The organism is Enterobacter sp. EC_64 (assembly GCF_019584165.1).
Taxonomy (GTDB): domain Bacteria; phylum Pseudomonadota; class Gammaproteobacteria; order Enterobacterales; family Enterobacteriaceae; genus Enterobacter; species Enterobacter roggenkampii.
In genome coordinates, this window is record NZ_VDAS01000002.1 from 1 (window position 1) to 56149 (window position 56149).

The following is a 56149-nucleotide window of genomic DNA, read 5'->3' on the forward strand; positions in this document are numbered from 1 at the left end:
CGCTTACTGCTGAATTCACTGTCGGCGAAGGTAAGTTGATGACTCATGATGAACCCTGTTCCATGGCTCCAGATGACAAACATGATCTCATATCAGGGACTTGTTCGCACCTTCCCTAAGGGTTGAATCATGGGTTTATGGAGTCGTATTTGCTCTGCAGTCTCGTACGTACGAGATGTCGCTTCATCCGTCGTCAGCAAAGCAAAAGAAATTGCCGGAAAAGCGATCGGTTTCATGGCAGAAAAAGCGGAAGGCTTTGTTGGTAAAGTCAGCCAGATGTGGCAACGCATTAAGCCGCATATCGGCACGGGACGTAAAATTCTTCAGATGCTAGGTGGTTTTATCACATTGCCATGGGTAAAGAGCGCGCTAGCAGGGCTGGATCGCGCGCTGGCATGGCTGGAAAAGCTTGATAAACAGCCGCTGGTAAAAAAGCTGCAGAAAGCCCTGGAGTGGGTCATTAACTGGTGTAAAAACGCCCACCAGAAACAAATGGAGGAGCAGGAGCTTGAAGAGGCTCGCCATCATGCTCAGGCTATGGCTGAAGCGGGAGGTGAGTTGAGTGGTGAGGAGAAAGAGGCTGTGTCGGCTTTCGCACTGGTGAACAGCTATCTTATCGCAAAAGCAGAAGTGGATATCGCCGTGAAGCGAGATACGCTGCAGGACTTCGAGTATTTCCTGCGCCTGCGTGCAGTGCAAAAGCTGCTCGCCTTCTATGAAACCCGTATGCAGGCCGTGAAGTCCATCAGTGATGTCGATGCGGATATGCACTTTATGGTTTATGCCGCGAACGCGCTGATCCAGCAGGAGGCAGAGTTTAGCGATGCCGATACTCTGCGTCTGGATAACCTCACTCAGAGACTATTCGGCAAGCCGATTATCCCGTTTGTCTTCGAAGAGATGATTATTGCATGGGAGAAAAGCCGTCAGCTTCTGGAAGAGGAGTGGGAGAAGAAAAACAGCGCGCTTTCGAAAGATCGTTTGCTGCATAACCGTCTGGTGCGCGCGCTAAAATACGAAGAACTTGAACCGGCTGAAGTGGGCGTGCTGAACGATCTTAAAATCACCCTGCCGCGTGATACGGCCGATCTGGAACAACTAGGCGACGATCTACTGGCGCGCCATAGCTACGTCAACGCGGCGGAAGGCTTTCTGCAGATGCTCGAAAAAGAAGAACAGCAGCTGATTGCGGAAGGCAAAGCGTATCTGCTCGATCAGGGGGCGATTGTGGGTGCACTGCTGATCGACTGCTCGCAAAACGATCGCGCCTGGTCTTCTCTTTCCCAGCAGGAACAGAGCTTAATTACCGATTTCGCCAACATCTTTGCTGCCGATTGCCAGAAACGTACTGAAGCGGGTCTGCTCGTCGAGGTGGTTGCATGAATCTGCTGACTGAAATTGGCCACTTTTTGATCCCAGGCTTTGATGCGCTGCAGATGGGCTTTTTCGGCGTAATGCTGCTGGCAGTAATCTACACCTGGCTCTCCGTCAGGCGCAATGCGCAGGAAGCGCGCTGGCAGCATGCCTGGGAGCAAAGTGGATTACAGGCTGCTCAGCCGGGGGTGAGTGCAGAAATGGGATCGGCCGCTGAGCTGAGCCAATCACTGGCAACCAAAGCTGAGAAAATAGCCGCCATTATGCCGGGTATGCTGTTGATCCTTGGTCTGTTGGGAACCTTTCTTGGGCTGGGGCTGGCGCTCGATAAAGCTTCCGGCATTTTGCATAACGCGGGAAACAGCATTGGTGCAATTGACTCCTCCATGCGCGACCTGATGGAGATGATGCAGGGCCTGGGCACGAAATTCAAAACCTCAACCTGGGGGATTATTGCCTTTATCGCCCTCAAAATCTGGGAGTCGAAAAATGGCTATGAAGAGCGCCGTCTCAACTGGTGTATGGCCAAACTGCAGCACTCCCTGACCGAAGAATATGCCCTGCAGGCGGAGGAAAATGCTTCCAGGCAGCAGCAGCGTGAAGCTGGACGTAACGCGGCTACCGAGCGTCTGGTGGAGGCGATGGCGCTGCAAACTGTCGCGTTGCGCGAGGAGTTCAGTCAGCAGGCAAAACGCAGTGAAGAGCAGGAAGCGCAGCGTCATCAATACCATCTGGCGGCGTTAAAAGAGATCGCAGATATTAATAATCAGTCGCGCAATCTGCTGGAAACTTACACCCGTAAAAGTGAAGAGAACCTGGTAGCACTGCAGCAGGCGGCGACTACTATGAGTGATGCTTCGCAGCAAGTCTCTGGCTCGGCGATGAGCCTGGAAAAAGTGGTTACCGCGCTGGGTGCCGAACTTAGTGAGGTCATGACCGGCATTAAGCAAGAGCTGTCGCAGGTAGTGAATGAGATGAATGCCGACTTCACTCGCAACGTGCAGCAGATGAGCGATAAGCTGGCGGAGTCTACTCATCAGCTCAGTACGACAATGGGCCAGATAGAAACCTCCCTTAACGGTGCTATCGCCAGCATGGATGCGTCTTTCCGCGGCAACATGACGCAGATGGCCAACCAGCTGGAATCCGCCACTTCGCAGATCAGCGAGTCGGTTAACAACATGTCTTCGCAGATCGATTCAACCATGACCACGGTGAAAGAGAGAACCGAAGCCGCGGCGAAAATTCAACGTCAGGCGATGGATGAATTCTCCGAAACCAGCCTGACGCTGAATGAACAAGTCACCTCTATGACAAACTATATTCAGCGCGTCACGAAGGAGATCGCTCTCGGTCTGGCCGCCGTTTCCGAAGGCAACCGTAAGATGGAGCACTACATCACGCGCTTTAACGAGGCCTTCGATCAGCTTGGTGCATTGCCGGAAACCGTTAAGCAGATCACCACTCAGGTGTCTGCATTGTGCGCCCGCATCGATAAGTTGCTCCCGGCTCAACAGCTTGTCGCCGAACGTGTTGAGGTCTGATATTGCCGATGAAAGATAAACCGAATGAGTGGATTTCTATTTCCGATCTAATGGCAGGGGTCATGGCCGTGGTGATGCTGATGCTGGTGTTATCGGTACTGCAAAACAAAGTGGCTGACGTAAAACGCGAGCAGGAGAAAAACAGCGGCCAGGCAGCCGCTCAACAGAAACTGAATGCCATGATGCACAGCATGCAGCAGGAGATGGTGGATCAGGGAGATGCTGCGCTGGTGGGGTTTGATATAGCCAGCGGAAAAATTACGCTGCGGGATAAAATCTTCGCCCGCGGTAGTGCCTGTATCACCGATCAGGCAAGAGATGCACTTGCTCGTCTGGCACCACGGATTCAGGCGTTCGTGAGCGGTTCGACGAACACTCAGGTTTTTGTTGAGGGGCATACGGATAACATCAGCGTGAATAACCCTGTGGTCGATTACACCAGGTTCTGTACCGTGTATGACGATAACTACACGCTCTCGGCTGCCAGAGCCCGTGAAGCACGTAAATTGTTAATTGCGAACCTCAACGATCAGCAATCGCATCGTGTGATTGTGGCCGGTTTTGGCGACTCTCAGCCGCTAAAAGGGATTTCACCCAGCGATGAGCGTAATCGCCGCGTTGAGGTGCAGTTCCTGACGCACGCGCCGTCACGTCAGGAGCAGGGCAACGCTCTGTAACTCAGCGGCTGGTTGAGTAATGGCATCTAAACCAGCCCGCTATAGGGACTTACTGAACCGTTGGAGAGGACTGGGGTGAGGGCATCAGGCCGCACTAGCCCTCCTCCATCGCAATCACAATCGCTTCACCCATCTTCCTCAACGCCTCGCGATTTTTCTCCGTTGGCGGCAGCGCCACGTTGATCCGCAGGCAGTTGCGGTACTTCCCGGAGGCGGAAAACAGCGACCCGGCCGCGGCCTGGATTTTCAGCCGGCACAGCTGCTTGCTGACGCACACCATATCCACATTTTCCGGCAGCTCCACCCACAGCAGGAAGCTGCCCTGCGGGCGCGTGACGCAAATCTCTGCCGGAAAATACTGCCGCACCCAGCAGGTGTAGGTTTCCATATTCTGCTGATAAATCTGGCGCATGCGCCGTACGTGGCGATGGTAATGGCCGTCGCGGATAAACGCCGCCACCGCCATCTGCGTGCCCGGCACGTTAAACCCGCCCGCGGCGTATTTCATGTGCATCACCCGGTCGTAGTAGCGTCCCGGCACAATCCAGCCGACGCGCAGGCCCGGCGCCACGGTTTTGGTAAACGAGCTGCAGAGGATCACGCGGCCGTCGATATCCATGGAATGAATGGTGCGCGGGCGCGGGTACTCCGCCGCCAGCTCGCCGTAAATATCATCCTCGACAATCACGATATCGTGCCGCTGGGCGAGGGCCAACACCTGCTTTTTCCGCGCCTCCGGCATGATAAACCCGAGCGGGTTATTGCAGTTGGGCACCAGGATCACCGCCTTGATCGGCCACTGCTCCATTGCCAGCTCTAGCGCTTCGATGCTGATCCCGGTTTCAGAGTCGGTGGGAATTTCAATCGCCTTGATGTCAAACCCGCGCAGCATCTGCATGGTGCCGTGAAACGACGGCGATTCCACCGCCACGATATCCCCCGGTTTGCATACCGACAGCAGGGCGATCGACAGCGCGCCGTGGCAGCCGTTGGTGATCACAATGTCGCTTGCCGAGACGGTGGAGCCGCCGTCCAGCATCAGACGGGCGATCTGCTCGCGCAGCTCCAGGCGCCCGTCGAGCACGTCATAGCTCAGCATCTCGCTTGGGTTATGCTGCGCAAGGCGGCTCATCTCGCGCCACAGGGGCTTCAGGCTCGGCTGGTTAATGTCCGGCGAACCGCCACCAAAGGAGATCATCTCTTTGTCGGCGCGGGCGTCCAGCAGCATCATCACCTCATCCCACTGGGTGACGTCCACCGGGCGCTGCACCGGGCGCGTCATCGCCGGGACGGGCGGCTGGGCTTTGCGTTTCGAGACAAAATAGCCGGAGCGCGGCTGGGGGGTGATCAGCTGAAGGTTTTCGAGGATCTGGTAGGCCTGCTGTATGGTGCTGATGCTCACGCCATGCTCCTGGCTCAGGGCGCGCACCGACGGCAGACGCTCGCCGCTGCGATACAGCCCTTGTTCAATGCGTTCTGCCAGAAGGTTGGCCAGGTGTTGATAGCGTGTCATGCTGTATCCTTTATTTTCACCATACAGATTATTAAACCAGTACAGATTGCCGCAAAAAACGGCATGCAGATACCGTTTTAGCGGATCTGTATGTTAAACAAAAGTTGTTTTTGCATCTGTATTGCGCAGGTCGATTTCCAGGATGATAACCCCACTGGCACAGTGAGGAGAGCATTATGGAATTCTACGAGAATCGTTCAAAACGTCCGTTTATTGTGTTTGTCTGGATCGCAAAAACGCTGCGTAGCTGGTATCGCATCAACCGCACCCGCCGCATCCTGAGCCAGATGAGCGACGAGCAGCTCAAGGACGTTGGGTTGTCGCGATATGATGTGTGATCCACGTCGTCGCCGGGTGGCGGCTGCGCCTTACCCGGCCTACTCGATCCCGTAGGCCCGGTAAGCGTAGCGCCACCGGGCGATTTTCAGCGCAACAGCGCAAGCGTCTGCCGCTTCGGCCTTTCCAGCAAATCCAGCGCCTCCTGATAAGAACGCACGTTGTTATAGCCCATCACCAGCCCGTAGCGTTTGCCTGACCCGCGATACCACTCCGAGAGCGCATTGACCTGCAGCTGCTGTTCCTGCCAGTAGCGCGCGATTTCCCGGTCACGGCTTCCTTTGGTCAGGAACGCCACGATATGCATCCCGCCGTCGTTTTGCTCGGTGAAAAACAGATCGCCATATACCTCCTGTAGGGCGGCAATCATCCAGTCGCGGCGGGTCTGATACAGCGCGCGCATCTTTTTCAGGTGACGGAAAAAATGCCCTTCGTTGAGAAACGCGGTGAGGATCTTTTGCGTCAGCACCGGCTGGCCGCTGGTGGTGATGTCCGCGCAGTCGGTAAAGGCCTCAACGGTGCTGGCGGGCATCACCACGTAGCCCATGCGCAGCGACGGCATAATGGTTTTACTGAAGGTGCCCATAAAGATCACCCGGTCGTGCCGATCGAGGCTTTTCAGCGACGGCAGAACCTTGCGGGTGTAGTGAAACTCCCCGTCGTAATCGTCTTCGATAATCCATGCGTCGTTCTGGCTGGCCCAGTCGAGCAATTGCTGTTTACGCGGCAGCGAGAGCGTGACCGCCAGCGGACTCTGGTGCGACGGGGTGACGATGGCAAAACGGGCGTCGCGATGGTGGCGGAGCAGGTAGTCCGTGTCGATGCCGCAGCGATCGACCGGCACCGTGTGCAGGCGCGGCACGATCCGCTTCAGCAGCTGCTGGCCCATAAAATAACCCGGATCCTCAAACACCACCTTGTCGCTGCGGCTGGCGAGGGTATCGAGGATCAGCCGCAGGCTGCCGCTGTAGCCGCTGGTGATCAACACCTGTTCAGCGGTGCAGGACAAGCCGCGCGAGATGTTGAGGTAGCTGGCGATGGCCTGGCGCAGCGGATACCAGCCCAGCACCGGCGGGTTGAGCATCTCCTCCTGACGCATGGCCCGCGTCGCCTGGCCCGCCAGCAGCAGCCACTTTTTATACGGGAAGCTGTCGAGGGCGGGGATGCCTGGGCGCAGAAACCCCGCCCGCTCGCGCTGGCTGATGAGCGAGGCCGGAAGCGTACCGGTGGGCTGCTCCGCCGGGGCATGCTTGTCCGGCAACAGTAAGTCCGGGTTAACCCGCGTGCCGCGCGCCCCCTGGCTCACCAGATACCCTTCACCCGTCAGAATGGCATACGCCGTTTCGACGGTTTTACGCGCCACCTTCAGCTCTTCCGCCAGCACGCGGATGGCAGGTACCTTATCGCCCGGCTTCAGCACGCCGCGCATAATGTTGTCGCGATAGCGGGAATAAATCTCGTGATAGCCCGGCTTCATGTCCTACCTCGTTTCACGCTTTTTGTATCTTTTTACTATGTCATGAACGGCGTAGATTTGCCTCATCGCATGACACATGCCGCACAAAAAGAGGAAAGACCATGAGCACTCGCGTTAACCACCATAAAGCTACACCTGCCCTCGCCAACGCGCTGTCTGCCCTGAGCATGGAGGTGGCAAAAACCTCCATCGACCCGGCGCTGAAGCACCTGATCGACATTCGCGTGTCGCAGCTGAACGGCTGTACGTTCTGTCTGGATATGCACTCAAAAGAGGCGAAAATCGCCGGCGAGCGCGAGCTGCGCCTGTACCATCTGGCGGCCTGGCGCGAGTCCCCGCTGTTTAGCGCCCGCGAAAAAGCGGCGCTGGCCTTCACCGAAGCGCTAACCCAGATTGGCGTTCACGGGGTGAGTGACGCGCTGTACCGCAGCGTGGCGGAGCACTTCTCGGACGTGGAGATTTCAGAGCTGAACTTCGCTATCGTGGCGATCAACGCCTGGAACCGTCTGGGGATCACCTCCCGCATGGCGCCCGGTTCGCTGGATGCGGCGTACGGGCTGAATAAAGCTAACCTGGAATAATTCCGCGCTCGCGGATCATCGCCACCAGCGCCCGCAGCCCTGGCGGGACGTGGCGATGGCCGGGGTAGTACAGGCGCAGCCCGGCAAACGGCTGCGTCCAGTCGTTTAAGACGCTCACCAGCTCCCCGCTTTTCAGCTCGTCCTGAATATAGAGTTCCGGTAAAAATCCCACCCCTAACCCCGCTTTTACGGCGCGGATCGAGGCAAAAAGATCGGACGTCGCAAAGCGCGGCGGCACGGCAAGCGCGTACGTTTCCCCCCGACGGGCCAGCTCCCAGCGGTAGATCCCACCGTGAGCCATACGCATGCCGATCCCCTGATGTGAAAGCAGATCGTCCGGCGTCTCGGGTATGCCGTGAAGGGCGAAATAGTCCGGGGTGGCGGTGACGAGCTGGCGGATCTCACCGGTCAGCGGCACGGCGATCATGTCCTGCGGAACGGACTCTTCGAGGCGGATCCCCGCGTCATAACCTTCGGCGACGATGTCGATCATCCTTGCTTCACTCACCGTCTCCACGCGCATTTTCGGGTAGCGGATCATGAAGTCGATCAGCAGCTGGTCCAGAAACAGGGTGCCGATATGATTCGGCACATTCAGCCGTAGCGTGCCGGCAGGTTCCCCGGTGTCGCTGTGGATCTCTTCCCCGGCGAGACGGATCTCCTGTAGGGCGGGGCCGATACGCGCCACGTAGCGCTGCCCGGCGTCGGTGAGCGCCACGCTGCGGGTGGTGCGGTTGAAAAGTCGCGTCTCAAGGCGGCTCTCCAGCCCGGCGATGGCGTTGCTGACCGCCGTGGCGGACATCCCCAGCTCCTGCGCCGCGCCGCGAAAGCTGCCGCGCCGCACCACCGCCATCACCACTTCCAGCTCTGTCAGACCTGAACGATGCATAGATTATCCTGAAAATCGAAACAACCCTTGCAGCATAGCGTGGATTATCGCAACGGAGAAGCCGTGACAGACTGGTCTCACACAGCCTGAGGAGGTTTATATGCACACCATCGAACAGATCTTTATTAACGGCGAATTTGTTACCCCGCACGGTACCGAGTGGTTTGATTTGTACAACCCGGCGACGGCGCAGGTTATGGGTCAGGTTCGTCTGGCGGATGAGGTTGACGCAGCGCGCGCCGTTGCGGCGGCGAAAGCGGCGTTTCCGGCGTGGTCCCGGACCACAAAGCAGGAACGCATCGCCGCGCTGAAGCGCATGCACGCCGCCGTGGCCGCCCGTCACGACGATCTGCTGGAAGCGGTCATTGAAGAGTACGGCGCGCCCGCCTCGCGCTCGGCGTGGATGGCAAGCTATCCGGCAGAGGTGATTGCTCAGGCCATCGAGGCGCTTGAGGCGTTTGAGTTTGTCACCCCCGCAGGTGCCGCAACGGTGCAGATGACGCCGCTTGGCGTGGCTGGGCTGATTACGCCGTGGAACAGCGATGCCGGGTTTATCTGCGGCAAACTGGCGGCCGCGCTGGCGGCGGGCTGCACGGCGGTGATCAAGCCGAGTGAAATGAGCGCCCTGCAAACGCAGATTGTCACCGAAGCGCTGCGCGACGCCGCGCTGCCGCCGGGCGTGTTTAACATCGTCACCGGACGCGGCGAGACGGTAGGTGAAACCATCAGCTGCCATCCGGACGTGGCAAAAATCTCGTTTACCGGCTCCACGAATACCGGCAAGGCGATCCTGCGCAACGCGGCAGAGAGTTTTAAGCGCGTCACGCTGGAGTTGGGCGGTAAATCGCCGACGATCCTGCTGGGTGATGTGGATCTCGCGCAGGCGATCCCGCTGGTGATCCAGGCCGGGTTTATGAACAGCGGGCAGGCGTGCGTGGCCGGAACGCGCATTCTGGTGCCTTACTCGCGCAAGGCGGAGATCGAAACCGCGCTGGCGCAGGCCGTGGCGGCAGTGAAATCCGGCGACCCGCGCAGCAGCGCGACAGACGTCGGCCCGATGGTCAGCGAAAAGCAGTGGCTGCGGGTGCAGGGCTATATCCGCAAAGGAATCGAAGAAGGGGCGCGCCTGCTGGCGGGCGGCGAAGGGCGACCGGACGGGACGCGAGACGGCTGGTTTGTGCGCCCGACGCTGTTTGCCGACGTGAACAATCGGATGACCATTGCCCGCGACGAGATCTTCGGCCCGGTGCTGTGCGTCATCCCCTATCATGACGAGGCGGAGGCGATCGCCATTGCCAACGATACCGAGTACGGCCTGAGCGCGATGGTGCTGGGCGGCGATGTGGACCGCGCGCGACGCGTGGCACAGCAGATTGTTTCCGGTCGCGTGCTGGTGAACACCCTGGCTCATGAACCGAAAGCGCCATTTGGTGGCTTCAAACACTCCGGCGTGGGGCGCGAGATGGGCGAGTGGGGAATTCGGGCGTTTATGGAGCCGAGGTCGATGGTGGGCTAAAACCCGCCCGGTGGCGCTGCGCTTACCGGACCTACATGAGCCGTAGGCCGGATAAGCGCAGCGCCATCCGGCACAACGCTTCGCTCCCTGCCGAAGCATTGTATCTCTCCACTCTGCATTCTCTCCCCAACATCACAACGGAGAGAAAACCATGATCGCAGTCCTTTTCGAAGCCAAAGCCGCGCCTGCCCATCAGGCGCGCTATCTTCAGCTTGCCGCAGAGCTTAAGCCGCTGCTGGCGGACATCGACGGCTTTATTGATATCGAACGGTTCCAGAGCCTGACGACCGACGGCAAAATCCTCTCCCTTTCCTGGTGGCGGGATGAAGAGGCCGTCCGCCGCTGGAAGCAGAACGTCTTTCATCAGGCGGCGCAGGCCGAAGGGCGGGCGTCGATTTTTTCTTTCTACCGTATTCGGGTGGCGCAGCTGGTGCGGGAATACGGTTCCGAAACCGGAGGGCACGCGGCGTGTCTATCCTGACACAGTACAGCGACCATGCGAATCACCTTATTCTGCTGACGGATGATGATAAGCTGGCCGCAGAGATCACCGAACCCTGGGCGGCCCATGCTTAAGACGAGTTTACCCCCCGATAACAGCGCGATGCTGGAAAAGGCGATTGCCGCGGTGGCGGCTGCCATGGCCGATCCGTCGCGCGTGAAGATGCTCTGTGCGCTAATGGACGGGCGGGCGTGGACGGCCACTGAACTGAGCGCGGCGGCAGACGTTGCGCCGTCGACCGCCAGCGGGCATCTTGCCCGGCTGGTTGAAGGGCAGCTGATTACCTGCCTGTCGCAAGGGCGGCATCGTTATTATCGTCTTGCCGGGCACGACGTGGCGGCGCTGGTGGAACAGATGATGGGGCTTTCGTGGAGCCGCATTACCCCGCCGGAAACCAGCGCGCCGAAAGCCATGCGTGAAGCCCGGACCTGCTACGACCACCTCGCAGGCGTCGTGGCGGTGCAGATCTATGATTTCATGCAGGCGGAAGGCTGGCTGGAGGCTGACGGTTCAGCGATGACACTCTATGGCCGGGAGCAGTTCCTGGCGCTCGGTATTCCGTTAAGCGCGCATCCCCGCCGGAAGGCCTGCTGCGCCTGCCTGGACTGGAGCGAGCGGCGGTTTCATCTTGGCGGTGAGGCGGGCGCTGCGCTGCTCATCCACATGGAAAGTAAAGGCTGGATCCAGCGGGTGGCGGGGTATCGGGAGGTGGTGGTGACGGCGTCGGGAAAGGCTGCTGTTAAGAGGCTTTTTAGCCGCTAAAAACCCCCGGTGGCGCTGCGCTTACCGGGCCTACGTGTACATCGCCTCCAGTAACACCTTTCGCAATTCCTGCGCTTTAACTTCTCGTTTCTTGATAGTTACCCTGATAACTATTATCTTGACCGCGTGTGACGAGAGGTTCCCCATGAGTGAAGAAGAACTGTTCTGCCGCAGGCCGATGGGCATGCGGATGGCGATGATCGTGCGCCAGTGGCGTGCCGTCATCGACGACGCCATTCTCGATACCGGGTTAACCCAGTCGAGCTGGACGGTGATGATGCAGCTTCATCAGCTCGGGGATAACGTCTCAATGAGTGAGCTGGCGGAGGTGCAGGGAATTGAACTGCCGCCGCTGATGCGCACCCTCACACAGCTGGAAAAACAGGGTTACCTGCTGCGCACCACATCGCCTTATGACAAGCGCATCCGGCTTCTGACGCTGACGCCTGAGGGAAAAGCCATATTACAAAGGCTCACTCAGGTGATTGAGACGTATCAGGCGCGCGTATCGCAAAACATCGCGCCGGAACATCTCGACATTTTCAGCGCCACGTTGAATCAAATCGCCTGCAATTTGCGGACAATCCGCGAAGAAGATAACAAGACCGAAAAATAATGACCCCTGAACAAAAGTTTGCCCGCTGGGTAAGGGTGAGTATTGCCTCTTTCCTGCTGATGTTTGTCTACTTTATCGTCGCGGATATCTGGATCCCGCTGACGCCGGACTCCACCGTGATGCGCGTGGTGACGCCGGTGTCTCCGCGCGTCTCCGGCTACGTGGCGGCGGTACATGTCCATAACAACAGCCAGGTGAAGAAAGGCGATCTGCTGTTTGAACTCGACGACACGCCGTTTCGCAATAAAGTAGAAGCGGCGCAAATCGCGCTCGAGCAGGCACGCCTGTCCAACGAACAGCTGGATGCGCAGATCGCTGCCGCGCAGGCCAGCCTGAAAACCGCCGTGCTAACCGCGCGTAACGACAAAGTGACCTTTGAACGCTACCAGAAGCTGAGCACCCTGCAGAACGTCTCGCAGGCGGATCTGGATAAGGTTCGCACCACCTGGCAGAGCAGCGAGCAGTCCGTCAGCACGATTCAGGCCAACATCCGCAACCTGCGCATCCAGCGTGGTGAGCGCGAAGAACACCGCAACGTGACGCTGCAAAAATACCGCAACGCGCTGGATGACGCTGAGCTGAACCTCGGCTGGACGAAGGTCTACGCCCAGGCGGACGGCACGGTCAGTAACCTGCAGCTGAGCCCGGGCTTCTACGCTTCCTCCGGTTCCGCCGCGCTGGCGCTGGTAAACAACCAGACCGATATCGTGGCCGATTTCCGTGAGAAGAGCCTGCGCCATACCCATCAGGGCACCGATGCGGCCGTGGTGTTTGACGCCTTCCCGGGACACGTTTTCCGCGCCCACGTCACCAGCAGCGACGCGGGGATCCTGGCAGGTCAGGAGGCCGTTAATGGCCAGCTCTCCGAGCCGGAAACCTCCAATCGCTGGGTGCGCGATGCCCAGCGCATGCGCATTCACGTCTCGCTGGACGAGCCGCTGCCGAAGCATCTGCCGACCGGCGCCCGCGCGACCGTGCAGCTCTACAACAGCGAAGGGCCGTTTGCGCGCTTCTTCTCCGGGATGCAGATCCACCTGGTGAGCCTGCTTCACTATGTCTATTAGCACCCTGGCGCGGGTGTTTACCCCGCACGGCAACATCGTCTATACGGCAAACGACTTTCGCCAGACCCTGCGCATCGTCTTTGCCGGGATGATTGCGCTGAGCATCTCGAGCTTCTACAACACCCGCTACGGCGTGTTTTTCGTGGTCTACCCGATCATGCTGCTGTCGCTGGTGCCGGTGTTTAACCGCCACGTGGCGAAGCAGTTTATCTTCAGCGCATCGCTGAACTGCGTCGAAATGGTAATTATCATCGGCTATCTGTCGCAATGGCCGGCGATCATGACGCTGGTGGTCTTCGCCCTCTACGTGATGCGTTTTCGCTTTATGAGTAAAGGCCCGCTGTTCCTGTTCGGTTCGATGGGCGTGGTGTGCCAGAGCGTGATGCTCAACTTTATGAGCTACCCCACCACCAACTGGCATACGCTTTTGTTCTCGAACATCGAAGCCAGCGTGATGGCGGTGTGCCTGAGCGCGCTGATGAACTACCTCCTGCCGGACGTGGAGCCCCGCAAGCCGCCGCCGCTGATTGAGAAAGACGACGCCCGCGTGCGCCACGAGTCGCTGCTCTCCGGCAGCGTCGCGACGATGATTTTCGTGGTGTTTCAGATTAGCGACTTAAGCGATTCGCTCTCGGCGCTGATGGCAGGGATTCTGATCCTGTTCCCGATGCACTATCGCGGCGCGGTGATGAGCTCCATCTGGCGCGTGGTCGGCGTGGTGCTGGGCTGCCTCTATATTCTGGTGGTGCAGCTGATCCTCTACGATCACAGCAGCCATATGCTGTTGATGATGCCGCTGATCGGCCTTGGGCTGGCGTTTGGCGCGCGCCTGCACGTAATGGAGAAGGTCGGGGCGGGCGTGGGGTTCTCCAGCATCACCACCATCGGGATAATGTTCGGGCAGAACATGCACCCGGACACTGACCTGGTGTTCAGCGATCTGTACCGTATCACCTCCGTCACCTTTTCGCTGGTGGCGACGCTGACGATGGTCTTTCTGGTGCACCTGATCCTCAACCGCTTCGAGGCGACGCGCTACGTCATCGCGCCGCCCAAAGTAGATTAATGTCCCAGCACGGCAGGCAGCTGCGAGAGTAAAAACAGGATCAGGCCAATCGTCCCGCCCACCAGCGTACCGTTGACGCGGATGAATTGAAGATCTTTTCCGATGTTGAGCTCAATCTGGCGGGACATGTCTTTGGCGTCCCAGCTTTTGACCGTGTCGCTGATGTGGCGCGTCAGGAACGCGGCAAAATCCGGCGCGAGGCGGTGCGCCGCCTGCTCCAGATGCTCGTTCAGAGATGCCCGCAGGCTGGCGTCGTTTGTCAGCGTTTCGCCAAACCACAGCCCGGCGTTGGCGATGCGCTGCTTCACGCGCGAGTCCTCACTCTGCATATCTGCCTTCAGCCACTGGCGCAGGTCGGCCCACATCTCCCCCAGATAGCGGTTAAACGCCTCGTCGTTTTTCAGGTAGTGCTTAATGTTGTCGGCTTTTGCCGCCATCTCCGGATCGTTTTTCAGGTTGTCGATAAGCTTCAGCGTGGCGCGGTCAAACGCCTGGCGGATCTGGTGCGTGCGGTCGTGGCTGATATCGTCCAGCAGCGTGTTGACCGCGTTCGATACCATCTCCGCGCTTTGATCGCCCAGCCACTCGGTGGGCAGCACCATCGCCTTGCGGGGATGCTCGGTTTTGAGCCAGTGGACGATCTGGTCGGCGATAAAGTCCCGCGTGCTTTCCCGCTGAATCAAAGTAATCAGGCGATTGATGATGGTGTCCAGAAGCACCTGATGGCGGTTGTTTTTGGTCATGCTCTCCAGCATCACGGCGCTGGTTTCGGTGAAATCGACCTTGTCGATGGCCTTATGCACCGCGCGTTTGAGCAGGCGCTGAATGCGCCCGTCGTCGGTCAGCTCGAGAAAACCGCTCATCACCTGCATCAGATGCAGCCCGACGCGCTGGGCGTTTTCAGCCTTGCTGAACCAGGCACCAATCATCTGGGCAGGTTCATAGCGGCGAATCAACGCCACCAGCGACTGGGTATCCAGAAACTTTTCCTGCACGAACTGGCCGAGATTGTCGCCGATCCGGTCTTTATTGCGCGGGATGATCGCCGTATGGCGGGAGATAAAGGGAATCGGCACCCGGCGGAACAGCGCGACGACCGCAAACCAGTCAGCCAGCGCGCCGACCATTGCCGCTTCGGCAATGGCCTTGACGCCGCGCACCCAAAAGGTCTGCGGCAGGAACAGGGTGGTGATAAAAGCCGCGGCAGCAACCAGCAGCAGCGACAGCGCCAGCAGCTTGGCGCGTTTGAGTTCAGCTATTTTTTCCATGGGTTAAGGATAGAGGCAAGTGAACCAAAAGTGCAAAACTGGTGTAAGGGGGAGACGCATACTCAGTGTGAACCAATGGCGTCTATATAAAAAACATATACATCTAAATTTTCTATTATTAATTTTTCTATATTTTTTGTGCTTATTTATTTTCGGACGTAATGTTTTGTGACCGTCGTAGTCATTTTAACGCTCCTGTTAGCCATAAGATAAAGGACTATTTATGAAAGGAGACGGTATTGATGACATGGGAATATAAAGTTTCGACAGGGGTATTGAGTCATAATGGTGTCTTTGTCGCTAACTGCTACAGCGGTGCGGGTGAATCGAAAGATAAGCCAGAGTGTGAAAGTCAACGAAACAGAGGCCCCATTCCAAGAGGTATTTATTTTATTGCCGGGTGGAATAATCATAAAAGTGCTGAGGCCATTATTCTTGAACCTATAGCGGGGACTAATACCTTTGGTTGAGATCATTTTCAAATTCACGGTGATAAAAAAGGCCAGCCGCCAGGTTCTGCATCAGCAGGTTGCATCATTATGAACGGTCAGGACAAACGTCATATGATTTATGATTCGGGTGATACAATACTGGTGGTGCGATAATGAAGTATATTATTGCGCTATTCTTCTTGTGTTTACCGATGGGTTTATTTGCCAAAAACCACACTCCTGAACAGATCTTGCAGATGATAAACGGCAAAGGCGCCATGTCTGTTGTAGCGGAGCTGGATTCAAATGATACGGGTGAGTCGGAATGGTGGAATCATGTCATACCAGAGATAAGTAAAGGAACTCAGGCATGGTTAGCCGTGGCGAGTGCCCTTGAACCCGGAGTGGACGCCAGTACTGCTGAAGATTTAAAGGCGGCGCTTTCTGAAGCCATCCCACATAACCCTGTAGGTGTCTTAGCAATCTTAAAAGACGATAAACCGTTACTCACTGTTGAACAAATTTGCGCGTTTGCGAATTTCCCCGAAACGGAGGCAGAACGTAATAAGCTTTTTGTGGATTCAATCAGGGAAATGTTCAAAATAACAACCCCGCAGGGTAAAAGATGTCTCGCCGTTATGATCTCAACTGTTGAACACTCTTTTCCATTCGATAAGGATATGTAAATGGCCATTCCGGGATATATGTCATTAACTGACGATGCGGGTAATAGCATAAAAGGCAGCGTGAAAGTTAAAGACCGTGAAAACCAGATTGAGGTTTTAGGGCTCTATCATAACGTAAGCTATAATTCTGACCTGCATAATGGCAGAGCATTGAGCAAACGCCAGCATCGTCCCTTTCTGATTGAGAAGGAAATTGATGCCTCCAGCGTTTTTCTCTATAAAGCACTCAGTACGGGCGGTACGCTCAGGAAAGCGACTATCGACCTGTACAGAATCAATGATGCCGGTCAGGAAGAAATCTATTTCACGATAACGCTGGAAGCGGTGAAGGTCGTCACGGTGTTTTCATTAATGCATGACGTGAAAGAGACTTACCATGAAAAACAGGGTCATCTTGAGCTTGTTTTGCTTCATTATGAAAAGATTACCTGGCATTACCGTGACGGTAACGTTATTCACTCGGATGACTGGGATTATCGGTTAGGGGCATAGAAAACGGCTGATAAGATTCTTTCATATCACCCGCCACAGCACCCACCCGCCAAACCCCATCAGCACCACCCCCGCCGTGCGCTCTATCAGCCACAGCGCACGGCTGAGCTTCTGCTGGACCGCGGGCAAACCCATCAGCGACACCAGTGCCAGATCCCACGCCAGCACCACCGTCACCATCCAGACGCCGCACGTTGCCTGCTGAAGCAGCGTCACGTCCGGCCCCAGCAATGCCGTCATCAGGGCAAGATAGAACAGCGCGTTCTTCGGATTAAGCAGCGCCGAGCTGAGCCCCAGCAGGATCTGCTTGCGCAGAGAAGGGCAGCGCTGATGGGTTTCATGCAGCCTCATCGCCTGCGGTTGGCTGCGCACCAGATGCGAGCCGATCCACAGCAGGTACAGCGCCCCGCAAAGCTCTATCAGCGTAAACAGCCATGCAAACTGGCGCAGCGCGCTCCAGCCGATAATCACCAGAACAATATAAAGCGCGTTACCCGCGGCGATGCCGACGCACAATCCGGCGCTGCCGCGCAGTCGGTAGCGCGCCGCGTAGCCCACCAGCAGGAAGAAGTCCGGCCCCGGGCTCAACAGCGCAACAAAATGCGCCAGCGCCAGGGCGAGAAAAGCAGAAGGGAAGAACAGTTCCATAGCAACCTCGGTTAACAATCTGAGGTCAGGCTACGGTGATACCAGCGTTATTTATTGTCAGATATTGATCGGCCCGTCGCGTACTGGCGCGGCGTGGCGGCGGTATAGCTGACGAAGGTCTTATGAAAATGGCTCTGGTCGGCAAAGCCGCTCTGGTAGCCGACGTCGGCGATGTCGTCCCCGGCACGTAGCCGCGCTTTGGCGAACTCCACGCGGGAGATGTTGAGGAAGCTGCCCGGCGTCAGGCCGGTATCCTGCCGGAAGGTGCGGATCAGCGTCTCCTTGCGCAGCGAGAATCGTTGGGCAAGTTCGTCGAGGGAAGGCGGTGCGGTCAGGTCGGCAAGAAACGCCTGCCGCACGTGCTGACTGGTTGAGCGAAGCGCATCTGCGTTTTCCACGCAGCGGGGCAGGTCTGAAAGCAGCGTATCCACGGATACAGGCGACATCATCTCAACAATATCCAGGTAGCGCTTAAACAGCGTAGGGTCGCGAATCACCTGTAACGCCAGAGGAATATCGGTGTCGATATAGAGCATATGGTAGCTGCGCGGTTGCCCGGCGACGGGGTTGCAGCTGTGCGGCGCAGAGGCCGGGATCACGATGAGGTCCCCGGGGTTAAGGATGTATTCTTTGTCATGACAAATGCAGCAGGTCTGGCCTTCCATAATCGCGCCGATAGAGAGCTGAGGGTGACTGTGGCGTTTGTACGCCTGCTTGCTCTGCCACGTGCTGCGCAGCTCAAGGCCTGAGGCGCGTTGAAAAGTCTGACGGATGTGTCGGGTATCGGTCATAAGCCCTCCTTCTGGACGTTTTTTATACCACGTCAGCGAACCGTCTGGCAGCGCTTCATTAAGAACCTTCCGGATATACCCAACTTTACGTCCACGGCCAGTCATGTTGACTACCCTTAATACCCTAAGCGGTAAAACAAGGAGATTCGACATGGCTTATCAGACAGTAAATCCTGCCACTAACCAGCTCATCAAAGAATACCCCTCGCATACCGACGCGGATATCGAAGCGGCACTGAAGGCGGCCGATGCGCTTTACCATTCGGACTGGGCGAAAGGCGACATCAGCCAGCGCCTGCCGGTGCTGCATAAGCTTGCCGATCTGATCGACGAGCGCACCGAGGATCTGGCGAAAATCGCCAGCCAGGAGATGGGCAAGCTCATCGAACAGAGCCGCGGCGAGGTGAAGCTGTGCGCACAGATCGCCCGCTATTATGCCGACAACGCGAAGCAGTTCCTGGCTCCGGTGAAGTATCAATCCGAACTCGGGGAAGCGTGGGTGGAGCATCATCCCATCGGCGTGCTGATGGCCGTTGAGCCGTGGAACTTCCCGTATTACCAGCTGATGCGCGTCCTGGCACCAAACCTGGCGGCGGGCAACCCGGTGATCGCCAAGCATGCCAGCATCGTGCCGCACTGCGCTGAGACCTTTGCCCATCTGGTCCGCGAGGCGGGCGCGCCGGAAGGGGCATGGACCAACCTGTTTATCTCGTCCGAGCAGGTGGCGAACATCATTGCCGACGATTGCGTGCAGGGTGCCGCATTAACCGGCTCCGAAAAAGCCGGTAGCGTGGTGGCCGCACAGGCGGCGAAGCACATTAAGAAATCCACGCTGGAGCTGGGCGGTAACGACGTCTTCGTAGTGCTGGACGACGCGGACCTGGACAAAGCAGTCAAGACTGGCGTGAATGCGCGCCTCAACAACGCCGGGCAGGTCTGCACCGCGGCGAAGCGCTTTATCCTGCATGAAAAGATCGCCGACGCCTTCCTGAGCAAATTCACCGAGGCGTTTAAGCAGGTGAAGATTGGCGATCCGCTGGACGAAAGCACCACGCTGGGGCCGCTGTCGTCGAAAGATGCGCTTGAAACGTTGACCAAACAGGTTAACGAGGCGGTGAAAAACGGCGCGACGCTGCACTATGGCGGCAAGCCGGTGCAGCGCGACGGGAGCTTTTTTGAACCGACGATCCTGACGAACATCTCGCGCGACAACCCGGCGTACTTTGAAGAGTTCTTCGGCCCGGTAGCGCAGATGTACGTGGTGAAAAACGACGACGAGGCGGTCGCGCTGGCGAACGACTCCCACTACGGCCTGGGCGGCGCGGTATTCAGCCAGGATATCGAGCGTGCGAAGAAAATGGCGTCGCGGATCGAGACCGGGATGGTGTACATCAACTGGCTTACCGATACCGCGCCAGAGCTGCCGTTCGGCGGCGTGAAGCGCTCCGGTTACGGACGCGAGCTGTCGGATCTGGGGATCAAAGAGTTTGTGAACCAGAAGCTGGTGGTGGTGCGTCAGTAAGAGGTCATAAAAAAACCTGCCAGCCGGCAGGTTTACTATGAACAATGTCATCGCCTTTCTTGCCGGGTGGCGCTGCGCTTACCCGGCCTACAATGTGCAACAATTTTAATATATTGCCCCTTTCATTGTAGGCCCGCGCAAGCGTAGCGCCGCCTGGCGAAATGCACAAACAGGCTTAGAAGGACACTCCACCGCCTACATATGCGCCGTCAATCAGCGTGTGGTTCGGACGACCGTCTTTACCATCAACGCTCACGTGGCGGTAGCCCACTTTCAGGGTCACCGGCGCGATCGGCGTCCAGCTTACGCCACCGTTGGCTTCCACGTAGTTTTTCACGCTGTTGTTCAGCCCTTCTGGCGCAACGTAGCCTTCACCGTACACGTGGATGCTGTCGGTCAGGGCAACGTTTACGCCGCCGCCGATCGGGAACGCCACGCCGTTATCGCCTTTTTTCGGGCCGATGTAGATGGCTTTGGCACCCGCATTCAGCATTACCGGGCCTACTTCCAGGTTGTAGCCTGCGCCCACGCCGCCGGTCTGGGTACCGTCATCGGTGTTTTTAAGCCAGTTGCTTTCGGCATACAGGCCGGATGAGGATTTCCCCATTTCCAGGTTGAGGTTGGTAAAGTTTTTACCCTGCTCAATGCTGCCACCCATTGCCAGAGCGGAACCCGAGAGGGCGGTCAGAGCAGAAAGAAGAAGGATATTCAGTTTTTTCATGTTTTATGCCTCGTCATTAAATTCATCTGGGGGCACCTTAACAAGCGATGTTTATGACTGCAAATGTGATGAAGGTCGCTGTTTTATACTGATATTGTTAACTTTTTTATTTGAAATGTTGCATCGATGTTTGATTGTCGAGGTGTCAACGCGTGATGTTCGGACGTTTAGGCACCGTTTAATTTTTTGACTAAACATAAACTGAACGAGGAAGGGATAGTGATTAGAGGCGAATTAATTGAGTTTCTAATAATTTCCAAAAGTATTTCAGATGACACACAATACAACATAACCTTACATTTCCGGGCAATGAATATACGTTCACTCGCCCATGCCGATTGCCTTTCCATGTCATTTTTCTGACACGTTTATTCTTTACGTTGTTGGCTTCACTTACTGGATGCTAACAATATGAAAAGAAAAATTATTCCTGTGCTTATCGGTTGTGCGCTCTCTTTCTCTGGCCTGGCGGCACAGCCTACCGCTGAGCGCTATGTCGTCAGCTTCCCCGAGGGCTCCCATGTGAAATACAGCGGCGCGTTTGCCGATGCGTTCCCGAACGGGCTCCCGGTGGGGATTGGCTCTGGTCTGCTGTTTACGGGCAAGCAGGGCGATGCCCTGACGTTTGCGACCGTGACCGATCGCGGTCCCAACGCCGATGCGCCAAAAATGGGTAAAAACGAAGCCAAAATATTTGTCACGCCAGATTTCGCGCCGCTGCTGATGACCATCCGCGTTCAGAACGGCAAAGCAGAGGCAACGGATGCCCGCCCGCTGCATGACGATAAAGGCGAGATTAACGGTCTGCCGCTGCAAAGCGGCGTGATTGGTTCCACCAATGAAGTGGCGTTCAGCGATACCTTAAAGACGCTCAAGGGTGACAATCGCGGACTGGATACGGAAGGCATCACGCCGGACGGCAAAGGCGGCTACTGGCTGTGCGACGAGTACGGCCCGTTCCTGATTAACGTCGACAGCAAAGGCAAGATCCTCGCGATCCACGGGCCGCAGGCCGCGGAAGGGGAAAAATCCATCGCGGGCGGTCTGCCAAACATCATCAAATGGCGCCAGCCCAACCGGGGCTTTGAAGGCCTGACCCGGATGCCGGACGGACGCATTATCGCCGCCGTGCAAAGCACGCTGGACATCGACGGTAAGAGCAAAAAGCAGGCGCTGTTCACCCGTCTGGTGAGCTTTGACCCGGCGACCGGCAAAACCGCGATGTACGGTTACCCTATCGACAGCGCGGCCTACGACAAAAACAGCGACGCCAAAATCGGCGACATCGTGGCGCTCGATAATCAGCACATCCTGCTGATTGAGCAGGGAAGCGATAAAAACGACGGAATGCGTAACCTGATTTACAAGGTGGATCTCAGCAAGGCGAGCGATCTTTCCGCCTTTGACAAGCCGGGCGAGTACCCAGAGTTTGATGATGAGAAAACCCTGGCGCAGCGCGGCATTACCCTTGCGTCAAAAACGCAGGTGGTCGATCTCCGCGCGCTGGGCTGGCAGCAGGAGAAGGCTGAAGGGCTGGCGCTGATCGACAGCAAAACGCTTGCGGTGGCGAACGATAACGATTTTGGCGTGAAGGTCGCGATGCAAAACCCGGTCGAGGGCAAGAAGCTTAAGGATTACCGGGTGAACGCGGAAGGCAAGCTGACGCTGGATGATAAACCGGTGGAAACCACGCTCAGCGTGAAGCCGCTGAAGAAGCCGGAGTCCGACAGCGAGCTGTGGATTGTGACGCTGCCGGAGGCGATGAAATAATTTTACCGCTCACCCCTCTCCCCACAGGGGAGAGGGGGATTGTTCGGAGCGCATAGTTAAGCGGGGAGGCTATTTCTTCAGCCCCGCAAACGCCGCCCGAATCTCCTCCTCCGGCAGCTGGATGCCTATAAACACCATCACGCTGTGCGGCGCTTCATCGCCCCACGGTCGGTCCCAGTCGGCGCTGTACAGGCGCTGTACGCCCTGGAACAGCAGGCGGTTCGGCTCGCCGTCAATCCACAGCATGCCTTTGTAGCGCAGCAGCCTGTCGGCAAACGACAGCAGCAGGTTCTCCATTACGCGGGAGACCTCGCTGATATCCACCGGGTAATCCAGCTCCACAACAATCGACGCCACGTCGTTTTGCTTGTCGGACATAAAGTGGAAGCGCGGTTTTGCGGTGACGTTCTCTTCCAGCATAAAGCCGCTGGTGTTGAACAGCTGGGACAGGTCGATATCGCCGTGCGTCACCGTATAAATCGGCGCGCGGGAGTTGATGCGCGTCAAGCGCTCGCGAAGCTTAACGCTTTCGCCCGCCACGTCGGTTTTGGTCAGCAGGATGCGGTCTGCGTAGCCCACCTGAGACTGGGCGATGGTGAACTGGTTCATCTGATCGTCGGCGTGGACCGCATCGACCAGCGCGATGACGCCGTCCAGCAGGTAGCGCTGGCAAAGAATATCATGCGAGAAAAAGGTCTGAATAATCGGGCCGGGGTCGGCCATGCCGGTGCACTCAATCACCAGACGGTCAAAGTCGATGTCGCCGCGATCGCGGCTGTCGAGCAGGTCCAGCAGGGCATCTTCCAGCTCGTTAGAGCGGGTGCAGCAGATGCAGCCGTTGGTCAGGGTTTTGATCTGCGTGGCGCGATCGCCAATCAGCTGGTCGTCTACGGAGACTTCGCCAAATTCGTTTTCGATGACGGCGATTTTGAAGCCGTGCTGCTCGTTCAGGATGTGGCGCAGCAGGGTGGTTTTACCGGCGCCGAGGAAACCGGTCAGCAGGGTAACGGCAATCGGGGTCATGGTCTCTCCTTTAGCAGCAGCGGACGCCGCCTTCTCCACTTCCGCCGTAGCGCGCTTCCTGGCGCTCGCGGAAGAATTCGGTGTAGGTCATGTACGGCTTATCCGGATGGTTGGTCTTCATGTGCTCAACGTAGTTGTCATAGTCCGGGATGCCAATCAGCATTTTCGCCGCCTGACCGAGGTATTTTTTTGCTTCGCCTAAGTTACCAAACATAACGTGTCCTGATAAGAAAAAGCCCGGTGGCGTGCAGCGATCCGGGCCTACAGTACCGTTGTAGGGCGGGTCAGCGCAGCGCCACCCGCCATTGTTTTAGTGGTGTGAAGAGGTCTTCACGCCGCCTTCCGGTACCGGCACGTACGGGGTTTCTTTATCCGTGCGGCCATCGATGTTGCGCACTTTCATCCAGGTTTTGATGCCGTAGAAGATGATGCTGTACACCACCACCAGGAACAGAATGCTCAGACCCGCGTTGGTGTAGTTGTTCACCACGATATGGTTCATGTTGGCAATCTGCTGCGCGGTTAAATCCGCGCCGCCTGCGGCAATCTTCTCTTTGTACTGGTTAGCCATGAAGAAGAAGCCTTCCAGCTGCGGGTTGGTGCTGAACAGCTTCAGACCCAGCGCCCAGGTGGTGCAGAGCAGCAGCCACAGCGCAGGCACCACGGTAACCCAGATGTATTTGGTACGTTTCATCTTCACGAGGACTACGGTACCCAGCACCAGGGCCACGGCCGCCAGCATCTGGTTAGAGATACCGAACAGCGGCCACAGGCTCTTCACGCCGCCGAGTGGGTCAACCACGCCCTGATACAGCAGGTAACCCCACAGGCCTACGCAGCCCGCGGTGCCGAGTACGCCCGCCACCAGAGAGTCGGTTTTCTTCAGGAACGGCACGAAGTTACCCAGCAGATCCTGCAGCATGAAGCGGCCCGCACGGGTACCGGCGTCCAGCGCGGTGAGGATGAACAGCGCTTCGAACAGAATACCGAAGTGGTACCAGAAGCCCATGTCCGCCCACGGCAGCACTTTGTGGAACACGTGTGCGATACCTACCGCCAGCGTCGGTGCACCACCTGCGCGGTTCAGCACGGACGGTTCGCCGATGTCTTTCGCGGTCTGCATGATCTGCTCAGGCGAAATCACAAAGCCCCAGGAGCTGACGGTCGCCGCCGCGTGTGCGCTGGCCTCTTTCAGCTGGGCCATGATCAGCGCGGTATTTTCGCCGCCCATCTCATGCAGGTTAGGCATGGTGATGCCCAGACCCGCTGGTGGCGTGTTCATCGCGAAGTACAGGCCAGGCTCGATAATCGACGCCGCAACCAGCGCCATGATCGCCACGAAGGACTCCATCAGCATTGCGCCGTAACCGATGAAGCGCGCGTCGGTTTCATTGGCCATCAGCTTCGGCGTGGTGCCGGAGGAGATCAGCGCGTGGAAGCCAGACACGGCACCGCAGGCGATAGTGATAAACAGGAACGGGAACAGGGCGCCTTTCCACAGCGGGCCGGTGCCGTCAATGTACTGGGTCACCGCAGGCATTTTCAGCTCAGGGTTGATGATCACAATCCCGATTGCCAGCCCGACGATCACGCCGATTTTCAGGAAGGTCGCCAGGTAGTCACGCGGAGCCAGAATCAGCCACACCGGCAGCAGGGCGGAAACGAATGCGTAACCGATCAGCGCGAAGGTAATGGTGGTGTCCTTAAAGGTCAGCGCCGGGCCCCAGTACGGGTCGTGCGCAATCACGCCGCCGAAGTAGATGGAGGCGACCAGCAGCACAATACCGATCACCGACACCTCGCCAACGCGCCCAGGGCGCAGGAAGCGCATGTAGATGCCCATGAACAGCGCAATCGGTACGGTAGAGCAGACGGTAAAGACGCCCCACGGACTTTCGGCCAGCGCTTTCACCACGATCAGCGCCAGCACCGCGAGGATGATGATCATGATCAGGAAGCAGCCAAAGAGGGCGATGGTGCCCGGCACGCGGCCCATCTCTTCTTTGATCATCTCACCCAGCGACGAACCGTTACGGCGCGAGGAGATAAACAGCACCATAAAGTCCTGCACCGCCCCCGCCAGCACCACGCCCGCCAGCAGCCAGAGCGTACCCGGCAGGTAGCCCATCTGCGCGGCCAGTACCGGGCCGACCAGCGGACCAGCGCCTGCGATGGCGGCAAAGTGGTGACCAAACAGCACGTAGCGGTTGGTAGGCACGTAGTTCAGGCCGTCATTGTTAATGACCGCCGGGGTGGCACGCGTCGGGTCGAGCTTCATGACCTTCTGCGCGATGTATAAGCTGTAGTAGCGATAAGCCACAAGGTAGACGGAAACCGACGCGACCACGATCCACAGGGCGCTGACGTGTTCGCCCCGGCGTAATGCGACAACCGCCAGACAGAAAGCACCGAGGATCCCGAGTAAGGCCCAGGGCACGTGCTTCAGTAGTTTTTTAGTATCCATAGTAAGACCTGGTTTTTTATGTAAAGAAAAAAGGGTCAGGGTTCGTTGTGAGGAGGTATTGATTAATGCTGGAGCGATCGTGCCAGATCCCCGCGCGCGTAAAGGACGGTAAATGAATGAGTGGTTGAAAGTGCCGGGTGAGCGGTCAAAGGCGGCGACGAGCGGTTTCGGTGCGCCGCCAGAGGGCGAAATTATGTGATTGAGATCACTTGATTATTCGGGTTGCGCTCCACGGCCAGATAGCTCTCCAGCGTCCTGATGAGTTTCTCCTTCAGCCAGCTCGGTTCCAGGATCTGAATATGGGGGAGCCAGTAGAACAGCAGCGGCAGGATCTGGTTCTCGTGGGCCGCCTGGCAGCGCAGCGTAACGCCGTCCTGCTGCTCCTCCAGCAGCTCCTGTTCCGGCAGAAGATCCCGGCGCAGGAAGTAATGTGAAATATTATCTTTGATGAATATTTTCACCGCGAAAGTATCTTCGGACACCCAGGGATCGAGGCTTTTCTCCAGCAGCTCAAGAACATTTTCTTCGGGAGTGAAGGTCGTTTTCTGAATATCAAACCAGCTAATCTGGCTCAATGAGAAGGATTTCAGCCGGCTATTTTCGGTGGCTTGTAAATACCATATATTTTTTTTGTTAATGAGTTTATAGGGATTAATCAGGCGGGTTTTACCCTTATAAACGATCTGGCAAACATTATGGTTTTTAATCGATTTCTCGATTTTCGTTAAATGACGGCGAATATCGCGTTCTACCGTATGTTCCGCTTCATTGCCAAGAATAAGAATATGGTTTTCGTCTACGCGCGTTTCAAGCTTTTGCCAGAATTCCATATTTCTTTCAGGGAAAAAGCTGTCGGCATTCAGAAAGTTAGCCAGAGTGTGATGCAATCCTTGCCCACCCGGCGATTGTGCGGAATGAATCAGCCGATATAGACCGTTACCGGTATGTTCAACAATGGGCGAGAGGGCATTTAAATCCCGGTAGACGGTGCGTTCGGTAATTTTAAATTTCTCCATTAGCGCACCGCGGTTTACCACACCGTTTAAATGTAGCTCAAGGAGAATATCGACCAGACGTTCAGCCGAGCGGCTCCGCGTCGTTTTAGCCATAAGGTCATCCTGTATATATAGGTATGCGCTGAATGATGCGGGTGCACTGACAGGCGGCGTCAGTATTCAGGCACAGAAAATTTCTCTTATGGGTATATAACGGCGTGATTTAGCGGAAACCTTAGGAGTTTTTGCAGAAAGCGGCGCTGGTCGGAAAAAAGGCCAGCGCGAGGGGGGGTCACACGGCGACTTCCGTCTCCAGCATGACCGGGTGGAAGCGGCGCCTGAAGTAGATCAGGCCGTGGCCCGCGTCACTCAGAATGATGTTTTTAATTTCAACCAGATAAACCAGATGCGTGCCGATGGTTTGCACCTGGTTTATTTCGCCTTCTAGGCTGGCCAGCGCACCCTTGAGTACCGGCTGCGCCAGCGGCCCTTTCTGCCAGCAGGAGAGGGCAAAGCGCTCTTCCATCGTCATACCGGTCATCCCGGCGAAATGGCGCGCCATGATCTCCTGCTCGTGGTTCAGCACGTTAACGCACAGCCTGCCGTTGCCCTGGAATACCGGGTTCATGGCGCTGTTGGCGTTGATGCACACCATGACCGACGGCGGGGTGTCCGTGACCGAGCAGACGGCGGTGGCGGTGATGCCGCAGCGGCCCGCCTCGCCCTCGGTGGTGACCACGTTAACCGCCGCCGACAGGCTACTCATTGCGTCGCGAAAACGCAGGCGTTGTTCATCTGAATGCATTGCAACCTCCCGCTGCGCTATTTCAGCAGCTTGTCCAGCATGTTGATATCGCTGTTGTTGTGCAGGTGTGGCACCGTCCAGCCGTGTTGGTCGTATTCGGACATACAGCGGTCGACCATCGCCATCATCTTGTCCATATTGCCGGAGCTCTGCGCCTGGCGCAGACACTGCAGGCGAATTTCATCCTGACTGCCGGAGTAGTTAATTTCGTACAGCTCGTGACGGCCGCCAAACTCGCTGCCGATGGCGTCCCACATCAGCTTCAAAATCTTGATGCGTTCGACGTGGTCCATGCCGTTGGAGCCGCGCACGTATTTCGCCAGATACTGGTCGATCTGCGGGTTGTTCAGATCCCGGGCGCTGGACGGCAGGTAGATCAGCCCGGAAGTGACGTTACGCTCGATGATGTTCTTGATCTTGGCGTAGGCCATCGGGGCCATCACGCGGTAGGTCTGTAACGCCGCGTGGTCAGGAAGATACGCGCCGTTGACCCACGGGGTGGCTTCGGAACACATGGAGTCGCTCAGCGCCCAGAACATGTTGCGCCAGGCCACCACTTCGCCGAGATCCGCCTGCACGCCGCGGAACTCCAGGGTGCCGGTACACTCCAGGGATTTCTTCAGCAGGGCGGTGATGAAGTCGAGCTTCACCGCCAGACGCACGCAGGCCTGCAGCGGGTACATTCGCGCAAAGCCGCCTTCCATCGTCCAGCGGCGGCAGCGGTCGAAATCGCGGTAGATCAGCACGTTTTCCCACGGGATCAGCACGTGATCCATTACCAGAATGGCGTCGTTCTCGTCAAAGCGGCTGGAGAGCGGGTAGTCGTACGGGGAGCCGGTTGCGCCTGCCACCATCTCGTAGGAGGCGCGGGAGATCAGCTTCACGCCCTCCGCGTCCATCGGCGCGACGAACATCAGCGCGAAGTCCGGGTTTTCGCCCATCACCTGCGCGGAACCGAAGCCGATCATGTTGTAGTGGGTCAGGGCGGAGTTGGTTGCCACCACTTTCGCGCCGCTGACGATAATCCCGGCGTCGGTCTCTTTCTCCAGCTTGATGTAGACGTCTTTCACCTCGTCCGCCGGCTTGTGGCGGTCGATCGGCGGGTTGACGATGGCGTGGTTGAAGTACAGGCCGGTTTCCTGAATGCGGGTGTACCAGTTCCGGGCGTTCTGCTCGAACTGGCCGTAGAAGGCCGGGTTGGCGCCCAGCGCGCAGCCGAACGCGGCTTTGTAGTCCGGCGTGCGGCCCATCCAGCCGTAGCTCAGGCGCGACCACTCGGCGATGGCGTCGCGCTGCTGGCGCAGGTCGTCGGCGCTTTTCGCCACGCGGAAGAACTTGTGGGTATAGCCGCCGCTGCCGGTGTCGGTGCCCCAGCACAGCGTGTCCTGCATGTCCGGCTTGTGCAGCGCGTCGTACATCTGCGCGATGGAGGCCGCCGCATTGCGAAACGCCGGATGGGTGGTGACGTCTTTGACGCGCTCGCCGTAGATGTAAATCTCGCGTCCGTCCTGCAGGCTTTTTAAATACTCTTCACCGGTTAACGGGCGTTTGGCATCAGCGCGGAACTCTTCAGGCTTCATAGGGACCTCATATCGGAATTGTGTTGTTAAATTTATGTTTTGTTTTTGTTGTTTAATTGAAGCCTGAGAGGGGCGTAACGTGAAGGGACGATTGGGACAACGACGGGTACTTTTCGGGTGGGTTGTGGTTTTGTGATCTGTGCGGCTTTTCGGCGGGTGGCGCTGCGCTTACCCGCCCTACGAACCGTGATGCGTTCAGGAAACCGGTACTTTCTGGGCCCGGTATGCGCTCGGCGAGCACCCCACTAAGCGATTAAAAAAGCGGGCGAAATAGGCCGGATCTTTGAACCCCAGCAGCCAGGCAATTTCACTGACGGTGCTGTCGGAGAAGAGCAGCAGGCGCCTGGCCTCCCGCAGCTGGCGGTCGAAGATCAGCCGTTTTGGCGGGCGGTTGGCGAAGCGGCGACAGATATCGGTCAGGCGGGATTCGGTCAGGTGCAGCTCGCTGGCGTATTCTGGCACCGTCCAGTGCTGGTGGTAGTGGGTGTCGATCAGCTGGGTAAACCGCTGGAACAGCTTCAGCTCGCCGCGCATGCCGCCTGACGCGTGGTCGTCTAGCTTCGCGTTGCGCAGCAGCAGGGTAAACACCGCCTGGGCCAGCAGGACCAGCGTATGCTCGCGCCCGGGCAGCTGCTCCGTGGATTCCCGGGCAATCAGCTGCCAGTAGTGCTTTAGCGCCGCCAGCTCGTCCGGTCTGTCGGCAAGCGAAAGGCAGATCCCCGGCAGGCCAAACGCCTCCCGCGTGCCGGGGTAGAGCACCTCAAGCAGCGGCCAGATCAGATCCTCGCGCACCGTCAGCACGTGTCCGTCGCTGTCGGATTCGGTGATAAACGCGTGCGGCACCGACGGCGGCGTGAGGACGAACAGCGGGGCCTGCACCGAATAGCGGTGATCGTCGAGCTGGAGCTCAATCTGCCCGGTATCGAGAAAGTGCATCTGAAAATACTGGTCGTGACGATGCGCCTGCATGTCGCGGCCAAAAAAGGCCGCCATGCGGGCGAACGACTGGTAGTGCACATCGTCGGTGCCCAGACTTTCGTCGTACTCCTTGCTGATATCAATGTTGGCGATAGGGCTCTGGCACATGATCGTTCCTCTGTTGATCCCGCTGCGTCATCGGAATGCGCGTCAGCACCAGCGCGCCGACCACCAGCAGACCCGCCACGAACCACAGTCCCGAGCTGAAGCTGCCGGTCGCGTCGCGCAGGATCCCAATCAGCAATGGGCTAACGGCGGAGCCGACGTTGCCGATGGCGTTGATCACCGCCAGCGCCACCGCGCGGGACTGCAGGCTAATCACCCGATCCGGCGTGGTCCAGAATATCGCCATGGCGGTAAACGATCCGGTTGAGGCCATGATGATGCCAAGCAGCTGGATCAGGCTGTGATCGGTCGCGGAGGCCAGCATCCATCCCGCCGCGGCGAACAGGTACGGCAGGATGGTGTGCTTTTTTCGCTCTTTCAGCCTGTCGGAGCGGCGGCTCCACCAGATCATCCCGAGGATGGTGCAGAACTGCGGGATCGCCGCCAGCAGGCCGATGACGATGTTGCTGCTCCCCGTGTTAAAGCTTTGCAGGATTTGCGGGGTCCAGATGTTGATCGCGCTCAGCGTATTGGTCAGGCAGAAGTAGGCCAGCGTGTAGAGCAGCACCGCCGGGGTCAGCACCTCGCGCAGCGTCGAGCGCGGCGTGACGGATTGGGCAATGGCAACCTCCTGCTCGCGGGCGATCATCGTTTTGAGCGCCAGCTTTTCGTCCTCATCCAGCCAGGTGGCCTGATCCGGGGTGTCGTTGAGGTAAAACCAGGTCACCACGCCGAGCACCACCGATGGCAGACCCTCCAGCAGGAACAGCCACTGCCAGCCCTTGAGGTTCCACAGCCCGTCCATCGCCAGAATGTACCCGGAGAGGATTGAGCCGAGCATCATGGTGACCGGCATGGCAATCATAAACAGCGCGTTGGCGCGGGCGCGGTGATAGGCCGGGAACCACCAGGTGAGGTAGACCAGAATCCCCGGCAGGAAGCCCGCTTCGGCAATGCCCACCAGCATGCGCAGGACGTAGAGGGTTTCGGGGCTGGTGGCGAACATGGTGCAGGTGGAGGCAATACCCCACACTACCATGATCCCGGCGATCCAGCGGCGCGCGCCGATCTTCGCCAGCATGATGTTGCTCGGGATCCCGCACAGCACGTAGGTGACGTAAAAGAGCGTCGCGGCCAGGCCAAACATGGTTGAGGTGAGGCCCAGATCTTTGCCCATCGTCAGCCCGGCGAAGCCGATGTTGATGCGATCGAGAAACGAGAAAACAAACAGGATAAAGAGAAAGACGATCAGGCGTCGGAACAGCTTGTGAATGACGCGGTGTTCAACGTCTTTATTATCATGGGCTTGCAGGGTAGAGGTCGTCATGGTGCGCTCCAGATCTTACGTTTAGTAGACGGATTTATTGTTATTAACTGACGTAACCGGTTTTTCGATAAAGCGTGCCGCCAGCGCTTCCGCGCCGCGGGCGAGCAGGGTCGTGTCGACCCCGACGGCGACAAACCGCGCGCCGAGTTCAAGATAGCGTTTTGCCAGCTGCTCGTTCGCCATCAGGATGCCGGGGGCTTTACCCGCAGCGCGTATCTGTGCGATCGCCTGTTCAATGGCGGCCTGCACCTCCGGGTGCTGCGGATTGCCGGCAAAGCCCATGTCGGCGCTGAGATCCGCCGGGCCGATAAACACGCCGTCGACGCCTTCCACGTCCAGGATCTGCGGCAGGTTTTTCAGCGCCTCGCGGGTTTCGATCTGCACCAGCACGCACATGGCGTCGTTGGCCTGCTGCAGGTAATCCGGAATGCGGTTCCAGCGCGAGGCGCGCGCCAGGGCGCTGCCCACCCCGCGAATGCCCGCGGGCGGGTAGCGGGTGGCACGTACCGCCTGCCGCGCTTCGTCGGCGTTTTGCACCATCGGCACCAGCAGAGTTTGTGCGCCCACGTCCAGCAGCTGTTTGATCTGCACCGGGTCGTTCCACGCCGGGCGGACCACCGGCTGGCTGGGATAAGGGGCGATGGCCTGCAGCTGGGTCAGGACGGTCTGCACGCTGTTTGGCGCGTGCTCGCCGTCGATCAGCAGCCAGTCGAAGCCTGCCCCGGCCAGCAGCTCGGCGCTGTAGCTGCTGGTCAGCCCCAGCCATAGCCCAATTTGCGGACGGCCCGCCTGCAGCGCCGCTTTGAATGCGTTTTGCATGGTTATCTCCTAGACAAAGCGGCAGCTGATGGAGCCCATGTTGCCGTAGTCGACGTGGAAGGTGTCGCCTCTGCTGGCGGGCACCGGGCGGGTAAACGAGCCGCCGAGAACGATCTGGCCAGGCTCAAGCTGCACGTCGTACGGCGCAAGCTTGTTAGCCAGCCACGCCACGCCGTTGGCCGGGTGGTTAAGCACGCCTGCGGCGACGCCGGTCTCTTCGATCACGCCGTTGCGGTAGAGCAGGGCGGAGATCCAGCGCAGGTCGAGCTCGTCGGGCTTAATCGGACGGCCGCCGAGGATCACGCCCGCGTTGGCGGCGTTATCGGAGATGGTGTCGAACACCTTGCGCGGGCGCTGGGTGTCCGGGTCGACGTTGTGGCAGCGGGCGTCGATCAGCTCCAGCGCGGGGATCACGTAGTCCGTGGCGTTGTAGACGTCGAAGATCGTGCAGTTCGGGCCGCGCAGCGGTTTTGCCAGCACGAACGCCAGCTCCACTTCAATGCGCGGGACGATAAAGCGATCCACGGGAATGTCGCTGCCGTCGTGGAAGAACATGTCGTCCAGCAGCGCGCCGTAGTCCGGCTCGCTAATCTGCGAGCTGGCCTGCATCGCTTTGGACGTCAGGCCGATCTTGTGGCCCTTCAGCACGCGGCCTTCGGCGATCTTCAGGCTGACCCATTCGCGCTGGACGGCGTAGGCGTCGTCGATAGTGATCGTCGGGTAGTCGAGGGAGATCTGGCGGATCTGCTCCCGGGACTGCTCCGCCTGATGCAGACGATGGGCGATCAGGGTATGGGTGTGTTTATCGAGCATGGCGATATCCTGTTGTTGCCGGGTGGCGCTGCGCTTACCCGGCCTACGTTCGGGGCCGTTGTAGGCCCGGTAAGCGAAGCGCCACCGGGCAAGCAGACGGCTACTTAAACAACGCGTGCACGTTGTTTTGTTTGTAATTGAGCGTCGGATGTAGCTCGTCGAGCTCAAACGACAGCGCCAGGTAGCGGCTCGCCATCAGTTCCGCAAAGTGCGCTTTGATCAGCCCAAACAGCATCTCCCCCACGGCTTCCCGGCTCTCCAGACTGCGCCCCGCGCCAATCTTCAGCGTCATATGGACAAAGGCGTAATCATGCTTGCCGTCGGCCATCTGCCAGGTGTCCAGCCAGTGGGCGCGGCTGCGGATACCGCCGAGCGGGAAGATGCCCGTGGCGGCGAGCGCCTCGTTCACTTTGGCGAACAGCCCCGGCAGGTCGGCCTGCTCGCGGATGTTGTCGGTACATTCAGCAATAAAGTGCGGCATAGTGGCTCCTTATGCGGGCAGCGGGAAAACGGCGTTGACCTGGCCGGTGCCGGAGCTGGCGAACAGCTCGGTGAGAAACTCCACCTTGCCGTCGTATTTGTCCCAGCCGAGCATGCCCAGCAGCATCACCGTGTCGTGCATGTTGCCCTCGCCGTAGCAGTAGTCGGCGTACTCCGGCAGCATGCTGCAAAACTCCTTAAACTGGCCCTCGCGCCACAGCTTCACCACGCGCTCGTCCATCTGGCGGTCGAACTCACGGGTGTAGCTGTTCATCCCTTCTTCCGCGCGCTGGTCGTCGATAAAGCGGTGCGACAGCGAGCCGCTGGCGAGCACCGCCACGGTGCCGTCGTATTTTTCAATGGCGCTGACGATGGCCTCGCCCAGCCTGCGGCTGTCGGCGAAGTCGTGAACCGTGCAGAACGCCGAAATAGAGACCACTTTGAAGTGCTTATCCGCGTTCATGTAGCGCATCGGCACCAGCGTGCCGTACTCGAGCTTCAGGCTTGGAATGTTGTGCGCTTTGGCGCGCACGCCACGCTTCACCGCCTCGTCGGCAATCAGCTGGCCGAGTTCCGGGTTGCCGTCGTAGTCGTAAGTCATGTCGCGAATAAAGTGCGGCAGCTCGTTGCTGGTGTAGACGCCCGAAAAATGGTCCGCACAGTTGATGTGGTAGGCGCTGTTCACCAGCCAGTGGGTGTCGAAGACGATAATGGTATCGACGCCCAGCTCCCGGCAGCGCTTGCTGATCTCTTTGTGTCCGTCGATGGCGCCCTGGCGGCAGCCGTGGTTTTTGCCCGGCAGTTCGGAGAGATACATCGACGGCACGTGGGTGATTTTTGCCGCTAACGCTAATTTGCCCATTTTCAGATCCCCCACTTTGGAATCGGATGGTCGCCCATGGAGATGCAGACGTTCTTCATCTCCGCGAATACCTCGAAGCTGTACTCGCCGCCCTCGCGGCCGGTGCCGGAGGCCTTCACGCCGCCAAACGGCTGGCGCAGGTCGCGCACGTTCTGGGTGTTGACGAACACCATGCCCGCTTCAATGTTGCGCGCCAGGCGCAGCACTTTGCTGACGTCCTGGGTCCAGATGTATGACGCCAGGCCGTACTCCACGTCGTTGGCCAGGCGCAGCCCTTCCGCTTCGTCCTTGAACGGCAGCAGGCAGGCCACCGGCCCGAAGATCTCCTCCTGCGCCACGCGCATGCGGTTGTCGACGTCCGCCAGCACGGTCGGACGCAGGAAGTTGCCGCCCTTCAGGTGCGCAGGCAGATCGGTCGGTTTGTCCGGGCCGCCCGTCAGCAGGGTTGCGCCTTCCTCGATGCCGAGGCGGATATAGCCGGAGACTTTCTCCCAGTGCTGCTGGCTAATCAGCGCGCCAATCTGGGTGTTCGGATCGGTCGGGTCGCCCACGCGCAGGCGGCTGGCGCGCTCGGCAAAGCGCTTGACGAATTCCGGGTAGATGCTCTGCTGGATAAAGATGCGCGAGCCCGCGGTGCAGCGCTCGCCGTTGATGGAGAAGATGGTGAACAGGGCGGCGTCCAGCGCGCGCTCGATATCCGCGTCTTCAAAAATCAGTACCGGGGATTTGCCGCCCAGCTCCATGGAGTACTTCTTCAGCCCGGCGTTTTTCATGATGTTGCGCCCGGTGGCGGTGCCGCCGGTGAAGGAGACGGCGCGCACGTCGTGATGCCGCACCAGCGCATCGCCTGCCGTCGCGCCGTAGCCCTGCACCACGTTGAGCACGCCCGCCGGAATACCCGCCTCCAGGGCGAGCTCGCCCAGACGGTCGGCGGTGAGAGGGGAGAGCTCGGACATCTTCAGCACCGCGGTATTGCCTAAGGCCAGACAGGGCGCGACCTTCCAGGTGGCGGTCATAAACGGCACGTTCCACGGCGACACCAGCGCGCAGACGCCCACCGGCTGCACCAGGGTGTAGTTGAGCATCTTGTCGTCGACCGGGTAGGTCTTGCCGTTCATCTGCTGGCACACCTCGGCGAAGAATTCGAAGTTGTGCGAGGCGCGCGGAATGAGCACGTTTTTGGTCTGGTGGATCGGCAGGCCGGTGTCGGCGGTTTCCATGGCGGCGAGCTCCGGCACGTTCTGGTCGATCAGATCGCCCAGACGACGCATCAGGCGCGCGCGCTCCTTCATCGGCAGGTTGGCCCACTTCGGAAACGCCTCTTTGGCGGCGGCAACGGCCTGATGGATTTCGGCTTCGCCGCCGGAGGCCACTTCTGCCAGGACCTCGCCGGAGGCCGGGTTAGTGGTGTGGAAGTAGTCGCTGCCCGCGACGTTTTTACCGTTGATCCAATGGTTTATCTTTTTCATTTTGCCGTCTCCTCACTCACAATTCGGTTCACCAGGCGTCCCACGCCTTCCACTTCCACCACCACCTCATCGCCCGGCACCACGTCGGACAGCCCCTTCGGCGTGCCGGTGGCAATCATGTCGCCCGGCTGCAGGGTCATAAAGTCGCTCAGGTAGGCGATCAGGTACGGGATGCTGAAGATCAGATCCGCCGTGGTGCCTTCCTGGCGCAGCTCGCCGTTGACGAAGGTGCGCAGGGCGAGGTTGTGCGGGTCGGGAATGGCCTCTTTTGGCACGATGTTGGGGGAAATGGGGGTCAGCCCGTCGCGGCTTTTCACCCGCAGGTTCGGGCGGTAGTAGTTTTCCAGGTAGTCGCGGATGGCGTAGTCGTTGCAGACCGTGTAGCCCGTAACATAGTCCATCGCCTCGGCTTCGCTCACCTTGCGGGCGGTTTTGCCGATGACCACCACCAGCTCCGCTTCATAGTGCATGTACTCGACGTTGTTCGGGCGCACCGAGGTCTGGTTGTCGCCGTTGAAGGTGTTCGGCGCTTTGATAAAGACCAGCGGCTCGGTGGGCGGCTTGAAGTCCAGCTCGCTGGCGTGATCGGCATAGTTCAGGCCGAGGGCAAACAGCGTGGCGTGCGGCGGCGTGCTGTGCGCAATAGTGACGTCGCGCTCGTCCACCACCGGGTTTTCCAGCGGCGGAAACCCTTCTGCCAGAATACGCACGCGATCGCCCGGGCGGATCTCAACGCGGCTGTGCGGGGTACCGAGCAGGATCGCATCGCCGGGATTAAGGGTGGCGAACTCGCTCAGGGCGCTCAGCAGTTCGGCAGCGTTACGCTGCAGATCGGCGGTGTTCCAGTGGTCCGCTTCGCGGCCGTTGATCTCCGTGATGATGGTCAGGCTATCCACGTTATCAACGGCGACCGGTTCGCCGAGCGGGCAGAATCCGTCCCGGCATTTGGCCTTGATGGCCGGGCGGTAGAAGCTCTCTTCCGGCAGGCTCACCTCGTTGGCCAGCGCATATCCGGCGATGTACGCCGCGGCGTCCTCCACGCGCACCTTGCTGGCGGTTTTACCGACCACCAGCGCTACCGTGGCGCCGCTCAGCACCGTTTCCCCCTGCGGGTACGGAATGGGGTCGCCCGCGCGAATCACGGTGTTATGCGGTTTGATAAACCACACCGCCGTTTTCGGCGGCGTGTTGTAGGGGGCTTTTTCAAACGCCTCTCGCCAGGCTTCGCGCTGGCTCTGATGGTTGAGGGCGACGGCAAAGACGGTACCTTTCATTCACATACTCCTCAGGCCGGAGGTCCGGTTTGGATTTCATTAATATATTAATGATCTGGTTTTATGCTTTTGCTGATTATTTCGCAATCAGAAGTGAAAGATTTGTGATACGAATAACAATAAATTTACATGTTGGTGTTTATTGATATTAAAATCAGAGAGTTAATAAACTTAATGGGTTTCTGTTAGACTTTTTGACGGAAAACGTGTTGTTTATAAAAGCATCTTTTATGAATTGTTTACGTGTTAATGATGTGAAGGGGAGAGGCTATGCATGATTCATTAACCATCGCGCTGCTGCAGGCGCGGGAAGCGGCGATGTCCTACTTCCGACCGATTGTGAAGCGCCATAACCTGACCGAGCAGCAGTGGCGCATTGTGCGCGTGCTGGCTGAACATCCGTCGATGGATTTTCACGATCTGGCGTTTCGCACCTGTATTTTGCGCCCGAGCCTGACCGGCATTCTGACGCGAATGGAGCGCGACGGCCTGGTGCTGCGCTTAAAGCCGCTGAACGACCAGCGCAAGCTGTACGTCTCGCTGACCAAAGAGGGCAATGCGCTGTATGAGCACGCCCAGGCGCAGGTGGAGGAGGCGTATCAGCAGATTGAGGCGGAATTTACGCCGGAGAAGATGAAACAGCTGACGGCGCTGCTGGAAGAGTTTATTGAACTCGGAAACCGACATAACGCAGCGCGGGAAGAAGAGTAAAAACCACAAATTTCAGGATGAATTTCGTAAAGTTTTCCCTTTCCAGGCCGAAAATTCTGTATCTGTCTGAGGAAAGAGAAAACATGTTAAACCGTATCAAGATTGTCACCAGCTTAATGCTGGTTTTAGCGATATTTGGCCTTTTACAACTCACATCCGGTGGTCTTTTCTTTAATGCTCTGAAGAATGACAAAGAGAATTTCACCGTCCTGCAAACCATTCGCCAGCAACAGTCCACGCTGAACGGCAGCTGGGTAGCGTTGCTGCAAACCCGTAATACCCTGAACCGCGCGGGTATCCGCTACATGATGGATCAGAGCAATATCGGCAGCGGCGCGACCGTGAACGATTTGATGCAAATCGCGTCTGCGTCTCTGAAACAGGCGGAAAAAAACTGGGCTGCCTACGAAGCCCTGCCGCGCGATCCGCGTCAAAGCGATGCGGATGCCATGGAGATCAAGCGTAACTATGATATTTACCACGGCGCGCTGGCGGAGCTGATCCAGCTGCTGGGCGCGGGCAAAATCAACGCCTTCTTCGACCAGCCGACCCAGAGTTACCAGGACGGTTTTGAGAAGCAGTACGTGAGCTACCTGCAGCAGAACGACAAGCTGTACCAGATGGCGGTCGAAGACAGCAACAGCTCCTACAGCCAGGCTATCTGGGTGCTGATCAGCGTCCTGATTGCCGTGCTGGTGGTGATCGTGGCCGTCTGGCTGAACATCAAGCAGACGCTGATCTCCCCGCTGAATCGTCTGATCGACAACATTCGCCATATCGCCAGCGGCGACCTGGTGAAGCGCATTGAGGTTCAGGGCACCAACGAGATGGGTGAACTGGCCGACTCGCTGCGTCATATGCAGGGCGAACTGGTGCGTACCGTTGGCGACGTGCGTAACGGCGCGAATGCGATCTACAGCGGCGCGAGTGAAATCGCGATGGGCAACAACGACCTCTCCTCCCGTACTGAACAGCAGGCCGCTTCCCTGGAAGAGACCGCTGCCAGCATGGAGCAGCTGACGGCGACTGTTAAGCAGAACGCCGAGAACGCCCGTCAGGCGAGCCATCTTGCGCTGAGCGCCTCTGAAACCGCGCAGAAAGGCGGCAAAGTGGTGGACAACGTGGTGCAGACCATGCGCGATATCGCGGGCAGTTCGCAGAAAATCGCCGACATTATCAGCGTGATCGACGGTATTGCTTTCCAGACCAACATCCTGGCACTGAACGCGGCGGTAGAAGCGGCGCGTGCGGGCGAGCAGGGCCGTGGTTTTGCGGTGGTGGCAGGTGAAGTGCGTAACCTGGCCCAGCGCAGCGCCCAGGCGGCACGCGAGATCAAGAGCCTGATCGAAGACTCCGTGGGTCGCGTGGAAGTGGGTTCAACGCTGGTCGAAAGCGCCGGTGAAACCATGGGTGAGATCGTGAATGCGGTCACCCGCGTCACGGACATCATGGGTGAAATCGCCTCTGCGTCTGACGAGCAGAGCCGCGGTATCGACCAGGTCGGCCTGGCGGTGGCAGAGATGGATCGCGTGACCCAGCAGAACGCCTCGCTGGTGGAAGAGTCTGCCGCAGCGGCAGCCGCACTGGAAGAACAGGCAAGCCGTCTGACCCAGGCCGTGGCGGTGTTCCGCATTCAGCAGGAGCAGATGAAAGCGCGTGAGTTCGCTTCTGCGAAAACCGTTGCAGCACCGGCGATGGCGCGTAAAACGGTTACCGCTGATGCTGGTGATAACTGGGAAACGTTCTAACCCGTATGTTGTGCCGGGTGGCGGCTGCGCCTTACCCGGCCTACGGTTCAGGGTTTTGTAGGCCCGGTAAGCGCAGCGCCACCGGGCGATATTACAGAGGCAGGTGCATGGCGCAGCGCGTTTGATACGCGAAACCGTGCGCTGTCTCTTCTTCCCTTTTCCGACGCAGTTCAGGCGTCAGCGTCGTCATTTTTTCAAACCCCAGCCGCGCATAGAATGGTGCATTCCACGGGACGTTCCTGAACGTCGTCAACGTCAGCGCTGTCATCCCCCTGTTACGGGCATGGTCTGCCACGCAGGCGATGAGCTGCCTGCCGATCCCTTTTCCCTGCCAGTCCAGATCAACCGAGAGTTCGACAATAAACAGTGAAGACGGATGGGCTTCGGCAAGGATAAACCCGACGGGCTGGTCGTTTGCCAGCGCCAGCCAGCTTAACCCGCGTTCGACATAGTCGAGGTGTTGCTCAGCGGAAATGACCTCGCCATCGGCAAGCCAGGCGAGTGCCGGGAAGTCACGGAAGCGCCCGGCCGCCGCGCGTTCAATGGCGGGCAGGGCGGCAATGTCGTTGAGGGTGGTGGGGCGAATGCGAAGAGTCATGGCGGCAAGTATAGCCTGACCCGTCGACATTATTCCGAGCAGATCAGCACCGGCGAATAGAAATTGCTGATCACCAGCGCGTCTTCCGGCGTGCGCTCGATCGTCAGAAGCCTTTTATTGCCCAGCGTCAGGCCGGCAACGTATTTTTCAAAGACCCCGGGCGGCATAGCATCATGGCTAAAACGCTCCACTTTTTGAATAGCGATCTCATACAGTTCGCCCTCCACGTGACGCCATTTAAACATCTCCTGCCGAGAAACCTCCCAGCTGCGTGGGGCATTCACCACGCTGCCGTTAACCGTGATGTACCCGGTTTTGTCGGGATGAAAACGCATAATGATCTCACCGTCAAAGGTGAAATCGTGGTTGTCGCGCCGGTCGGAAAAGGTCAGGTTTCCGTCGCAGGCCACCGACAGCGGGGGCGTGTGAAAGTACCACGCCAGCACGGTGCCCAGCAGCAGCAGGTTGAGGATCAGGATTAGCCAAACTTTTTTGTGTCTCATCATCACCACTCGTAATAGTAAAGCGTACGACAGGCGCTGGCTTTACCCTGCGTGAGGGAACATTGGGAGAGCACCAGCCGCCCTTCGTGGCCGTAGAAAAGTGTTCTCTGAATGTGCATGTAGAAAATTGAATTTTTCAGGCACGGAAGATGGCCGTCCTTCTGAAGCGTTTGCGCCAGCGTTATTGCCTTCCCGTGAAATACGTCCGCCAGCGGCGTAAAGGTGTAGACCGGGCAGGTGCCGATATGCGTCAGCAGATGGATCTCCCTTTGTGAATTTTCTGGCTTGATCAGCGCGATCCAGAGGCATAGCGCAACGACGACCAGCGTGAGCGCGCCGCAGAACAGCCATTCCGGGCGAACGCGCCATGCAGGTTTCGCCGTTTCGGCGGTCGGTGGAGCCTCCTCCAGCGGAGTGACCGTAACGTCCGCGCTGAGCATAAAGCCCGTTTTCGGTACGGTAACGATAAGCAGCGCGTCGGGAAGCAGGGCCGCCAGCATCTTGCGCAAAATGCTGATGTACTGGTTTAAGGAGTTGTTAGATCCCTGAAGCCCTCGCCGATCCCAGACTTCCTGGAGAAAGGTTTCCCGTTCAACCACGTTCCCATGATGCTGTACCAGCAGCTTCATGATGGTATTGGCCGTACAGGTGAGGAGCTGCGCATCCTCATCCGGCGCATTGATAAGAGAAACAGAACCGTCCTCGTCGTTATAGACGATGGCGTCAGCAAGCAGGTATTTCATAAGTTGTTGTAATAAAAACAGAGATAAAAAATAAAAAGAGAAGGTCTACGCCTTCCGGGCTGCATTGCTGGCTATTTTAACGCCACTGTTACCGATAACATTGATCCAGACAGGTTTTTGGGTGATTTAATAAGTCAGCGTGATAATCACGTCATCAATAAATTCCCCGGTACCGGTTAGCGGCTGTGCCGGGACCTCGCCGTAAACGGTGTAGTTCTGGGTGCCGCCAGCGGGATTGGTGACCTGCAGCGCATCGCCGCTGCTTTGATCTCCCCAGCGTTGCGTGGCCGCCTCATCCTGCCAGAGCCCGTAGCGCAGGCACTGGCCCTCGCTGTTGCAGAGCTGCCGCTGATTACCGCTGGCATGGTTGCCTTTGCCCATGGCAAGGGTGAATGCGGTTCCAGCCGGGCAGCGCGTGGTCAGGGTGGCGGTGGAACGCGTCGGACGCAGGGTCGCGGTGCTGGTCAGGGTGCCGAAGTTAAGGGGCGTCACGCGCTCGATGTAGCATCCCTGGCTGATTTCGGCCTGCGCGCTGGTGCCGCCCTGCACTTGCTCTCCCTCTGCGGAACCGTCCGAGCAGTTTTGCAGGGCATCCTGACGCAGGGCGCTGTGCCAGGCGATGCGCAGATTCATGTTGTAGTTGTAATAGTGGTAGGCCGGAAGCTGGCTTTGCCCGGCCGGAATGGTAGCGATAAGCGGAAAGGTACCGCTGACGTTGGCATTGCTTTGCGCGGCCAGAGTCTGCTGAATCAGGTTCCCGCTGCTGGCAGGCCCCAACTCCTGAGAGCGTGCTGCGCCGTTCAGCAGGCGGAAGAGGAGGGTGTACTGTTTTCCCTCCTGGTCCCCCGGCGAGATCATCTCAAAGGGCGGGGCGTCTACGCTGCTCAGGCAGACGTTGAGATATTCCGTCCTGCCCTCGTTGTCGGCCTGGCAGCTAAACTTGACCTCGGTGTTGACGGAGGTGGTATTGCCCGCCACGACGTTGCCAAAGTTAATGGCGGGCATGGAGGTTATCCAGCAGGCTGCTGCCATCGCCTTTACGGACAGGACGAGCAGCAATAATAACGGCGCTCTTAATGACACAGTTGTTCTCCCATATTCTGTATAGATGACGCGGTACGGGGCGCCGGAAGCGCGACCCGGCACTCTCCCTCACCGGTCTTCACCACCAGTTCACCCGGCAGGGGCGGATCTTCAAGCCAGATAAAGCCATCGCGGCCCACGATGGTGGCACCCTGCGGCGTTGACACGACGCTGCCCAGCGGGAGCGGCCTGCGGCGGCTGTCGACCAGCCGGGCCTGAACCGTGACGGCGTGATGGACGTTAAAATCGACTTTGACCGCGCTGTTGTTGCCCGGCCTGGCATGCATGTCGGTGACGGGGGCGATCACATCGGCAGGCAGATCGAGCGGGTTAATGCTGACTTTGCTGTTGTGGTAGCGCGGCAGGTCGGTTAGCAGAAGATAACCGTCCTCATCCGTTTCACCGGCCGGGCGGTTTTCCAGCATCACCGGTACGTGCCCAATGCCGTGCGTGGAGACCAGCGCCATGCCCTGCTGGATGTAGCGCAGCGCGTGCAGGCTGCCGTCCAGCAGCGTCAGGCTCCCTTCGGCTGAGGCGTACTGGTTGCGCTGGCTGGCACCTTGCTGCAGCCCAACGTGCCATTCGCCCGCGCGGCCCAGATAGCCTGCGTCTGCATATCTTTCACGTCGTTCGCCAAAGCCCTGGCCCAGCTCCCATGACCAGCCGCCGGCCTCATCGTCCGGCTGGTGGCGGTAATCCATGCGTGGTTTATCCCGGCTGGCCTGAACGGAGAGCGTGTCCTCGCGACCCAATGGGACGGAAAGCAGTAGCTGAACCTGACTCGACGCATCCGTAAACGAGCGGGTATAGCTCAGCGTGGTGGAGATGTGTGCCGGTAGCGACACCGACCAGGAGGCATTGAGGTAGCGCTGCGTGCTGCCCTGAATGTTCTGCTGTACCCAGCCCGCGCCCACGGTGCCGAAGTGGGGGACGGACTGGCTTACCCAAACGCTGTCGCTGCGTCTGACGGGGGCGGCACCGCTCATGCGGGCGTTGTCGGCGAAATCCGCCTCGGTGCGGACGGTGCTGGCAGAAATGCCCGTTCCTCTGCCGTTCCACTGCCAGCCGAGGCCCCACTGAACGCCCTGACCGTAAGGGCTGTCGCTCACGGCAACGTGCTGGCTAACCACCCCTACGGCGGGAGAGACCAGCCAGTCTGCGCCCGTGCCCACGTTGTGCAGCCTGCGCTGCTGCTCCGTATGCAGCGCCAGCGTCAGGTGATTATTCACCCCATAGCGCCAGCCCGCGTCCAGCAGCGGCGAGGCGGCATAGTCGTCGGAGTGCAGGGCGTAGTTTTCCCGCATCCAGCCGATGTCCAGCGAACCGCTGCTGAGCCCTTCCGCCAGCATGCCCGGCGCGCCGTAGAGATCGAGCTGTACGGTGCGACGCTGGCCGTTGATATCGGTAATCACCACCTCCGCCTGCCCGCTTCCGGTGAAGGAGGGCAGGGTATCCAGCAGAAAGTCACCCGGCGTGACGCGCTGGCTGCTCTGCTTAAGGCCGTCGATATACAAATCGACCGTGGAAGGCAGTACGGCCGTGTCGCTGTAGCGGCTGCGCGGTTCAGTATTGAGTTGCGGATTGAGCTCAAAATTACGTGCCCAGTGCAGCCCGCCAAAGCGCACCTGTCGGCTCCAGCGGGTGCCGGTGGTGATGCTGTCTCCCAGCGCCAGCGTGGTCAGCGAGTCGGTGTTGTCCCACTGCCAGCGGGTTTCGAGACGCGTGTGGGTCGGTCGACCAGCGCTGTTTTCTTCCCCGGCATGGCTTGAGAAACTGCTGCTGAACGTTCCGGGTAATCCTCCGGATGCGGTCAGCATGGTCTGGGCGTTGAGCTGGCGCTTCCCTTGCGCATCGCTGGCGTAGAGCGCGTATCCGAGCGTATAGGCGCTGACGGGTTGCGCATCAGGGTAGCGATACATCGGCGCGGGCTTTGAGGCGGTGAGATGCTGCTGGCCCTCGAGCGCCTCTGCCTCAGCGGTAATCGACACCTGCTGGGACAGCACGTCGAGATTAACCTTCAGGCCCGGCAGGGACGTCAGCTCAACCCATTCGGCGCGATCGTCCGGGGCGTGAAGCCCCAGCTTTTTCATGTCGCTGCGGCTTATCCATAACGCATTATCCACCACCCGGCAGGCCCAGAGCTCGCCTCGCGGGGCGTGGTTCACGGTAATGGCCAGCCATTGTACGGTGTCGGCGGGTTCAGTCCGGGCTGACAGCATGAGCGGTAGCCAAAACAGGAGCGCGAGAAGCGAGCGGGCGCAGGGGTATCTGGCTGGCATGGTGGTCATCATTGAGATAGACGCGCAGCGTGCTGAGCGCGTGACGTGAAGCGTGTTTAAGCGGCAAAAGGGCGGTTTGTCCCGGGAGCACATAGCCCGCCAGGCCTTTAATCGACCCTACAACCTGCCCATCGGCCGTCAGGGCCTCAAGGTGGCTGAGACGGATGTGGCGGTTTCCGGCATTAAAGCAGCGAAGGGTGACCGGTATTTCAGACTGCTCACAGCTCAGGGCATCGTGGCTGACGGGCGCGCTCTGGTTCCCGGCAATAAACACCGGAATCGAGTAGCGCAGCAGGAAGTGCACCGCGGTGGGATTGGCGGCACGGGACGTGGCGTCCGGCAGCTCGTCGATAACCAGCCGGTAACTTTGCTCCTGTGCACGGATGCCGGGCTGCATGACGATAATACGCACCAGCTGCTGCTGGCCCGGCGCCAGTGATGTCATCGCCGGGCTGCTGACCACCTCCCCGGTGGCCACCAGAACATCTTTACCGTTTTTTTGCGTCCATTCGTACACCCGAATCTGCGCATGGATGGCCGCTTTCCCACTGTTAGTGAGATAGATAGCCGCTGCCCGCTGGTCGCTCTGCAGATCGAGCGTTACCGGGGCCACCTGAAGCGTGGCGGCCAGCGCGTAGCGTGACAGCAGCGCCAGCATCATGAGCCACAGAATGAAGCAGGAAAGATAGCGACGCACGATCAGTACTCCAGTTTTAACGTGATATCGTCGCTGTAGGTACCTGCCTGGGCGGTTGTCAGCGCCCCGGCGTCAATCACGCCATACAGCGTTTCTTCCTGTTCCGCGCCGTTGCCGGTATCGTCCAGGCCATTCGTGCCGGTGATTTGCGTCTGTTTGCCTTCGTCAGCAAAGAGTTTCCACGCAATCTTCTGCGCGCCCGTGTCGCCGTTTTCCGGCTTCAGCCAGAAGGTTCCATTTTCGCCGTCGTTGCTGGTGGCGGTCAGAGTGAACGGCGTGCCGTTGGTACAGACGATATCGACCTGCGTTTTGGCCTGGATTTCGCTCGACTCATCGGAGCCGTGACGCGAGAAGTTGAGGTCGTTGGCTTTGAGGGTGCACGACTTCACGACCTCAAGTGATACGTGCATCGTCGCGCTTGCGGTGCTGTCTGCGGCGATCGCAGCAGCAGGAAGCAGGAGAACGGAACAACATACAGCGGTGGGAATAATTTTCATGATCTTATTTCCTGACGTGAGTAACAGTGCAATTACAAAGCGAATGACTGAGCGTCCAGCAGGCAGCGTTTTTGATGGAATGCCGCCAGGTTGTGGCAGCAACAAGTGGGGCAAGGCCATAAGCAGGCATTGCCGCGCAGAACGATGACCTTATCGCCAGCATTCGGAATGAGAGGGGTCATTTTCTGCCCCACAGATAGCCCTGGCCGTAATCGGCCGCGCTGGCGCGGGCCAGCGCGAAATCACCCGCGGTTTCAATGCCTTCGATCAGCACCTTGCTGGCGACGCGCTTGCACTGGCGGGTGAGATGCAGAAACTTCGCCTGCTCGGTCCGTCCGTTCCAGAAGGTATGTTTGTCAATTTTGATGCCGCAGAAGCGGATCTGGCTGGTCAGAAGTTCGGGAAGAAGGTCTTCGCAAACATCGTCTGCCCACACTTCTATCCCCCACTCATGGAGCGTTGCGATGCATTTCCGCAGCGCCCGGCTTTGCGTATCGTCGAGTTGTACCATCGAATGGAGATCGGTGACCTCGATAGCAAGTCTCTCCGGGCAGGGTGTTTCTTCTTTGAGCCTGTCGAGGAAGTCCGTGTCCAGCAGTAAATCCGATGTCGCATTGAGGTAATACTTGTCGCCATCCTTGCAAAACATGGCGTGACGAAGCTGCGCAAAGAAGTGCGCTTTACGCTGCGTCGCGGTCATCGAGCCAAAGTAATCTTCAAGATTGACGTGGGGCTTTGCCGTGGACAATACCTCCCAGGCAATCACATTTTCACTGCGCAGTGCCCGGATGGATTCGAACTTATAGCCGGTTAGCATGATAAAAGTGCGTAACGCTCCGTGGTGATTTCAGGAGCTGCACATTTTATGGATTTGGATTTTGACAGGATATTTATAGATAAAAATGGCTTATATAAAGTGTTTTTATCTATTTTATAAGATTTATAAAGGATTATTTATTTTCATAAGCGCCCGGCAGAACGCCGGGCGCGACGTGCATTAGCCCGCTTTGCTGATGATTTTGATTTCGACCATGCCAATTCCGATCTCGCGCGGCGAATGCCCAAGGATATTTCCCTCATTCGTGGACTGCGGGTCCGGCGGTACAATCACCAGGGTATTGCTGCGTGAAGGATTCTCAAAATGCAGCGTTTGTGTGCTCACGTCGTTTCCAAGCGTTAACGTCTGCTCCCGATCGCCCACGCGCACGGGTACGGGCTTGTTAGCATTAGGCCCATAGGCCCTGGCGGTGATCACCAGATCAAATTGTTCCGGCAGGGGATGGGTGTACTCAATTTTCACCTCATTGCCCAGTTGCGCGTTGGACCAGCGTCCCCAGGACTCCGGCCGCGAGATGCCGCTAAACTGTTTCACTTCCTCCGGCGCGCCGGCCACGTTAAAGATAAAGCTGTCCGCTTTGTAGCGAATATCGTTGTCGACGATTTTCAGCATGTCGACGTTACGCTGATAGCGCGCGGTATCTATCACCGTATCTTTAAAGGCGGTTTTGCCCTTCCACTGCGCCTTATCCACGTGCTGCACGGTTTGTTCTCCGCCAAGCTGGCCCTGCGAGACGCACCAGTCGGTCGAGAGCGCCAGCGGCTGCGACCAGAGCTGGCCCATTTTGTAGCACCGGTCGACCCAGACGAAGTTATCGCGTGGCGCAAAATCGGCCAGCTGGTAGCGCAGCGGCGCGGAATACTCGCTTTCCGGCAACGGCTCAACGCGTCCTTCCGAGACGCGCAGCAGCAGCGGCAGACGGAAGTTGCTGCCCGAGAAGGCAATGGTGTTTTTATCCCGATCGACGGTGAAGTCTTTCATCTCTTTCGGGAAGTTCCACAGGCGGATGATGTCTGGCTTCCAGGCGAGAATTTTTTCCTTCATGTTGAGGAACACTTCCGACAGGGATTGCCCCGACAGCGTGCTGCGGCCCAGGCCAATAAAGTTGTCGCCGCCCAGAATGTCCAGCACGGTGGCGCCGTTATCCATGGAGTTGCGTTTGGTGGCGATCTCCTCCTGCTGCGGCTGGTCGCCGCGCAGGACGAAGAACAGGTTGCTGCGATCCTGCTTGTTGAGCTGATCCCACGCGCTGTTTTTCATCGCCAGATGGTCAGATGAGACGACAATGACGGTATTTTTAAACCAGGGCGAGGCTTTGATTTTCTCGACCAGTGCGGCGATGTGCTCCTGACTGCAGGTGACGGCGCTGAACGATTTGTTGTTTTTGCCATCAATCTCATAGCTTTTGCGCTTGCAGGTGCGCGAGACAAACCCGTCCGGATGGTGGGTGTCCACCGTCAGCGCAAAGAGAGAGAAACGCTTGCCCGCGCGGGACAGCTCCTCGAATTTCTTCCAGGTTTCGTCGAGTACCGTATCGTCATAGAAGCCCCAGTCGTTGCGGTAGCTTGGATCGGCAACCGTCGTTTTTAACTCTTCTGAGCCGTACAGGTGGTCAAAACCGTGGGATTTCAGGAACACATCTTTTCCGGCGAAGCGCAGGTTTGCTCCCTGCATAAAATAATTTTCGTAGCCGGAGTTTTTCAGGATATCGCCGAGGCAAATATTCTGCGGGAAGAAGGTCGACATGGAGGCTGAGGCGTTACCTTCAAAAGGCGCGAACAGCGGGATACCACACTGGGAGGCAACCATCCCGGCAATCGTATAATCCGTGCCGGGCAACTGCATGGTGTGGCTGAAATCGAGACCTTCATTTTTCAGCGCGCCCAAATCTGGCGTCAGGTCCGGGAAGGCATCGTTATCAAAGTAGGTGCGCTCCAGGCTTTCACCGTAGATATAGACGAGATTGAGCGTCGGGTTGGCGATCGTTTTCGACGGCTCTTTGTAGTAAGCCGCGAAATCCGGATCGCCATCGCGCGACTGGGATTTCACCAGCTCGGTGATCTGATGGAACGCCGGGCTGGCGTCGACGGAGGCCAGCGCCAGGAATAACGCCAGCAGGCTGTAGCCATGATGGTGTGGATGATGGCGACGGCGACGCAGCACCCAGGCCAGCGCGCCAAAAATCATCACCAGCGCGACGATAAGGCCGAGCCCCGGAAGTATGTACTTACCCACACCTGCGCCCGTCAGGCTGTTCGTCAGGGTGTAGAGCACCGCATCGTTAATACCGTCACCGGTAAAGTAATCGCTGGCGTATAAGGTAATGTTTAAAATAATAAAAATGCCGAGCACCACCAGCGTGGCGATAAACCACCAGGTGTGACGGCCGGCTTTCCAGGCGTAAACGCCGACAGAAGCCAGAAAAAGGATAAGAGACAAGAATTCTGACAACAGCATATCCTCATGACGCCAGGTGCTTCGCTGGCTAACTGTTTATTTTTTGGGTGATACAATGTAATTGCGATGTCGTTAAGCTGCAATTTTAGTGTCACGAAAGTGTGCTGTTGTTAGGATTTGGTTTAGAAAATCGTTTTTATGAAGATGTGCACATCCTGACAAACGGACGCTGAGACGGTGGCAGGCAGGAAAAACGCTCATTTAGCGCCGCGCTGCAAGACTATCCCACTAAACGCGGCGTGTTGTGGCAGAAAATGGGGTGGATCAGGAGATGAAATTAACGCCTTGTTTCAGCACCAGATCGCAGGCTTTGGTTTTCACCTGTTTGGCCAGAGAAGAGTTGCCGAGGGTGCTCAGGTTAAGCTGCTGACCGTTCTGCGCGTTAAGCAGACCCTGAATGCCGTCCATGTAGTTGGTGTCCGCTTTTTGCTCCTGAGTATCCAGACCCAGTTTACCCAGCACCTGGTTTTTTACATTTTGCGCGTCGGTCACGGAGGCCAGCTTTTGCTTCGCGCAATATTCCAGAATCCCCGCCGCGTTGTTCATCGTCCCCGCGCTGAGGCTCTGGGAGCTGTTGCCCAGCAGGCTGGTGAGGGAAGAGGCGGAGAGTCCGCCCTGCGTGCTGCTGCTCTCTTTGGTCAGCTCATTTGCTGCGCTTGACAGGGATTCCTGCCAGGACGCCGCCTGCGCTGCGCCGGTTACCAGCAGCGCGCCTAAAAAGGTGCTGATTAGAATCTGTTTTTTCATCATGGCTCTCTCAAAAAGGTCCGTTTTGGGCCGAAGGGGTTCCAGTATATACCTGCGACCTGTCGGCGATTCCTGGAACTGTCTTAATACTCTTTCCCGGTGACGCGGCTGCGGTAACTGTCCCAGTCGAAGATGACATACAGGCTGTTACCCAGCTTCATGCGGTCCATGACGCGTTCCCCCAGCAAGCGGGTCATCTCGTCGATGTTGTGGTTTGTCAGCATGCCGGTGGGGCGCTTGGACGAGGAGCGGCGATCGACAATCTGGTTGATGATCACTTTTTCATAGCGGGATTCCGTCTGAACGCCAATCTCATCGATGACCAGCAGGTCGACGTTACTCAGATCGTTAAGCAGCTGTTCTTCGCTGGTTTCACGGTTGCTGAAGGTGTCTTTCATCGCGGACATGATATCGGCCACGGTGATGATGAGGACCGATTTACCGCGCAGAAGCAGCTCGTTGCAGATGGCGGCAGCAAGGTGGTTTTTGCCGGTGCCCGGCTTGCCGCTAAAGATGAAGCTGGCGATATTGCCGTCGAATTCATCCACGTACTGACGCGCGGCGGCGAGCGCGTTCATCTGCCCGGTGGTCTCAATTTTATAGTTATCGAACGAGCAGTTCTGGTGCAGGGGACGAATACCGGAACGGTTAAAGGTGCGCTGCATTTTCATCGCCCGATTTTCGCGGGCGAGCGCGGCGGCGCGGATCTTGCCTTGCTCTTTTTGCCACGCCAGCAGCTCTTCACCGGTGGTGAAAGCAGGCTTCACGTTGGCAGGCATCATTTTTTGCAGACGTTTCATCAGGTCGCCGACGTTCTTCATTTCGCACCTCGGAATCCGCTGGGGATCTGTTTATCCGGTTCTGAAAAGGCATTGATATCACGTTTTGGCTGGCCGTTGTTGCCGGCGCGGGTAATCTGGAGATGACGCGCGAGCTTTTGCTGCCACTGAATATGGGTGAACACTTTACCCTCCGCCTGCCACCAGGCGGTAAACGCGGCAAGCTCTTCCGCTGTGGCGGGTTGGGTTAACGCAATGCCCCACAGCGCGGCCTGCCGCTGAAAATCTGCATCCGGCTGCCAGCCCGCATAGAGGGCAAACTTACCCATCGGAACGGTCACGGGAACGTTAACCGGTTCATCAAAGAACTGGGTATCCAGCGTGACATCGCTTGCCGGGCGTGCCAATTGCGCTTCGATCTCCAGAAGCTGTGCCAGACGTTCCGGTGTGATTGCGTAAAACGCTGGCGCGTTGTCGGCAAAAACCGCAACCGTGCCGCCTTCGGCGTGGGTCAACACACCGCGTGGGTCGCGCATAAAGGCATCAATACCAGCAATGCTGGTGGTCAGAATTCTGGAGGACATAACGCTTACTCTACTGATTACTACGGGCGTGATACGGGCTTATGGTAGCACAGAGAGGGGAAAGGAAAGGAGGGGATTTCCCCGGTGGCGCTGCGCTTACCGGGGCTACAGTCGTAGGCCGAATAAGCGCAGCGCCATCAGGCAGTTATCACGCAATGATGTTCAGCGTGACGTCGATGTTGCCGCGGGTCGCGTTAGAGTACGGGCAAACAATGTGTGCCGCATCGACCAGCTTTTTAGCTTCCGCAGGATCCATACCTTCAACGTGGATGTTCAGTTTTGCTTCGATACCAAAACCGGTAGGCAGCGGGCCAATACCCACTTCGCCTTCAATAAAGGCATCTTTTGGCAGGGTAAATTTGTCGCGTGCGGCCACGAACTTCATCGCGCCCAGGAAGCAGGCAGAGTAGCCCGCGGCAAACAGCTGCTCAGGGTTGGTCACGTCTCCCCCCATGCCGCCCATCTCTTTTGGCACACCCAGTTTGACGTCCAGTACGCCATCGGAGGAGGTGGCACGACCGTCACGGCCACCGGTGGCTTTTGCTTTGGCGGTATAAACAACTTTTTCTAAAGACATGGCAGGTTCCTCATTTTGTTTAGATGCGTGCTATTAAATAGCGTGCGATATATATAGGTAAATAATGACGCGTAAAGTATAGCGTTACGCGCGGTGTAGCTGTTGTCGCAAAAGTTCGAGCTGCTGTTTGAGTGCCAGCAAGGTGTCTGTATCACACTGCGCTGCGCAACCTACCGCATGGGGGATACCCAATGCCTGCTGCTGGAGTTCACGTCCCGCTTCACTCAGGGTGACGGCGACCTGACGCTCGTCTTTGCGCGAACGGTGGCGGTTGATGAGCCCGGCGCTTTCCAGACGTTTCAACAGCGGCGTCAGGGTCGCAGAGTCAAGGAACAGCCGTTCACCGATGTCCGACACCGTCATATCATCCTGCTCCCACAGCACCAGCATCACCAGATATTGCGGGTAGGTCAGGTTCAGCGGTGCCAGCAGCTGCCGGTACAGCTTGTTAAGCGCCAGGTTTGCCGAATAGAGGGCAAAGCAGAGCTGGTTATCCAGCTTGAGCGCAGCGGTTGCATCGTTCGTTTTCGCGTTCATGAGATGAATATAGATAGTGTACGATTTAATTGCAAGCAATTTTATGGGCAGGTGTAACGGAGCGCCACCTGAACGGCCATTTTACGGTAGTGCTGGCGCTGCGCCTGCTCGTCTGCGCCTTCTTCAAACAGCAGCGTAAAGGTGTAGCTGTTGGCAACGTAGTGAAAGCTGAAGCTGCTTATCAGACGATGAAGGTCGCGGGCGTCAACCGTCTCACTGAAGAGCTGTTTTTCTTTCCCCCGGCGCAGGATCTCCTCCAGCAGGTCGAGCGCGCTGCGGTTGACCTGGCGGAGATAGCTCGACTGCTGCATAAAGCGGCCGCGCTGCATGTTTTCCATGCAGATAATCCGGATGTAGTCAGGGTGGTCGGCATGATAGTCAAAGGTGGCTTCAACCAGATTGACCAGCGCTTCGACCGGGGGCATTCCCGTCAGGCTTAGCGCTTTTTCACTGGCGCGAATCTGGGTGTAAACATGTTCAAGTACGAGGAGATAGAGGTTCTCTTTATTCTTGAAATGGTAAACCACCATGCGTTTGGTGGTGCCCGCTTTCTCTGCGATCTGCTCCATCCTTGCACCGTTCAATCCATACTCGGCAAAAAGCGCGATGGCGCTCTGAAAGATTTTCTCTTTCAGGCTGGATTCTTCACTGTGCTCGGGGTGTTCGCTGCCAGGGTTAGCCACATCCTTTCCTTATTTTCACCAAACGGACCAGACGGATTATCTCCACGGCAGCGAAATAACACAAATATCAAACGCGTGGGCGTTTACGGTACAGCCACAGGCCGGGGATCGACAGCCCGATGGAGAGCGCGCCGACGATGGATGACGCCTTAAGAAAGTTGCTGAGAAGAAGGATCATCTGAGGCTCGGTATAGCCGAAATGGCTGATTTTCACCGCGGAAATCATCGCGGTATAGGCCGATATCCCCGGAAACATGGGGATCACGGCCGCAACGGTGAATACTTTGGGATGCGCCAGATACCAGCGCGACCACTGGATGCCGATACTGCCGACCAGCATGGATGCCATAAATGTTGACCATTCGATGTTAAAACCCGCCGTCATCATCACCATTCGCGAGCCATGGCCAATCGCGCCCAGCAGCGCACACCACGGCAGCGCGCGTTGCGGTACGTTAAATACCATCGCGAAGCCGACGGCAGGAATGGCGGCCAGAAGCATGTCCTGCGCCAGCGCCAGCAGAAAATCGATCACGCCCATCCGCGTAACCCCCAAAGTGTCATGGCCATGACCACGCCGATGCAGGTCGCCAGCGTCAGCAGGCTGGCGATAGCCCAGCGAGCCAGGCCGGTATTGATGTGCCCTTTAAACATGTCGGCGACAGCGTTGATCAACGGAAAGCCCGGGACCAGCAGAAGCACGCTGGCGGCCATGGCAACGGTCGGCGTGTTGGCAAACTGCGGCAGGCGCAGCAGCAGACCGGAAACCGTGGTGGCGACAAACGCGGTAATGCAGAAGTTAATTTGCGGATGCAGCTGCCGATGCGTCAGCAGCTGGCGAACATACATGGCGATACTGCTGGCGAAAAAGGTGATGATTGCACCGTCCCATCCCCCTTTGTTGAGCTTACAAAAGCAGGCGCACGAGAGCCCTACCATCACCACGACGAGCCAGCGCGGATAACGTAATGGCTTGATCTGGTTGAACCGTTTTTCAATGTCACTGAGATCGAGAAGCTTATGTTCTGCAAGGATGACAATGTGCTGCACTTCGGTCACGACGTGCATGTTGATGCCGCGGTCATGGTTTTTGCGCGTGGAGGTCAGGCACTGACCGTCCTTGATTGTGGTCAGCACAATGGCGTTGGATGAGATTGCGCTTTCGACGCTGTCCATCCCTAGCGCCAGCCCCAGCCGGGTGGAAAGCTCCTCAACCAGCGCGCTTTCCGCGCCGTGCTGGAGCAGAAAAAGACCGCACTGAATACATAGCCGCGTGATAGCACGCTGCGTTGACCGCTCTGCCTGCATGTATTGTCCTGAAAAAAGATGGATAGCTATCTGTTAACCCATAGTGGGTACTTTTAGCACAGAGTGCAGTCCCTCTTGCTGTGGGCCAGATCAAGGTTTGTGCAAACAGTTGCAGTCCGTTTCGTGGAAGGGGGAAGGGATTAATTTATCAATACCATGAATTATAAATACCAAAATATAAAATATTTGTATTTAGTTATTCTAATTTTATATTGTCGTTATTTTAATGTCTCCACAATTAATTTTTGTTTCGCTTTGTGAGATATTACTGCTGTTTAGGCATTTCTTAAACTAAGCATACATCTCATCTTCTGCTTGTATTAACCAGTCTTACACTCAGGGACGAAAATACTCATACGTTGATGCGTTTTAACGTTACTCATCAAATGAAAAATGGACACGGAGGGTCTATGTTGTCATTGCATGGTAAGCATGGCGTTGTCATTAGCCGGATGCCCGTGATGCAAAACGGGTTAGGGGGCCTGATGGCACGTCATTTCCCCGAATTTGAATTGAGCTATTGCCGCTCATTGCAGGAATTAACGCTGCTCCAGTTGCGTCGCGCGGACGTCATTATTGCCGATATTTCAGGCGAATACAGAAACCCTCGGGGTGCGCTTGAAGAGTATTACGGTTTATTGAATCAATACCGGGATATTCACTGGATCTTTTTAGTCTCGCGGCCGCTTTACCCTATTGCGGTTGAGTTACTTATGCGCCCGGAAAGCACGTTGCTTTCTGACATGGAGCCTATTGAAGGCGTGGTTAACGCTATTCGGGCCGGTAGTGAGCGGGCAGAGCGGATTAGCCAGACGTTATTAACTCCGGAACCTCAGAGTACGGAGAATGAAAATGAACACGTTATCGCGCTCACGCACTCCGAACGTAAGGTCCTGCGTCTGTTAGGGAAAGGATGGGGGATTAACCAAATCGCCACATTGCTCAAGAAGAGCAATAAAACCATCAGTGCGCAGAAAAACAGTGCGATGCGACGGCTGTCATTACGAAGTAATGCGGATATGTATGCCTGGATCAACAGTACACAGGGAATGAGAGAGCTGAGTTTGCTATCAGCCTATGGAGAGTTCGAGGAATGGAAAAAACCGATTCAACAAGACATATCGCCATCATCGAAAATTGCGCGATGAGTGCCGTAGGGCTACAGCATCTTTTTGCGATGCCCGGCCTGAGCCATTATCAGCTACACCTGTTTAGTGAATTTGACAGTTTTAAGAATGCACTTCATCACGTTAATTTTTTCTCGCTGATCTACTCCCTTTCCGATGCGCGAGAGGAGCGCCGTAACTGCCTGGCGCACCTGCGGGATCTGGCGTTTACGCACGGTCATATCCAGCGCATCATTTTGGTTTCTGACGAGATGGAAGCACGGTTAATTAGCCATCTTTCGCCATCGCGCCTGCACGGAGTAGTCAGTAAATCGGTGACGCTTGAGCATCTGCAGAAGGAACTTGTGGAGTTGCTCAGCGAAACGCTGCGCATCAATGACAATATGCTGAATCACTGGTACCGGAGTCAGAAC

General features: G+C 57.7%; 58 protein-coding genes and 1 pseudogene (1 of these 59 cut by a window edge). 21 read left to right on the forward strand and 38 right to left on the reverse strand.

What is annotated here, in order from left to right:
• Positions 1–129: 129 nt before the first annotated feature.
• Genes FHC52_RS01570 through FHC52_RS01580 form a run of 3 tightly spaced genes read left to right on the forward strand, consistent with a single transcriptional unit; the run spans position 130 to position 3595 of the window.
• Positions 130–1383 (forward strand): hypothetical protein, encoded by a 1254-nt coding sequence (locus FHC52_RS01570; protein ID WP_039265308.1) that lies wholly within the window; start codon positions 130–132, stop codon positions 1381–1383.
• Complete coding sequence (locus FHC52_RS01575) at positions 1380–2918, forward strand: hypothetical protein (protein ID WP_126287574.1); 1539 nt, start codon at positions 1380–1382, stop codon at positions 2916–2918. Before FHC52_RS01570 ends, FHC52_RS01575 begins: the two co-directional genes overlap by 4 nt.
• Before the next feature lie 8 nt (positions 2919–2926).
• Positions 2927–3595 (forward strand): OmpA family protein, encoded by a 669-nt coding sequence (locus FHC52_RS01580; RefSeq protein WP_039265307.1) that lies wholly within the window; start codon positions 2927–2929, stop codon positions 3593–3595.
• Positions 3596–3689: 94 nt separating this feature from the next.
• On the opposite strand, the gene FHC52_RS01585 is transcribed toward FHC52_RS01580, so the two are convergent.
• A complete protein-coding gene (locus tag FHC52_RS01585; RefSeq protein ID WP_126287575.1) occupies positions 3690–5108 on the reverse strand; it encodes a PLP-dependent aminotransferase family protein in 1419 nt (472 codons plus the stop codon).
• A gap of 176 nt (positions 5109–5284) precedes the next feature.
• Between FHC52_RS01585 and FHC52_RS01590 the strand changes: the two genes are divergently transcribed.
• Positions 5285–5446: a DUF1127 domain-containing protein gene (locus FHC52_RS01590; RefSeq protein ID WP_032675878.1), complete on the forward strand. Its 162-nt coding sequence runs from the start codon at positions 5285–5287 to the stop codon at positions 5444–5446.
• Between the two features lie 86 nt (positions 5447–5532).
• On the opposite strand, the gene FHC52_RS01595 is transcribed toward FHC52_RS01590, so the two are convergent.
• Positions 5533–6921 carry a PLP-dependent aminotransferase family protein gene (locus tag FHC52_RS01595; RefSeq protein WP_126287576.1) on the reverse strand — a complete coding sequence of 463 codons (1389 nt, stop codon included), beginning with the start codon at positions 6919–6921 and terminating at the stop codon, positions 5533–5535.
• Positions 6922–7022: 101 nt separating this feature from the next.
• Here FHC52_RS01595 and FHC52_RS01600 point away from each other — a divergent pair, with 101 nt between their 5' ends.
• Positions 7023–7502, forward strand: a complete 480-nt coding sequence (locus FHC52_RS01600; RefSeq protein ID WP_008501331.1) for a carboxymuconolactone decarboxylase family protein — start codon at positions 7023–7025, stop codon at positions 7500–7502.
• Here FHC52_RS01600 and FHC52_RS01605 read toward each other — a convergent pair.
• The gene (locus FHC52_RS01605) at positions 7489–8391 is read right to left on the reverse strand and encodes a LysR family transcriptional regulator (protein ID WP_220419876.1); all 903 of its coding nucleotides are present in this window, start codon (positions 8389–8391) and stop codon (positions 7489–7491) included. The genes FHC52_RS01600 and FHC52_RS01605 overlap by 14 nt on opposite strands.
• Positions 8392–8491: 100 nt before the next feature.
• Here FHC52_RS01605 and FHC52_RS01610 point away from each other — a divergent pair, with 100 nt between their 5' ends.
• The 7 genes and pseudogenes from FHC52_RS01610 to FHC52_RS01640 all read left to right on the forward strand — a co-directional run bounded on the left by FHC52_RS01610 (position 8492) and on the right by FHC52_RS01640 (position 13917).
• Complete coding sequence (locus FHC52_RS01610; protein ID WP_220419877.1) at positions 8492–9907, forward strand: aldehyde dehydrogenase family protein; 1416 nt, start codon at positions 8492–8494, stop codon at positions 9905–9907.
• Between the two features lie 151 nt (positions 9908–10058).
• Positions 10059–10388 (forward strand): antibiotic biosynthesis monooxygenase, encoded by a 330-nt coding sequence (locus FHC52_RS01615; protein WP_126287578.1) that lies wholly within the window; start codon positions 10059–10061, stop codon positions 10386–10388.
• Positions 10367–10483 (forward strand): annotated as a pseudogene (locus FHC52_RS01620) (amino acid-binding protein); the annotation flags it as partial. The gene FHC52_RS01615 and the pseudogene FHC52_RS01620, both read left to right, overlap by 22 nt.
• Positions 10476–11171: a helix-turn-helix transcriptional regulator gene (locus FHC52_RS01625; protein ID WP_126287579.1), complete on the forward strand. Its 696-nt coding sequence runs from the start codon at positions 10476–10478 to the stop codon at positions 11169–11171. The pseudogene FHC52_RS01620 and the gene FHC52_RS01625, both read left to right, overlap by 8 nt.
• A 145-nt stretch (positions 11172–11316) precedes the next feature.
• Positions 11317–11787: a MarR family winged helix-turn-helix transcriptional regulator gene (locus FHC52_RS01630; RefSeq protein WP_021240623.1), complete on the forward strand. Its 471-nt coding sequence runs from the start codon at positions 11317–11319 to the stop codon at positions 11785–11787.
• A complete protein-coding gene (locus FHC52_RS01635; RefSeq protein ID WP_126287580.1) occupies positions 11784–12851 on the forward strand; it encodes an HlyD family secretion protein in 1068 nt (355 codons plus the stop codon). Before FHC52_RS01630 ends, FHC52_RS01635 begins: the two co-directional genes overlap by 4 nt.
• The gene (locus tag FHC52_RS01640) at positions 12841–13917 is read left to right on the forward strand and encodes a DUF2955 domain-containing protein (protein ID WP_008501323.1); all 1077 of its coding nucleotides are present in this window, start codon (positions 12841–12843) and stop codon (positions 13915–13917) included. The genes FHC52_RS01635 and FHC52_RS01640 overlap by 11 nt, the downstream gene beginning before the upstream one ends.
• Here the strand turns inward: FHC52_RS01640 and FHC52_RS01645 are convergent.
• Positions 13914–15185 (reverse strand): DUF445 domain-containing protein, encoded by a 1272-nt coding sequence (locus tag FHC52_RS01645; protein ID WP_126287581.1) that lies wholly within the window; start codon positions 15183–15185, stop codon positions 13914–13916. The genes FHC52_RS01640 and FHC52_RS01645 overlap by 4 nt on opposite strands.
• A 239-nt stretch (positions 15186–15424) precedes the next feature.
• Between FHC52_RS01645 and FHC52_RS22745 the strand changes: the two genes are divergently transcribed.
• The 3 genes from FHC52_RS22745 to tssD all read left to right on the forward strand — a co-directional run bounded on the left by FHC52_RS22745 (position 15425) and on the right by tssD (position 16794).
• Complete coding sequence (locus FHC52_RS22745; protein WP_241236498.1) at positions 15425–15655, forward strand: DUF2778 domain-containing protein; 231 nt, start codon at positions 15425–15427, stop codon at positions 15653–15655.
• A gap of 134 nt (positions 15656–15789) precedes the next feature.
• Entirely contained in the window at positions 15790–16302 is a 513-nt protein-coding gene (locus FHC52_RS01655; protein WP_126287582.1) for a hypothetical protein, read from the forward strand.
• On the forward strand, positions 16303–16794 hold the full coding sequence (gene tssD, locus FHC52_RS01660; RefSeq protein WP_126287583.1) for a type VI secretion system tube protein TssD: 492 nt from the start codon (positions 16303–16305) through the stop codon (positions 16792–16794).
• A gap of 21 nt (positions 16795–16815) precedes the next feature.
• Here the strand turns inward: tssD and FHC52_RS01665 are convergent, their stop codons facing one another.
• The gene (locus tag FHC52_RS01665) at positions 16816–17442 is read right to left on the reverse strand and encodes a LysE family translocator (protein WP_220419878.1); all 627 of its coding nucleotides are present in this window, start codon (positions 17440–17442) and stop codon (positions 16816–16818) included.
• Positions 17443–17489: 47 nt separating this feature from the next.
• Complete coding sequence (locus tag FHC52_RS01670) at positions 17490–18233, reverse strand: AraC family transcriptional regulator (RefSeq protein ID WP_126287585.1); 744 nt, start codon at positions 18231–18233, stop codon at positions 17490–17492.
• 151 nt (positions 18234–18384) lie between these two features.
• Between FHC52_RS01670 and FHC52_RS01675 the strand changes: the two genes are divergently transcribed.
• A complete protein-coding gene (locus FHC52_RS01675) occupies positions 18385–19755 on the forward strand; it encodes an NAD-dependent succinate-semialdehyde dehydrogenase (protein ID WP_220419879.1) in 1371 nt (456 codons plus the stop codon).
• A gap of 175 nt (positions 19756–19930) precedes the next feature.
• Here FHC52_RS01675 and FHC52_RS01680 read toward each other — a convergent pair whose 3' ends face one another.
• A complete protein-coding gene (locus FHC52_RS01680; RefSeq protein WP_024908300.1) occupies positions 19931–20476 on the reverse strand; it encodes a YfaZ family outer membrane protein in 546 nt (181 codons plus the stop codon).
• 411 nt (positions 20477–20887) lie between these two features.
• Between FHC52_RS01680 and FHC52_RS01685 the strand changes: the two genes are divergently transcribed.
• Positions 20888–22246 (forward strand): esterase-like activity of phytase family protein, encoded by a 1359-nt coding sequence (locus FHC52_RS01685; RefSeq protein ID WP_126287587.1) that lies wholly within the window; start codon positions 20888–20890, stop codon positions 22244–22246.
• Between the two features lie 69 nt (positions 22247–22315).
• Here FHC52_RS01685 and yjiA read toward each other — a convergent pair whose 3' ends face one another.
• The 14 genes from yjiA to hpaG form a co-directional block, all read right to left on the reverse strand.
• Positions 22316–23269 (reverse strand): GTPase, encoded by a 954-nt coding sequence (yjiA, locus tag FHC52_RS01690; RefSeq protein ID WP_063617503.1) that lies wholly within the window; start codon positions 23267–23269, stop codon positions 22316–22318.
• 10 nt (positions 23270–23279) lie between these two features.
• Positions 23280–23483 carry a YbdD/YjiX family protein gene (locus FHC52_RS01695; protein ID WP_003856610.1) on the reverse strand — a complete coding sequence of 68 codons (204 nt, stop codon included), beginning with the start codon at positions 23481–23483 and terminating at the stop codon, positions 23280–23282.
• Between the two features lie 96 nt (positions 23484–23579).
• The gene (locus tag FHC52_RS01700; RefSeq protein WP_008501310.1) at positions 23580–25733 is read right to left on the reverse strand and encodes a carbon starvation CstA family protein; all 2154 of its coding nucleotides are present in this window, start codon (positions 25731–25733) and stop codon (positions 23580–23582) included.
• A gap of 191 nt (positions 25734–25924) precedes the next feature.
• Positions 25925–26842, reverse strand: a complete 918-nt coding sequence (locus FHC52_RS01705; protein ID WP_008501309.1) for a YafY family protein — start codon at positions 26840–26842, stop codon at positions 25925–25927.
• Between the two features lie 178 nt (positions 26843–27020).
• Complete coding sequence (locus tag FHC52_RS01710) at positions 27021–27533, reverse strand: 4-hydroxyphenylacetate 3-monooxygenase reductase subunit (protein ID WP_126287588.1); 513 nt, start codon at positions 27531–27533, stop codon at positions 27021–27023.
• Positions 27534–27550: 17 nt separating this feature from the next.
• Positions 27551–29113 (reverse strand): 4-hydroxyphenylacetate 3-monooxygenase, oxygenase component, encoded by a 1563-nt coding sequence (hpaB, locus tag FHC52_RS01715; RefSeq protein ID WP_008501307.1) that lies wholly within the window; start codon positions 29111–29113, stop codon positions 27551–27553.
• 195 nt (positions 29114–29308) lie between these two features.
• A complete protein-coding gene (hpaA, locus tag FHC52_RS01720) occupies positions 29309–30199 on the reverse strand; it encodes a 4-hydroxyphenylacetate catabolism regulatory protein HpaA (protein WP_126287589.1) in 891 nt (296 codons plus the stop codon).
• Positions 30171–31523, reverse strand: a complete 1353-nt coding sequence (gene hpaX / locus FHC52_RS01725; protein WP_063616344.1) for a 4-hydroxyphenylacetate permease — start codon at positions 31521–31523, stop codon at positions 30171–30173. Before hpaX ends, hpaA begins: the two co-directional genes overlap by 29 nt.
• Positions 31524–31544: 21 nt before the next feature.
• Positions 31545–32342, reverse strand: coding sequence for a 4-hydroxy-2-oxoheptanedioate aldolase (gene hpaI, locus FHC52_RS01730; protein ID WP_220419880.1), 798 nt, complete (start codon positions 32340–32342; stop codon positions 31545–31547).
• 9 nt (positions 32343–32351) lie between these two features.
• The gene (hpaH, locus tag FHC52_RS01735) at positions 32352–33155 is read right to left on the reverse strand and encodes a 2-oxo-hept-4-ene-1,7-dioate hydratase (RefSeq protein WP_021240607.1); all 804 of its coding nucleotides are present in this window, start codon (positions 33153–33155) and stop codon (positions 32352–32354) included.
• A 100-nt stretch (positions 33156–33255) separates the two neighbouring features.
• Positions 33256–33636: a 5-carboxymethyl-2-hydroxymuconate Delta-isomerase gene (locus FHC52_RS01740; RefSeq protein ID WP_032655006.1), complete on the reverse strand. Its 381-nt coding sequence runs from the start codon at positions 33634–33636 to the stop codon at positions 33256–33258.
• Positions 33637–33645: 9 nt separating this feature from the next.
• On the reverse strand, positions 33646–34497 hold the full coding sequence (gene hpaD, locus FHC52_RS01745; RefSeq protein WP_008502109.1) for a 3,4-dihydroxyphenylacetate 2,3-dioxygenase: 852 nt from the start codon (positions 34495–34497) through the stop codon (positions 33646–33648).
• Between the two features lie 2 nt (positions 34498–34499).
• The gene (hpaE, locus tag FHC52_RS01750) at positions 34500–35966 is read right to left on the reverse strand and encodes a 5-carboxymethyl-2-hydroxymuconate semialdehyde dehydrogenase (protein ID WP_032655003.1); all 1467 of its coding nucleotides are present in this window, start codon (positions 35964–35966) and stop codon (positions 34500–34502) included.
• Positions 35963–37240, reverse strand: coding sequence for a 4-hydroxyphenylacetate degradation bifunctional isomerase/decarboxylase (hpaG, locus tag FHC52_RS01755; RefSeq protein WP_032655000.1), 1278 nt, complete (start codon positions 37238–37240; stop codon positions 35963–35965). The genes hpaE and hpaG overlap by 4 nt, the downstream gene beginning before the upstream one ends.
• Before the next feature lie 270 nt (positions 37241–37510).
• Between hpaG and hpaR the strand changes: the two genes are divergently transcribed.
• Positions 37511–37951, forward strand: coding sequence for a homoprotocatechuate degradation operon regulator HpaR (hpaR, locus tag FHC52_RS01760; protein ID WP_032654998.1), 441 nt, complete (start codon positions 37511–37513; stop codon positions 37949–37951).
• 83 nt (positions 37952–38034) lie between these two features.
• Complete coding sequence (gene tsr / locus FHC52_RS01765) at positions 38035–39699, forward strand: methyl-accepting chemotaxis protein (protein WP_032654994.1); 1665 nt, start codon at positions 38035–38037, stop codon at positions 39697–39699.
• 91 nt (positions 39700–39790) lie between these two features.
• Here the strand turns inward: tsr and FHC52_RS01770 are convergent, their stop codons facing one another.
• The 17 genes from FHC52_RS01770 to FHC52_RS01850 all read right to left on the reverse strand — a co-directional run bounded on the left by FHC52_RS01770 (position 39791) and on the right by FHC52_RS01850 (position 54609).
• Complete coding sequence (locus FHC52_RS01770; RefSeq protein ID WP_095429103.1) at positions 39791–40297, reverse strand: GNAT family N-acetyltransferase; 507 nt, start codon at positions 40295–40297, stop codon at positions 39791–39793.
• A gap of 29 nt (positions 40298–40326) precedes the next feature.
• Positions 40327–40800, reverse strand: a complete 474-nt coding sequence (locus FHC52_RS01775; RefSeq protein ID WP_032635519.1) for a hypothetical protein — start codon at positions 40798–40800, stop codon at positions 40327–40329.
• Between the two features lie 2 nt (positions 40801–40802).
• Positions 40803–41543, reverse strand: coding sequence for a winged helix-turn-helix domain-containing protein (locus FHC52_RS01780; protein ID WP_039023930.1), 741 nt, complete (start codon positions 41541–41543; stop codon positions 40803–40805).
• 126 nt (positions 41544–41669) lie between these two features.
• Positions 41670–42626 carry a spore coat protein U domain-containing protein gene (locus tag FHC52_RS01785; protein ID WP_023326652.1) on the reverse strand — a complete coding sequence of 319 codons (957 nt, stop codon included), beginning with the start codon at positions 42624–42626 and terminating at the stop codon, positions 41670–41672.
• Complete coding sequence (locus FHC52_RS01790; RefSeq protein WP_241236499.1) at positions 42617–44905, reverse strand: fimbria/pilus outer membrane usher protein; 2289 nt, start codon at positions 44903–44905, stop codon at positions 42617–42619. The genes FHC52_RS01785 and FHC52_RS01790 overlap by 10 nt, the downstream gene beginning before the upstream one ends.
• Entirely contained in the window at positions 44826–45602 is a 777-nt protein-coding gene (locus FHC52_RS01795; RefSeq protein WP_021240599.1) for a molecular chaperone, read from the reverse strand. Before FHC52_RS01795 ends, FHC52_RS01790 begins: the two co-directional genes overlap by 80 nt.
• A 2-nt stretch (positions 45603–45604) precedes the next feature.
• Entirely contained in the window at positions 45605–46099 is a 495-nt protein-coding gene (locus FHC52_RS01800; RefSeq protein ID WP_008502098.1) for a spore coat protein U domain-containing protein, read from the reverse strand.
• Between the two features lie 178 nt (positions 46100–46277).
• Positions 46278–46916, reverse strand: coding sequence for an EAL domain-containing protein (locus FHC52_RS01805; RefSeq protein ID WP_045409189.1), 639 nt, complete (start codon positions 46914–46916; stop codon positions 46278–46280).
• A gap of 180 nt (positions 46917–47096) precedes the next feature.
• Positions 47097–49388, reverse strand: a complete 2292-nt coding sequence (opgB, locus tag FHC52_RS01810; RefSeq protein ID WP_023326656.1) for a phosphatidylglycerol--membrane-oligosaccharide glycerophosphotransferase — start codon at positions 49386–49388, stop codon at positions 47097–47099.
• A gap of 270 nt (positions 49389–49658) precedes the next feature.
• On the reverse strand, positions 49659–50141 hold the full coding sequence (locus tag FHC52_RS01815; RefSeq protein ID WP_021240596.1) for a DUF2501 domain-containing protein: 483 nt from the start codon (positions 50139–50141) through the stop codon (positions 49659–49661).
• An 83-nt stretch (positions 50142–50224) separates the two neighbouring features.
• Positions 50225–50962, reverse strand: coding sequence for a DNA replication protein DnaC (dnaC, locus tag FHC52_RS01820; protein ID WP_008502094.1), 738 nt, complete (start codon positions 50960–50962; stop codon positions 50225–50227).
• A complete protein-coding gene (dnaT, locus tag FHC52_RS01825) occupies positions 50959–51504 on the reverse strand; it encodes a primosomal protein DnaT (protein ID WP_021240595.1) in 546 nt (181 codons plus the stop codon). The genes dnaC and dnaT overlap by 4 nt, the downstream gene beginning before the upstream one ends.
• A 148-nt stretch (positions 51505–51652) precedes the next feature.
• On the reverse strand, positions 51653–52081 hold the full coding sequence (locus tag FHC52_RS01830; protein ID WP_008502092.1) for an organic hydroperoxide resistance protein: 429 nt from the start codon (positions 52079–52081) through the stop codon (positions 51653–51655).
• Between the two features lie 84 nt (positions 52082–52165).
• On the reverse strand, positions 52166–52618 hold the full coding sequence (locus FHC52_RS01835; RefSeq protein WP_023293337.1) for a MarR family winged helix-turn-helix transcriptional regulator: 453 nt from the start codon (positions 52616–52618) through the stop codon (positions 52166–52168).
• 41 nt (positions 52619–52659) lie between these two features.
• Positions 52660–53301, reverse strand: a complete 642-nt coding sequence (locus FHC52_RS01840) for a TetR family transcriptional regulator (protein WP_008502090.1) — start codon at positions 53299–53301, stop codon at positions 52660–52662.
• A gap of 67 nt (positions 53302–53368) precedes the next feature.
• Positions 53369–53842 carry a threonine/serine exporter gene (locus tag FHC52_RS01845; RefSeq protein WP_020885295.1) on the reverse strand — a complete coding sequence of 158 codons (474 nt, stop codon included), beginning with the start codon at positions 53840–53842 and terminating at the stop codon, positions 53369–53371.
• Complete coding sequence (locus FHC52_RS01850) at positions 53833–54609, reverse strand: threonine/serine exporter ThrE family protein (RefSeq protein ID WP_021240591.1); 777 nt, start codon at positions 54607–54609, stop codon at positions 53833–53835. Before FHC52_RS01850 ends, FHC52_RS01845 begins: the two co-directional genes overlap by 10 nt.
• A gap of 410 nt (positions 54610–55019) precedes the next feature.
• Here FHC52_RS01850 and FHC52_RS01855 point away from each other — a divergent pair, with 410 nt between their 5' ends.
• Both FHC52_RS01855 and bglJ read left to right on the forward strand, forming a co-directional pair.
• A complete protein-coding gene (locus FHC52_RS01855) occupies positions 55020–55757 on the forward strand; it encodes a LuxR C-terminal-related transcriptional regulator (protein WP_008502087.1) in 738 nt (245 codons plus the stop codon).
• A protein-coding gene (gene bglJ / locus FHC52_RS01860) for a DNA-binding transcriptional activator BglJ (RefSeq protein WP_032622978.1) crosses the window boundary here: on the forward strand, positions 55754–56149 show its 5' portion. Its footprint extends 240 nt past the window's final position; 396 of the gene's 636 nt are visible here — the first part of the coding sequence; it begins with the start codon at positions 55754–55756; its stop codon lies off the right edge, out of view. The genes FHC52_RS01855 and bglJ overlap by 4 nt, the downstream gene beginning before the upstream one ends.

Coding starts and splice junctions, on each gene's coding strand:
- FHC52_RS01570 (WP_039265308.1), top strand. CDS start 130: ATGGGTTTATGGAGTCGTATTTGCTCTGCAGTCTCGTACGTACGAGAT.
- FHC52_RS01575 (WP_126287574.1), top strand. CDS start 1,380: ATGAATCTGCTGACTGAAATTGGCCACTTTTTGATCCCAGGCTTTGAT.
- FHC52_RS01580 (WP_039265307.1), top strand. CDS start 2,927: ATGAAAGATAAACCGAATGAGTGGATTTCTATTTCCGATCTAATGGCA.
- FHC52_RS01585 (WP_126287575.1), bottom strand. CDS start 5,108: ATGACACGCTATCAACACCTGGCCAACCTTCTGGCAGAACGCATTGAA.
- FHC52_RS01590 (WP_032675878.1), top strand. CDS start 5,285: ATGGAATTCTACGAGAATCGTTCAAAACGTCCGTTTATTGTGTTTGTC.
- FHC52_RS01595 (WP_126287576.1), bottom strand. CDS start 6,921: ATGAAGCCGGGCTATCACGAGATTTATTCCCGCTATCGCGACAACATT.
- FHC52_RS01600 (WP_008501331.1), top strand. CDS start 7,023: ATGAGCACTCGCGTTAACCACCATAAAGCTACACCTGCCCTCGCCAAC.
- FHC52_RS01605 (WP_220419876.1), bottom strand. CDS start 8,391: ATGCATCGTTCAGGTCTGACAGAGCTGGAAGTGGTGATGGCGGTGGTG.
- FHC52_RS01610 (WP_220419877.1), top strand. CDS start 8,492: ATGCACACCATCGAACAGATCTTTATTAACGGCGAATTTGTTACCCCG.
- FHC52_RS01615 (WP_126287578.1), top strand. CDS start 10,059: ATGATCGCAGTCCTTTTCGAAGCCAAAGCCGCGCCTGCCCATCAGGCG.
- FHC52_RS01625 (WP_126287579.1), top strand. CDS start 10,476: ATGCTTAAGACGAGTTTACCCCCCGATAACAGCGCGATGCTGGAAAAG.
- FHC52_RS01630 (WP_021240623.1), top strand. CDS start 11,317: ATGAGTGAAGAAGAACTGTTCTGCCGCAGGCCGATGGGCATGCGGATG.
- FHC52_RS01640 (WP_008501323.1), top strand. CDS start 12,841: ATGTCTATTAGCACCCTGGCGCGGGTGTTTACCCCGCACGGCAACATC.
- FHC52_RS01645 (WP_126287581.1), bottom strand. CDS start 15,185: ATGGAAAAAATAGCTGAACTCAAACGCGCCAAGCTGCTGGCGCTGTCG.
- FHC52_RS01655 (WP_126287582.1), top strand. CDS start 15,790: ATGAAGTATATTATTGCGCTATTCTTCTTGTGTTTACCGATGGGTTTA.
- tssD (WP_126287583.1), top strand. CDS start 16,303: ATGGCCATTCCGGGATATATGTCATTAACTGACGATGCGGGTAATAGC.
- FHC52_RS01665 (WP_220419878.1), bottom strand. CDS start 17,442: ATGGAACTGTTCTTCCCTTCTGCTTTTCTCGCCCTGGCGCTGGCGCAT.
- FHC52_RS01670 (WP_126287585.1), bottom strand. CDS start 18,233: ATGACCGATACCCGACACATCCGTCAGACTTTTCAACGCGCCTCAGGC.
- FHC52_RS01675 (WP_220419879.1), top strand. CDS start 18,385: ATGGCTTATCAGACAGTAAATCCTGCCACTAACCAGCTCATCAAAGAA.
- FHC52_RS01680 (WP_024908300.1), bottom strand. CDS start 20,476: ATGAAAAAACTGAATATCCTTCTTCTTTCTGCTCTGACCGCCCTCTCG.
- FHC52_RS01685 (WP_126287587.1), top strand. CDS start 20,888: ATGAAAAGAAAAATTATTCCTGTGCTTATCGGTTGTGCGCTCTCTTTC.
- yjiA (WP_063617503.1), bottom strand. CDS start 23,269: ATGACCCCGATTGCCGTTACCCTGCTGACCGGTTTCCTCGGCGCCGGT.
- FHC52_RS01695 (WP_003856610.1), bottom strand. CDS start 23,483: ATGTTTGGTAACTTAGGCGAAGCAAAAAAATACCTCGGTCAGGCGGCG.
- FHC52_RS01700 (WP_008501310.1), bottom strand. CDS start 25,733: ATGGATACTAAAAAACTACTGAAGCACGTGCCCTGGGCCTTACTCGGG.
- FHC52_RS01705 (WP_008501309.1), bottom strand. CDS start 26,842: ATGGCTAAAACGACGCGGAGCCGCTCGGCTGAACGTCTGGTCGATATT.
- FHC52_RS01710 (WP_126287588.1), bottom strand. CDS start 27,533: ATGCATTCAGATGAACAACGCCTGCGTTTTCGCGACGCAATGAGTAGC.
- hpaB (WP_008501307.1), bottom strand. CDS start 29,113: ATGAAGCCTGAAGAGTTCCGCGCTGATGCCAAACGCCCGTTAACCGGT.
- hpaA (WP_126287589.1), bottom strand. CDS start 30,199: ATGTGCCAGAGCCCTATCGCCAACATTGATATCAGCAAGGAGTACGAC.
- hpaX (WP_063616344.1), bottom strand. CDS start 31,523: ATGACGACCTCTACCCTGCAAGCCCATGATAATAAAGACGTTGAACAC.
- hpaI (WP_220419880.1), bottom strand. CDS start 32,342: ATGCAAAACGCATTCAAAGCGGCGCTGCAGGCGGGCCGTCCGCAAATT.
- hpaH (WP_021240607.1), bottom strand. CDS start 33,155: ATGCTCGATAAACACACCCATACCCTGATCGCCCATCGTCTGCATCAG.
- FHC52_RS01740 (WP_032655006.1), bottom strand. CDS start 33,636: ATGCCGCACTTTATTGCTGAATGTACCGACAACATCCGCGAGCAGGCC.
- hpaD (WP_008502109.1), bottom strand. CDS start 34,497: ATGGGCAAATTAGCGTTAGCGGCAAAAATCACCCACGTGCCGTCGATG.
- hpaE (WP_032655003.1), bottom strand. CDS start 35,966: ATGAAAAAGATAAACCATTGGATCAACGGTAAAAACGTCGCGGGCAGC.
- hpaG (WP_032655000.1), bottom strand. CDS start 37,240: ATGAAAGGTACCGTCTTTGCCGTCGCCCTCAACCATCAGAGCCAGCGC.
- hpaR (WP_032654998.1), top strand. CDS start 37,511: ATGCATGATTCATTAACCATCGCGCTGCTGCAGGCGCGGGAAGCGGCG.
- tsr (WP_032654994.1), top strand. CDS start 38,035: ATGTTAAACCGTATCAAGATTGTCACCAGCTTAATGCTGGTTTTAGCG.
- FHC52_RS01770 (WP_095429103.1), bottom strand. CDS start 40,297: ATGACTCTTCGCATTCGCCCCACCACCCTCAACGACATTGCCGCCCTG.
- FHC52_RS01775 (WP_032635519.1), bottom strand. CDS start 40,800: ATGAGACACAAAAAAGTTTGGCTAATCCTGATCCTCAACCTGCTGCTG.
- FHC52_RS01780 (WP_039023930.1), bottom strand. CDS start 41,543: ATGAAATACCTGCTTGCTGACGCCATCGTCTATAACGACGAGGACGGT.
- FHC52_RS01790 (WP_241236499.1), bottom strand. CDS start 44,905: ATGCCAGCCAGATACCCCTGCGCCCGCTCGCTTCTCGCGCTCCTGTTT.
- FHC52_RS01800 (WP_008502098.1), bottom strand. CDS start 46,099: ATGAAAATTATTCCCACCGCTGTATGTTGTTCCGTTCTCCTGCTTCCT.
- FHC52_RS01805 (WP_045409189.1), bottom strand. CDS start 46,916: ATGCTAACCGGCTATAAGTTCGAATCCATCCGGGCACTGCGCAGTGAA.
- FHC52_RS01815 (WP_021240596.1), bottom strand. CDS start 50,141: ATGAAAAAACAGATTCTAATCAGCACCTTTTTAGGCGCGCTGCTGGTA.
- dnaC (WP_008502094.1), bottom strand. CDS start 50,962: ATGAAGAACGTCGGCGACCTGATGAAACGTCTGCAAAAAATGATGCCT.
- dnaT (WP_021240595.1), bottom strand. CDS start 51,504: ATGTCCTCCAGAATTCTGACCACCAGCATTGCTGGTATTGATGCCTTT.
- FHC52_RS01830 (WP_008502092.1), bottom strand. CDS start 52,081: ATGTCTTTAGAAAAAGTTGTTTATACCGCCAAAGCAAAAGCCACCGGT.
- FHC52_RS01835 (WP_023293337.1), bottom strand. CDS start 52,618: ATGAACGCGAAAACGAACGATGCAACCGCTGCGCTCAAGCTGGATAAC.
- FHC52_RS01845 (WP_020885295.1), bottom strand. CDS start 53,842: ATGGGCGTGATCGATTTTCTGCTGGCGCTGGCGCAGGACATGCTTCTG.
- FHC52_RS01850 (WP_021240591.1), bottom strand. CDS start 54,609: ATGCAGGCAGAGCGGTCAACGCAGCGTGCTATCACGCGGCTATGTATT.
- FHC52_RS01855 (WP_008502087.1), top strand. CDS start 55,020: ATGTTGTCATTGCATGGTAAGCATGGCGTTGTCATTAGCCGGATGCCC.